General features: G+C 44.5%; 51 protein-coding genes, 3 tRNA genes and 1 other RNA gene (1 of these 55 running past the window's edge). 12 read left to right on the forward strand and 43 right to left on the reverse strand.

The window, feature by feature from the left end; all coding sequences use genetic code 11:
* From BIZ39_RS07280 to BIZ39_RS07320, 9 genes are all read right to left on the reverse strand, one after another.
* Nucleotides 1–412 (reverse strand): MotA/TolQ/ExbB proton channel family protein (locus tag BIZ39_RS07280; RefSeq protein WP_187446682.1); only part of this gene is annotated, 412 nt, incomplete at its 3' end.
* 1 nt (nucleotide 413) lies between these two features.
* On the reverse strand, nucleotides 414–1,772 hold the full coding sequence (locus tag BIZ39_RS07285; RefSeq protein ID WP_014978639.1) for a MotA/TolQ/ExbB proton channel family protein: 1,359 nt from the start codon (nucleotides 1,770–1,772) through the stop codon (nucleotides 414–416).
* A gap of 6 nt (nucleotides 1,773–1,778) precedes the next feature.
* Nucleotides 1,779–2,540 (reverse strand): DUF3450 domain-containing protein, encoded by a 762-nt coding sequence (locus tag BIZ39_RS07290; protein ID WP_014948702.1) that lies wholly within the window; start codon nucleotides 2,538–2,540, stop codon nucleotides 1,779–1,781.
* Between the two features lie 321 nt (nucleotides 2,541–2,861).
* Entirely contained in the window at nucleotides 2,862–3,098 is a 237-nt protein-coding gene (locus BIZ39_RS07295; RefSeq protein WP_187446683.1) for a hypothetical protein, read from the reverse strand.
* Nucleotides 3,099–3,948: 850 nt separating this feature from the next.
* Complete coding sequence (locus BIZ39_RS07300; protein ID WP_187446684.1) at nucleotides 3,949–6,765, reverse strand: TonB-dependent receptor plug domain-containing protein; 2,817 nt, start codon at nucleotides 6,763–6,765, stop codon at nucleotides 3,949–3,951.
* Between the two features lie 337 nt (nucleotides 6,766–7,102).
* The gene (locus BIZ39_RS07305; protein WP_187446685.1) at nucleotides 7,103–8,572 is read right to left on the reverse strand and encodes a tetratricopeptide repeat-containing sulfotransferase family protein; all 1,470 of its coding nucleotides are present in this window, start codon (nucleotides 8,570–8,572) and stop codon (nucleotides 7,103–7,105) included.
* A gap of 55 nt (nucleotides 8,573–8,627) precedes the next feature.
* Nucleotides 8,628–8,858, reverse strand: coding sequence for a hypothetical protein (locus BIZ39_RS07310; RefSeq protein WP_187446686.1), 231 nt, complete (start codon nucleotides 8,856–8,858; stop codon nucleotides 8,628–8,630).
* Nucleotides 8,855–9,073, reverse strand: a complete 219-nt coding sequence (locus BIZ39_RS07315) for a hypothetical protein (RefSeq protein ID WP_187446687.1) — start codon at nucleotides 9,071–9,073, stop codon at nucleotides 8,855–8,857. Before BIZ39_RS07315 ends, BIZ39_RS07310 begins: the two co-directional genes overlap by 4 nt.
* An 18-nt stretch (nucleotides 9,074–9,091) precedes the next feature.
* The gene (locus tag BIZ39_RS07320) at nucleotides 9,092–10,180 is read right to left on the reverse strand and encodes a tryptophan 2,3-dioxygenase family protein (protein ID WP_187446688.1); all 1,089 of its coding nucleotides are present in this window, start codon (nucleotides 10,178–10,180) and stop codon (nucleotides 9,092–9,094) included.
* A gap of 236 nt (nucleotides 10,181–10,416) precedes the next feature.
* On the opposite strand from BIZ39_RS07320, the gene BIZ39_RS07325 reads away from it, so the two are divergent.
* Entirely contained in the window at nucleotides 10,417–10,698 is a 282-nt protein-coding gene (locus tag BIZ39_RS07325) for a late competence development ComFB family protein (RefSeq protein ID WP_014948691.1), read from the forward strand.
* 15 nt (nucleotides 10,699–10,713) lie between these two features.
* Here the strand turns inward: BIZ39_RS07325 and ffs are convergent.
* An RNA gene (gene ffs / locus BIZ39_RS07330) (signal recognition particle sRNA small type) lies at nucleotides 10,714–10,810 on the reverse strand.
* An 86-nt stretch (nucleotides 10,811–10,896) separates the two neighbouring features.
* Entirely contained in the window at nucleotides 10,897–11,955 is a 1,059-nt protein-coding gene (locus BIZ39_RS07335) for a Glu/Leu/Phe/Val dehydrogenase dimerization domain-containing protein (protein ID WP_014948690.1), read from the reverse strand.
* Nucleotides 11,956–12,263: 308 nt separating this feature from the next.
* Between BIZ39_RS07335 and BIZ39_RS07340 the strand changes: the two genes are divergently transcribed.
* Nucleotides 12,264–12,731 (forward strand): Lrp/AsnC family transcriptional regulator, encoded by a 468-nt coding sequence (locus tag BIZ39_RS07340; protein ID WP_014948689.1) that lies wholly within the window; start codon nucleotides 12,264–12,266, stop codon nucleotides 12,729–12,731.
* A 45-nt stretch (nucleotides 12,732–12,776) separates the two neighbouring features.
* On the opposite strand, the gene maiA is transcribed toward BIZ39_RS07340, so the two are convergent.
* The 7 genes from maiA to pspA form a co-directional block, all read right to left on the reverse strand.
* Nucleotides 12,777–13,430: a maleylacetoacetate isomerase gene (maiA, locus tag BIZ39_RS07345; RefSeq protein WP_187446689.1), complete on the reverse strand. Its 654-nt coding sequence runs from the start codon at nucleotides 13,428–13,430 to the stop codon at nucleotides 12,777–12,779.
* Between the two features lie 155 nt (nucleotides 13,431–13,585).
* Nucleotides 13,586–14,596 carry a fumarylacetoacetate hydrolase family protein gene (locus BIZ39_RS07350; protein WP_014948687.1) on the reverse strand — a complete coding sequence of 337 codons (1,011 nt, stop codon included), beginning with the start codon at nucleotides 14,594–14,596 and terminating at the stop codon, nucleotides 13,586–13,588.
* 401 nt (nucleotides 14,597–14,997) lie between these two features.
* Nucleotides 14,998–16,554 carry a transcriptional regulator TyrR gene (gene tyrR / locus BIZ39_RS07355; RefSeq protein WP_014948686.1) on the reverse strand — a complete coding sequence of 519 codons (1,557 nt, stop codon included), beginning with the start codon at nucleotides 16,552–16,554 and terminating at the stop codon, nucleotides 14,998–15,000.
* Nucleotides 16,555–16,769: 215 nt separating this feature from the next.
* Nucleotides 16,770–17,570 (reverse strand): phenylalanine 4-monooxygenase, encoded by an 801-nt coding sequence (gene phhA / locus BIZ39_RS07360; protein ID WP_187446690.1) that lies wholly within the window; start codon nucleotides 17,568–17,570, stop codon nucleotides 16,770–16,772.
* 203 nt (nucleotides 17,571–17,773) lie between these two features.
* Nucleotides 17,774–18,220, reverse strand: coding sequence for an envelope stress response membrane protein PspC (pspC, locus tag BIZ39_RS07365; protein WP_014948684.1), 447 nt, complete (start codon nucleotides 18,218–18,220; stop codon nucleotides 17,774–17,776).
* Nucleotides 18,217–18,456 (reverse strand): envelope stress response membrane protein PspB, encoded by a 240-nt coding sequence (gene pspB, locus BIZ39_RS07370; protein ID WP_014948683.1) that lies wholly within the window; start codon nucleotides 18,454–18,456, stop codon nucleotides 18,217–18,219. Before pspB ends, pspC begins: the two co-directional genes overlap by 4 nt.
* A gap of 75 nt (nucleotides 18,457–18,531) precedes the next feature.
* Nucleotides 18,532–19,221 (reverse strand): phage shock protein PspA, encoded by a 690-nt coding sequence (gene pspA, locus BIZ39_RS07375; protein WP_187446691.1) that lies wholly within the window; start codon nucleotides 19,219–19,221, stop codon nucleotides 18,532–18,534.
* A gap of 222 nt (nucleotides 19,222–19,443) precedes the next feature.
* On the opposite strand from pspA, the gene pspF reads away from it, so the two are divergent.
* From pspF to BIZ39_RS07405, 6 genes are read left to right on the forward strand one after another with little or no spacing between them, the layout of a single operon-like run.
* Nucleotides 19,444–20,565 carry a phage shock protein operon transcriptional activator gene (gene pspF, locus BIZ39_RS07380; protein ID WP_187446692.1) on the forward strand — a complete coding sequence of 374 codons (1,122 nt, stop codon included), beginning with the start codon at nucleotides 19,444–19,446 and terminating at the stop codon, nucleotides 20,563–20,565.
* A gap of 3 nt (nucleotides 20,566–20,568) precedes the next feature.
* Entirely contained in the window at nucleotides 20,569–22,329 is a 1,761-nt protein-coding gene (locus BIZ39_RS07385; RefSeq protein ID WP_187446693.1) for an ABC transporter substrate-binding protein, read from the forward strand.
* Between the two features lie 59 nt (nucleotides 22,330–22,388).
* A complete protein-coding gene (locus tag BIZ39_RS07390; RefSeq protein ID WP_187446694.1) occupies nucleotides 22,389–23,357 on the forward strand; it encodes an ABC transporter permease in 969 nt (322 codons plus the stop codon).
* Nucleotides 23,344–24,237: an ABC transporter permease subunit gene (locus BIZ39_RS07395; protein ID WP_187446695.1), complete on the forward strand. Its 894-nt coding sequence runs from the start codon at nucleotides 23,344–23,346 to the stop codon at nucleotides 24,235–24,237. Before BIZ39_RS07390 ends, BIZ39_RS07395 begins: the two co-directional genes overlap by 14 nt.
* 1 nt (nucleotide 24,238) lies before the next feature.
* Entirely contained in the window at nucleotides 24,239–25,234 is a 996-nt protein-coding gene (locus BIZ39_RS07400; RefSeq protein WP_187446696.1) for an oligopeptide/dipeptide ABC transporter ATP-binding protein, read from the forward strand.
* Nucleotides 25,234–26,040, forward strand: a complete 807-nt coding sequence (locus BIZ39_RS07405) for an ATP-binding cassette domain-containing protein (RefSeq protein WP_014978626.1) — start codon at nucleotides 25,234–25,236, stop codon at nucleotides 26,038–26,040. Before BIZ39_RS07400 ends, BIZ39_RS07405 begins: the two co-directional genes overlap by 1 nt.
* Before the next feature lie 169 nt (nucleotides 26,041–26,209).
* Here the strand turns inward: BIZ39_RS07405 and BIZ39_RS07410 are convergent, their stop codons facing one another.
* The 10 genes from BIZ39_RS07410 to BIZ39_RS07455 all read right to left on the reverse strand — a co-directional run bounded on the left by BIZ39_RS07410 (nucleotide 26,210) and on the right by BIZ39_RS07455 (nucleotide 34,836).
* Nucleotides 26,210–27,340, reverse strand: a complete 1,131-nt coding sequence (locus BIZ39_RS07410) for a sodium ion-translocating decarboxylase subunit beta (protein ID WP_061094497.1) — start codon at nucleotides 27,338–27,340, stop codon at nucleotides 26,210–26,212.
* 3 nt (nucleotides 27,341–27,343) lie between these two features.
* A complete protein-coding gene (gene oadA, locus BIZ39_RS07415) occupies nucleotides 27,344–29,164 on the reverse strand; it encodes a sodium-extruding oxaloacetate decarboxylase subunit alpha (protein ID WP_187446697.1) in 1,821 nt (606 codons plus the stop codon).
* Nucleotides 29,165–29,183: 19 nt separating this feature from the next.
* The gene (locus tag BIZ39_RS07420; protein WP_187446698.1) at nucleotides 29,184–29,492 is read right to left on the reverse strand and encodes an OadG family protein; all 309 of its coding nucleotides are present in this window, start codon (nucleotides 29,490–29,492) and stop codon (nucleotides 29,184–29,186) included.
* A gap of 219 nt (nucleotides 29,493–29,711) precedes the next feature.
* On the reverse strand, nucleotides 29,712–30,017 hold the full coding sequence (locus tag BIZ39_RS07425) for an acyl-CoA thioesterase (RefSeq protein WP_377951569.1): 306 nt from the start codon (nucleotides 30,015–30,017) through the stop codon (nucleotides 29,712–29,714).
* Nucleotides 30,018–30,255: 238 nt separating this feature from the next.
* Nucleotides 30,256–30,332: transfer RNA gene (locus BIZ39_RS07430), tRNA-Arg, on the reverse strand.
* A 53-nt stretch (nucleotides 30,333–30,385) separates the two neighbouring features.
* A tRNA-Arg gene (locus BIZ39_RS07435) sits at nucleotides 30,386–30,462 on the reverse strand.
* 37 nt (nucleotides 30,463–30,499) lie between these two features.
* Nucleotides 30,500–30,591, reverse strand: a tRNA-Ser gene (locus BIZ39_RS07440).
* Nucleotides 30,592–31,156: 565 nt separating this feature from the next.
* Nucleotides 31,157–31,348 carry a carbon storage regulator CsrA gene (gene csrA / locus BIZ39_RS07445; RefSeq protein ID WP_012517705.1) on the reverse strand — a complete coding sequence of 64 codons (192 nt, stop codon included), beginning with the start codon at nucleotides 31,346–31,348 and terminating at the stop codon, nucleotides 31,157–31,159.
* A gap of 134 nt (nucleotides 31,349–31,482) precedes the next feature.
* Nucleotides 31,483–34,080 carry an alanine--tRNA ligase gene (alaS, locus tag BIZ39_RS07450; RefSeq protein WP_187446699.1) on the reverse strand — a complete coding sequence of 866 codons (2,598 nt, stop codon included), beginning with the start codon at nucleotides 34,078–34,080 and terminating at the stop codon, nucleotides 31,483–31,485.
* 297 nt (nucleotides 34,081–34,377) lie between these two features.
* On the reverse strand, nucleotides 34,378–34,836 hold the full coding sequence (locus BIZ39_RS07455) for a regulatory protein RecX (protein ID WP_187446700.1): 459 nt from the start codon (nucleotides 34,834–34,836) through the stop codon (nucleotides 34,378–34,380).
* Between the two features lie 118 nt (nucleotides 34,837–34,954).
* Here BIZ39_RS07455 and BIZ39_RS07460 point away from each other — a divergent pair, with 118 nt between their 5' ends.
* Nucleotides 34,955–36,280, forward strand: coding sequence for a GNAT family N-acetyltransferase (locus BIZ39_RS07460; RefSeq protein ID WP_187446701.1), 1,326 nt, complete (start codon nucleotides 34,955–34,957; stop codon nucleotides 36,278–36,280).
* Nucleotides 36,270–38,345, forward strand: coding sequence for a M13 family metallopeptidase (locus BIZ39_RS07465; protein ID WP_187446702.1), 2,076 nt, complete (start codon nucleotides 36,270–36,272; stop codon nucleotides 38,343–38,345). Before BIZ39_RS07460 ends, BIZ39_RS07465 begins: the two co-directional genes overlap by 11 nt.
* Before the next feature lie 228 nt (nucleotides 38,346–38,573).
* On the opposite strand, the gene betI is transcribed toward BIZ39_RS07465, so the two are convergent.
* The 4 genes from betI to BIZ39_RS07485 all read right to left on the reverse strand — a co-directional run bounded on the left by betI (nucleotide 38,574) and on the right by BIZ39_RS07485 (nucleotide 44,202).
* On the reverse strand, nucleotides 38,574–39,149 hold the full coding sequence (gene betI, locus BIZ39_RS07470; protein WP_061485063.1) for a transcriptional regulator BetI: 576 nt from the start codon (nucleotides 39,147–39,149) through the stop codon (nucleotides 38,574–38,576).
* Between the two features lie 74 nt (nucleotides 39,150–39,223).
* The gene (locus BIZ39_RS07475) at nucleotides 39,224–41,647 is read right to left on the reverse strand and encodes a TonB-dependent receptor domain-containing protein (RefSeq protein ID WP_187446703.1); all 2,424 of its coding nucleotides are present in this window, start codon (nucleotides 41,645–41,647) and stop codon (nucleotides 39,224–39,226) included.
* 252 nt (nucleotides 41,648–41,899) lie between these two features.
* Entirely contained in the window at nucleotides 41,900–43,537 is a 1,638-nt protein-coding gene (locus BIZ39_RS07480) for a SulP family inorganic anion transporter (RefSeq protein WP_049587661.1), read from the reverse strand.
* An 11-nt stretch (nucleotides 43,538–43,548) separates the two neighbouring features.
* Nucleotides 43,549–44,202 (reverse strand): carbonic anhydrase, encoded by a 654-nt coding sequence (locus tag BIZ39_RS07485; RefSeq protein ID WP_014948664.1) that lies wholly within the window; start codon nucleotides 44,200–44,202, stop codon nucleotides 43,549–43,551.
* 158 nt (nucleotides 44,203–44,360) lie between these two features.
* On the opposite strand from BIZ39_RS07485, the gene BIZ39_RS07490 reads away from it, so the two are divergent.
* The gene (locus BIZ39_RS07490; RefSeq protein ID WP_187446704.1) at nucleotides 44,361–45,329 is read left to right on the forward strand and encodes a hydrogen peroxide-inducible genes activator; all 969 of its coding nucleotides are present in this window, start codon (nucleotides 44,361–44,363) and stop codon (nucleotides 45,327–45,329) included.
* Between the two features lie 17 nt (nucleotides 45,330–45,346).
* Complete coding sequence (locus BIZ39_RS07495) at nucleotides 45,347–46,234, forward strand: LysR family transcriptional regulator (RefSeq protein WP_061485053.1); 888 nt, start codon at nucleotides 45,347–45,349, stop codon at nucleotides 46,232–46,234.
* 135 nt (nucleotides 46,235–46,369) lie between these two features.
* Here BIZ39_RS07495 and BIZ39_RS07500 read toward each other — a convergent pair whose 3' ends face one another.
* The 11 genes from BIZ39_RS07500 to BIZ39_RS07550 all read right to left on the reverse strand — a co-directional run.
* Nucleotides 46,370–48,391, reverse strand: coding sequence for a methyl-accepting chemotaxis protein (locus BIZ39_RS07500; protein WP_187446705.1), 2,022 nt, complete (start codon nucleotides 48,389–48,391; stop codon nucleotides 46,370–46,372).
* 488 nt (nucleotides 48,392–48,879) lie between these two features.
* On the reverse strand, nucleotides 48,880–49,164 hold the full coding sequence (locus tag BIZ39_RS07505; protein ID WP_014948660.1) for a pyrimidine/purine nucleoside phosphorylase: 285 nt from the start codon (nucleotides 49,162–49,164) through the stop codon (nucleotides 48,880–48,882).
* Between the two features lie 79 nt (nucleotides 49,165–49,243).
* The gene (locus BIZ39_RS07510; protein WP_187446706.1) at nucleotides 49,244–49,834 is read right to left on the reverse strand and encodes a DUF938 domain-containing protein; all 591 of its coding nucleotides are present in this window, start codon (nucleotides 49,832–49,834) and stop codon (nucleotides 49,244–49,246) included.
* Between the two features lie 23 nt (nucleotides 49,835–49,857).
* Entirely contained in the window at nucleotides 49,858–52,482 is a 2,625-nt protein-coding gene (metH, locus tag BIZ39_RS07515; RefSeq protein ID WP_187446707.1) for a methionine synthase, read from the reverse strand.
* A 9-nt stretch (nucleotides 52,483–52,491) separates the two neighbouring features.
* Nucleotides 52,492–53,559, reverse strand: coding sequence for a homocysteine S-methyltransferase family protein (locus BIZ39_RS07520; RefSeq protein WP_061094485.1), 1,068 nt, complete (start codon nucleotides 53,557–53,559; stop codon nucleotides 52,492–52,494).
* 3 nt (nucleotides 53,560–53,562) lie between these two features.
* Nucleotides 53,563–54,501 carry a homoserine O-succinyltransferase MetA gene (gene metA, locus BIZ39_RS07525; protein WP_039224879.1) on the reverse strand — a complete coding sequence of 313 codons (939 nt, stop codon included), beginning with the start codon at nucleotides 54,499–54,501 and terminating at the stop codon, nucleotides 53,563–53,565.
* Nucleotides 54,502–54,613: 112 nt separating this feature from the next.
* Nucleotides 54,614–55,048, reverse strand: a complete 435-nt coding sequence (locus BIZ39_RS07530) for a DUF2802 domain-containing protein (protein ID WP_168532404.1) — start codon at nucleotides 55,046–55,048, stop codon at nucleotides 54,614–54,616.
* Nucleotides 55,049–55,107: 59 nt separating this feature from the next.
* Nucleotides 55,108–55,599 (reverse strand): chemotaxis protein CheW, encoded by a 492-nt coding sequence (locus BIZ39_RS07535; RefSeq protein ID WP_014948654.1) that lies wholly within the window; start codon nucleotides 55,597–55,599, stop codon nucleotides 55,108–55,110.
* A 17-nt stretch (nucleotides 55,600–55,616) separates the two neighbouring features.
* On the reverse strand, nucleotides 55,617–56,423 hold the full coding sequence (locus BIZ39_RS07540) for a chemotaxis protein CheW (protein ID WP_187446708.1): 807 nt from the start codon (nucleotides 56,421–56,423) through the stop codon (nucleotides 55,617–55,619).
* 7 nt (nucleotides 56,424–56,430) lie between these two features.
* Nucleotides 56,431–57,195 (reverse strand): ParA family protein, encoded by a 765-nt coding sequence (locus BIZ39_RS07545; protein WP_014948652.1) that lies wholly within the window; start codon nucleotides 57,193–57,195, stop codon nucleotides 56,431–56,433.
* 28 nt (nucleotides 57,196–57,223) lie between these two features.
* Nucleotides 57,224–57,671, reverse strand: the 3' portion of a protein-coding gene (locus BIZ39_RS07550) for a chemotaxis response regulator protein-glutamate methylesterase (protein WP_187446709.1). Its footprint extends 683 nt past the window's final position; the window shows 448 of its 1,131 coding nt (coding positions 684–1,131); the start codon falls outside the window, past its right edge — the gene reads right to left on this strand; it ends in the stop codon at nucleotides 57,224–57,226.

A 57,671-nucleotide genomic window follows, 5' to 3' on the forward strand; every position in this document is an offset into this window, starting at 1 on the left:
GGATAGTTGCCATAGAGATACCAGCAGCCATTAGACGAGCGTTGCTGGTGCCCTGCGTTGCCATTGTCTCGAAAACACTGATCATACCGGTTACTGTTCCAAGTAGACCGATTAGTGGACACATTGCAATAATGGTTCTGATAATCAGCATTCTAGCGTTTAGGTCGTCTGACGCTTGAGAAATCCACGCGTCACGGATTCTATGCGCATACCATGATGTGGTATCTGCTCGGGCATCCCAATTTGCGATGATGTTTTTCTTCACCTTTGGAAAGACCGAGGTTAAATACCAGTAACGCTCAATCATTAAAACCCACATGAGAAAGAGCGCGGCAGCAACGAAATAAAGTACGTCACCGCCGGTAGCGATAAAGTCCCTGACCGATTCGAATAATCCAATCAGGTAATTCATATTACGCTTTCTCCGACTCTGAGTGAGCAGCTACGATACCCGCAGTTTGCTCATCAAGAATGTGGATGATTGATTTGCTACGAGAAGCTACGATGCTGTGAGTAAGGATTAGAGGCAGAGCCGCGATAATACCTTGAGCAGTAGTTACAAGAGCCATTGAGATACTTCCTGCCATCATACGTGGGTCACCTGTACCGAATAGTGTGATGGTTTGGAATGTCTCGATCATACCTAGTACTGTACCTAGTAGACCTAGTAGAGGAGCAATCGCTGCGAAAATCTTGATAACGTTGATGCCGCTTTCAATTTTTGGAAGCTCGCGAAGAATCGCTTCATCAAGTTTAAGCTCAAGGTTTTCTGCATCAGCAGTCTTGTTCTCTTGGTAAACTTTAAGAATACGACCTAGTGGGTTACCTTCAGAAGGATTGTTTACGTTCTTAAGCTGTGAACGCATTTTGCCACCAGTGATCGTAAGCGTGATCATTTTGTAGATACCAATTAGTAGGCCAATCGCAAGCATAACTGTGATTGTGTAACCAACTGGACCACCAGCATGATAACGCTCAGCCATTGTCGCTTTCTGCTTCAATAGACCAAGGATTGCACCTTGAGAAGGGTCAGCATAGAAAGGAACAAAGCCAGAAGTTGCGTCAATTAGTTCGTCAGCAGAAGCTACGAAGTGACCGTCTGGTTGACGACCTAGAGGCTGAACAACTTCAGCTTCAGCGTCATACGCTAGGTAGCCAGCTTCACCAACAAGGTTGAAAGTACCAACACGAACAACTTCTTGCTGTGAAGAACCACCGTCAAGGTTAACTACTTCTGTAGTGAACTTAACGACTTCACCGCCTTCAGTCATTTCTTTTTGAAGAGCAAACCATAGGTCTTCTAGTTCTTTAATGTTTGGAAGACCTTTAGAGTCTTCTGACATTTCAGCTAGGAACTGGCCACGACCAGGGAATTGTGCACTTACGATAGACGTAGAGATACGGCCATAAGCTTCAGAAGATGCTTGACGTACTACACCGAACATTTCACCAAGTGTACCTGTAGCTTGGTCAAGTTCAGCAGCCTTTTCATTTAGCGTAACTTCATTGTCTGAGAATTGCTTCTGTAGACGGTCGCCACGTGCTTGTTCAGCTTTGAGGTCTGCTTGTGCCTTGCGAAGAAGTGCTTGCTTGTCAGCACGTGCTGATTGGAACTCAGCTTCGCGTTGCTTATCTAGGCGAGCTTCAGAAACGCGGTTCTGTTGAACCTGGTCTAGAAGGTCTTTCAGGCTCTTTGCTTCCTGAGCCTGCGCTCCGGTTGCTGCAACTGCAACTGTCGCAGCGGCTAAAAGAGATTTGAATACTGGTTTCATTAACAATTACTCCGCTGCGCTAATTGGTAGTTTAATCAGATCCGCAGGAATGACGTTGTTAGCCATTTTAACTGCGTCAACAACTGAAGACAGATACTCGTCACCCAGTTTTTCCCATGCGCGGCTTTCGTTGTTCCATACCCACGCGTGAGTCTGGTCAAGAGAAAGTGCAACTAGCGCCGTACGACCAAGGTTAAAGAAGTCAACAGTAACTTCAGTACCCGCGTCGTCGATAGTACCTTGGTAAGAGTTGATCTTAGTACCGTATTCAACTTCTACTAGGTAAGCTTCTAATACCTGACGGAACTGCTCAGAAACAGTTACGTTAGAGTTAGCCATAAGGTCGCGAAGACGCTCAACACGCTGAAGACGCTCGTCTAAGTGAATTGGACGGTCTAGCTTGATGAACTGTTCTAGGCTGTCGATCATGCGGAACATAAGAGGAACGATGCCCTGCTTTGTTTGTTCGATGCTGTCGATCTGACGTTGCAACGAATCGATACCGCGCTGCTGATCTGCAACTAGGCTAGCGATGTAATCGTTGTAGATTTTAAGGTTTTCTGTCTCATCTACTGTTTGACGATACTCAACAAGTAGTTCTTGAGATTGTTCAAACAACGTATTGATTTTTTCTTGAGATTTCGCTGCAGCCGCGTGGATTTTCGCTTCTTCTTTATGAAGATCTTCAAGCGTATCTGCAGAGACTGCGCTACCTGTTAGTGCGAATGCACCCATAACAGTAGAAGCAATAAGAGTTCTCTTGCTCATTTTGGACATAGTTCCCAACCAAATTTCTTATTTGAATCCTCGCCGATAGGAAAATATTCGGGCAAGGGGCGTATAAAACTTTCACAATTTTGTTTCAGGAATGTAGTAATGATATGAAAATGCACTACTACGAACGTGGTATATTCACATGGATTACTCGGTAGAGTCAAGTTAGCAAAGCACTTGCACCTTAGAAGTGGAGGTTAATTGTTCACTCAGCGCCCAATTAATCACCTTTTATGCAATTTGTTTGTTAATAATTTAACTTGAAGGACACGTTACGCATAAAAATTCACAGTTAGTGACTATAAACACGTCCGATTACTTCCTCTTTACGGCACTAATTGTTGTGCCTATTAAACCTTTTTTGTCAACAACGTCTGAAGCGCAAATATCAACAAAATCGTTACACGCTAATTTACTTTTGAGTAACGTAACTTCTTCGGCATCTCTAGCTGCATTAATTAAATCAGATAGTCTAACACCGTGAGATTCTAGCTCTTTGTCGTACTCTTTGAAGATAGTTTCTTTTTGTGAAAACGAAATATTCGGATTCAATACCGTCTTCAAAAGCTTGGGGAAATTTGTATCGTACAATGCTTGTTTATATTCATCGACGAGTTTTCCGACTTTTTCATTCAGCTCTAATCGAATACTCTCTCTATCCTGAGCGGTCTTTTTAGCGTTGCTTAAAGCGCTTACGAGCCGCTTGATATTAATATATCTTCATTTTCTTTTTCAAAGCACTCAGATAGCACTTTGATTTAAACGTAGATCCTTTCGCCCCTCTCCACTTTCTGTTCGTGAACGCCAAATATTAGTTTTCAGTCAATAGAAGTCAACTTATGTCAAGCGTAAAGATTTAGAACACACCATACCTTTCTGCAATAGCAAACAACAGTGATGACTTCATTATATGTTAACTGAAGAGACCTATTTTTGTGTTTCGAAAAAAGTATATTTGCTTGTTAAAGCCTGTTCTAAGCAAATATCTTTGTAATTTCATTGAAAAGTCCAAGAGCGAAAAAATTGGCATCTAGTGTGAGTGAGCTTATTTGAATTTGCAGATTAAGAGTTAACGATTCTACAAGTAATGCAATGGGTTTGTCATTGGCTATTGATCTAGTAAACAAATGAAAAAAGTTGCGCAAGCTTTAATAACATTCGAATGGTAGTTCCACGATGCTATTTAGGTGTGTACCAGAGATGATTAGCGGAATAAAGATACTACATAGTAGGTGTAAACTTAACTTGCTTTGTAGCTTCATTCGAAGAAAAAGTGAAAACGTGATTAAAGATGTCAATTAAGTATAGATTCAAGAAAGCTCTTTGAAAATGATTCGCAAATAAAAAAGCAAGTCAAGTGCTAATGCCTGACTTGCTTTCACTAAAGAACTTAACGCTTTACTTAGAAACGAGCAGTAAAGCTAGCTTGCATATAACGTCCTGTTACATCATAAGCTTCTGACACTGTGTTTATACCAGTACCACCGTTGACCGAGCTTTGGTTAGCTACAGGTGGTTGTTTATCAAAAGCGTTTCTTACTACCAAAGATATGTTCATATCGTCGCTGATTGCATAAGAAGCCGAAACATCATGATAAATAACTGACGGGAATTCGTTATACTCTTCCAGTGGCGCGAAGTTAGTGAAGTTATAGTTATTCCCTTCAACAGAGTCTACTGAAGACGCCCAGTAACGCATTCTCCATGTGAAATTCCAATCTTCATAACCATAAGATAGATTAAGATTAGCGCGATCATCTGGATACAGTACCTCGCCAGCAAAATCCACGGCGTCACCTGATTCAATACCAGTTACTACGTATTCTGAAGTATGATTCCAGATAAAGTTCACACCAAACTGACCGCCTACTAGCTCAGTGGTATACGCTACTTCTACGTCGAAACCTTTAGTGTCGATATCGTTTTCGTTACTCGTACCGCTATGAACTTCAGCAAGTGCACCATTCGCATCGCGTACAACGTCACCACCACAGTTTGGATCGAAATTTGTGCTCTCGAAGCAGCGTCTAACTACCGTAGAACGTGAAGTTGTGCTTATCGCGTCCTCAATCGAAATATCATAGTAGTCTACGGTTAGAGATAAACCATCCATTACTTGCCATACTGCACCAGCACTCCAGTTATCTGAAGTTTCTGGGTTAACATCGGGATTACCACCGACAGTACCGCCAGTACTTTGTGACTCGACTTGTGTTAGAACAAATTCTCCGTCACGCGCAACTCGCGCCGAAATCTCGGGAATAGATAAACAGTTTTCTGCTATCGTACCAGTGCTTTCTGCAGTGATTCCAGAACAAGGGTCTGAAACCCCTGCAAAAGTTTCTCCTCGACCACCAAATAAATCAGCAATGTTTGGAGTTCGTATTGCTGTTGCAGCTGAAGCACGTAGCTTAAGCGTTTCAATAGGTGAGTATTCAACACCTAAATTCCACGTAGTTTCACCACCCACTATTTCGTGGTCAGCATAGCGAGCTGCAGCATCTAGAATCAAGTTCTCTAAAACAGGAATGCTTGTTTCTACGAATACATCGTTTGTGTAAAAACTGCCATCTGTAGCATCTGCTTGGTTAGTGCTTGAAGCACCTACCTGAGCAAAATCACCAGGTTGGAATTGACCTTTCTCTAGACGATGCTCAACACCAACTGCCACGTTAACAAAACCGCCAGGAAGTTCTAGAGGAGTCTCACCAACAACAGTGGCGCCGAAAATAAACTGTTCAGCTTCACCTGTTGCTTTCGCTGGAGTACTTACATATCGAACAGCTTCTTCAGAAACAGTACCTTCTCCCCAGATATTTAGAGGCACACATCCATACAAACGCGCTGTTTCGTCTGCGCACACGATCTCGCCAGTGTCGGGATCTTCAACTACATTGAATGCCTGATACGCACGTTCTAAATTAACTTGGCCACCATTTTCTTGCCATTGGTCGGTCTTACCCCAACTGACAAAAGTATTAAGTGCCCAGTTATCGTCGATATTCCAATCAAGTCCGGTTGCTATGCGAACGGTGTCGCGCTCCATATTAGTTGAACGTGCTCCAAACTCAACCATACGTCTTACAGTCCATGGAATGTTGTCATCCATTGTGAGACCGTCGTTCATCAAGTTTTGTACCAACAAATCTGGAAGCATAGGATTTGACATACTAATGCCACCTGTACCACCACGAGACGGTTTGAAAACGTCTTCTACGTTAAAAGGTGTAGGCTCAATTGTAGAATCATAAGTTTCTGAAGAGTTCCAATTTGCTTCAGCAAAATATTGGACGTCATCATTTAACTCTTGTGTAAAGTTAAACGCAACATATTTACGCTCAAGAGGCGTTACTAATTGACGATAAGATGCACGGTTAAATGAATTTTCAGATCCAACATATGGTGTTCCGTCAGCATTGTAAGACCCAACTCTACCTTGTGGAGGATATGAGGAATTCTGAATATCTACATATTCATCACCGTTTTCATCTAGGAAAACCGCTTGATCATAACGAGAAAAATCTCTATCAGAAGCTTTTAAACCTTTATCGTCATCATACCCCATTGCAATAGTAACGCTTCCAGAGTCCCAAGAGTTACCTGCAGTGATGTTTATTGCATTTTTCTCTCTGTCAGACTCGCTTGAGATGCCGCTAGTCACATTTACTTCAACACCTTCAAAATCTGAGCGAGTGATGATGTTAACCACCCCAGCAACCGCGTCTGAACCATAAATTGCAGATGAAGCACTTTTAAGAATTTCAATACGCTCAATCATTGATGCGGGAATAGAGTTAAGGTCAACTGCGTAACCACTGGAAGGAGATACACCGGATACAAAACGACGACCATTGACCAAAACAAGGGTTCTTGATTCGCCTAAATTACGCAAAGCCGTTGTGTTAAGACCAACTGCAGTAGTTGAAAAAGAACTATTTGATTGATCGCTCGACGCAATTGAAACAGGTGATTGATTTAGTACATCTGCCGCGTTGATTGCACCGATTGATAAAATTTCATTTCGTCCGATTACCGTAATTGGAACTGGTGATTCAATATCGGTACGCTGAATACGAGAACCAGTTACCTGAATCTTTTCAACTGTTTCAGCAGATTGCTCTTCTTGTGCTTGAACAGCACCAGAAAATGAAAAAGCGGACGCAGCACTAAACGCGAACGCTAGCTTGACTGATTTAGCCAGCTTAGAATTTGTAAACATGTATTGTCTCCCTGGACCACTAAAACTCTTAGTGTGTGTTTCTTAAATCGTTTATATAACGAATTATTATTAGTAAGGTCAAAGCCTCACTTTGATAATAACCACATCCTGTGCGAAGGGTCAACTGGGATCAGACGGGTGTTTCACAAAAGTTCAATTTTTTTTTGTCTTTTAACTCTAATCTGTAAATATTAACTTACATTTTACATATACTTTACAACGCTAAGCTTTTTTAGCTCACTTTTCATACACTTCAAACCAAGACTAAAGTTTAATGAACTCATCTATGCGGCGAACAGCAAAATCGATGACGGCCGCTTACAGTTCGAATACTCTACTAATGAATTTCTGAATATGTTTTTTCGAACTTGGGGGGGATATTTTTAGAGTGTGCATGGTCGCTGCTTATCGGCTGTCGAGCCTGATACATACTTGCAGTTCTTACTGCTGTTGTATCTACTTTTCCTGCTTCATATGGAGGTAAAGATAGCAACTCAGTCTCACGAGTAGCGCCTTGCTTTTCGTAAACCCTATTAATTACTTGTTTTATTGTTTCCTGTGGCTGGTCTTGCAAGGTTTCTAGCTGTATTACTATTGGTGCTACCTCTTTAGAATTAGCCAAAATTTTCGCTAATCTAGACTCATTATCAATAAAACTTTTTATTTTTCTAATATCCCAAGACCAATGTAAACTATTACTAAATTGCGTCTTGAATATTGACCATGCGTTATCAATTTCATTTCTTTTGGTGACAACAAAGATTGCTTTATTAAAAACGTGCTTGATAGCATAAGCATATCGCAAGTTACTTAAGCTTTTGTCAACGATCAGGGCATTTGATACCCCATATTCGCTACAAATCTTAAAATACTCGTCAGCTATCATACTGCATTTTTCTTCATCTAAAAGAGCGAGTGTTTTTAGGCGCTCTAGAGCATTTTTAGTTTTTAATACGTTATCTACTGCCATCGGAAAGGCATCTATTTCCCCCACACTCTGCGCTTCTGTATTTTGAATGATGACTTGTTCTACAAGCGTTGTTCCAGTTCGAGGAATTCCCAAAATAAAAATTGGAGAGCTTTTCGTTGAAACACTTTCATCTGTGAAGTTAGAAGGTTTAACCTCTGCGCACTCAACGTTCTCGTTTCTCCAATCCTCAATTAATGAGTAATCGAATGACTTATCCTTTGGTGAGATCGCTCGCATGGTTTCTGCGCACTTTTCAAAATATTGGTAAGCGGTAACCACTTCGAAGGTTTTTAGGTAGGTATTCCCTAAGGCGTTGTAAAAGCATGCTTTGGACACTGATAAAGGGGCCTTGTCCATGCTAGATAATAAGGTATCTAGTTCCTTCTGTAGCTCTTTTGCTTCCTCTGTATCAGACATCGTTGATAATAAGTGGAGTGTTTCCCCTGACGTTGGGACTTTTATTAAGACTTCTCTAAGCGACTGCTTTGCTTGAGTGAAGTAACCCAGTTGATAAGCGAGTACTCCTTTTAAGTGTAATAGCACTACAGACGACGACACTCTGTTGCCGATAGACTGCAGGTATTCGTATGCCAACTCGGTTTTTCCTAAATCAGAGAGCATTCCCAAGGCTTGCGCTACCATTTGATCACTTTGGCTTTGTTCAAGCGCTTTTTCGATACAGCGCTTAGCTAGTCTATAACTGCCAAACGATTTTGCTATTTGCCCTACTCCAACCCATCTTTCTTGTAAAGGTGCTTGTAAGTTGATTAAGTCGCTAACTATCGCCTCAACCTGTGACTTATTGACTGATTTTGAGGCTGAAACTAACTTTTGCAATAGATGATTCATAGTAAAAAAGAAGCCCAGCACTATGCTGGGCTTTCGACCTTGTTTAGAAATTTACTTCTACACTGAAGCGCACGTAACGTGGCGTTTGGAAAGATGTAGGCAACCCGTAACTTGGGTTGTATTCTCCAAGGAATAATCCTTCATCACTTTGTCCAGCATAACGCTCGTTTATTTCGTTAAGCTGAGTAGCATCATCATTGTTGAATAGGTTAAAGATGTCAGCACGAAGCGCTACGTCCGCTTGCTCTAGCTCAATAAGGTATTTCGCACTCAAATCCAAAGTCCAAGTACTAGCGTACGACCTTCAGAGCCACGAGAAACTAACTCACCATCTTTTACAAATGACTCCGCATCATAGTAGCTTGCGAAAAGATCTGTTGGGTGATAACCAAAAGAGTTAAGGGGTCTACCTGATGTCCAACGGAAGTTTGCTCCCAGTGTAAAGTTCTCAAAGAAAAATGCGACGAATAACTGTAAGAAAAAACGCACAAAAGCTTACTTTTCAAACTATTGGAGATAAAACCCCAGTCGTCTTCTTACAGTTTCAGGCAATTCTGGCAATGCACTCTTGGGAAGTAAGAAGGTTGCCATGTTAAAAAAGTCTAAATAGATACGATTAGACTCAGTTGTTTTCTTGAGGTAATGATGTCCTGACGATCCACCAGTGCCAATTTTAGTGCCCAGCATGCGCTGAACCATCATTGCGTGACGATAGCGCCATATCGTGAGTTGCTCGTCTATCTCTGTGAGTGCGGTAATAAGCTGGAACGGCAGATTAAAGATAGGCTCTTCAGAGTACTGCTTTATAAATAATGCAGAAAGCAATGCTTTATGACTCAAGCGGAACTTGCCCTCGCCTCTTAACTTTTCAAAATGCGTATCATCAAACAACGCATCAAAGTTCTCCATCGTTGCTTGTAAGTCTTTTAGCTCTTGTCGCCGCTCTGTATCAGATAGCATGTCACTGGTTGAAATTGTATGATGGTCGTCTTTCAACATTTCGTCTGCCGCATCTTTATAATATTGCCAAAAATCGAAACCTTCCGTTTTTAGAAGCGGCATTCTTGAAAGCCATTTGTCGACCAGCTCAAACAAACTGGGTTTGCTTTCAAGGGTTTCCAATAACGCTCTATCTTTATCAGTCAGACGGTTGTAAAAGCTTTGCTTATCAAAGTCGATTCTGAAATCACGCTTTAGGCCCAGTGATATTTCTAAACGCTTGAACTGTATACTTTGGAAGCCCGACGCGGGCACCAGGTAGTCCCTAAACGACAAAAACTGCTGTGGCGTCATGGTTTCCATGATAGCAATTTGGTCGTTCATTAACTTTTGAATTTGTATCACTCGCTGTAAGCGATGCACCACTAGCGTTAGCTGCTGATCTTTAACCGTCTCTTGATTAAACGTATCAATTACTGCATTTAATTCATGAAGAACCTGCTTGAACCAAAGCTCATAAACTTGGTGAACAATAATGAACAGCATTTCTTCGTGCGCCGCGTCACCGTACTTCTCACTCTGTAAGTCCTGCGCCCCCAAAATCTTATCAAGCTGTAGGTAATCGCCGTAGTAGCAGGGCTCTATATTTTTTTTCATGTCGTTCTTGCCTTATTGCTTTGTTTAACTTTGTAATTCTATAACCGTCGACTCGACATCCACAGAATACAAGCTATACATTATAAGGATATATAGCCAAGGTTCGTGTTGTGCCATTTAGCTTGTATAAAAATGTGTCCAATTCATTGGACAAGCGCTGTATTTTCAGCGCAGCATGTTTGCACACCACAGCACTTTTACGCAGGGCGCTAACAACAATTATAAGGGGAATGAACATGAAACTAGATGACGACATCCATAACTATTATGAACACCTGGTTTTAGAAAGAATCAGTAAGCTGGGGCTCGATACCACGAAAAGTCCTGATTACTTAGCCGACTTGTGCTGTCTTGCCTTAAATCAGGTTCCACCACGTTATATCCGCTACGAAGTAGACATGGCGTTTTACCTGCCTCAGAGCGAACGAAATCAAATGGAAATGAATGTTGAGCATGCTATTAGTAAAGCACTCAAGTACTTAGATGAAATAGAAAAGACTAAAAAAGAAGACGAATAAGGAATTGGGGTGGCGGGCCTCCAGCCACATCCCGGCACATGAGTCGTCTGCTGCGGCTGCTCCCTTCCAGGCCTGACCGGGTTCACAGAGTATCATTGCGGGAGGACCAAAAGCCCACCATAGAAAATCGCATTCAAAGCAAAGTCATTCGCCCCTGCTTGAGTGTGGGGCGCATTATGACTATTTGGTTGAGAGTTTTCAACCCTTTAAAGAAAATCTCTCTTCGGCAATAAGGTTGGCAACGCGGTTTGTCGCCGCCCCTTCTTGCTCTGCACGGGTATAAATTTCTTTTAGCGTTTCGCCGATTTGCTCAATATGTGCGCGAAGCGCTTCATTAGAACTCGATTCCATACGCTGATGGAAGATGTCGATAACGCCACCCGCGTTGATCACGTAATCTGGCGCATACAGAATGCCGCGTTGTTGAAGCAATTCACCAATATCTTCACGTGCAAGCTGGTTATTTGCAGCGCCTGCAATTACTTTGGCTTTGATTTCAGGCAATGACAGATCGTTAATGGCTGCACCCAACGCACATGGCGCTAACACATCCACATCTAAGCTCAGTATTTCTTCTGGCGCTACAGCTGTCGCACCAAATTCAGATACTGCTTTTTCAACACCTTCAGGATAGATATCCGCAACATAAAGCTTGGCACCGTGCTCATGCAAATGCTTTGCAAGACGGTAGCCAACGTGCCCCATACCTTGTATAGCAACACTGACGCCATCAAGGCTGCGCTTCAAGCCGTACTCTACCGTCGCCTTCAATCCCACAAACACACCGTATGCTGTAGATGGAGCCGGGTTTCCGTCAGGTACTTCGCCCGCATAGTGGTATTTAGCATTAACACCAGCGATGTAATCCGACTCGGTTGCCATAGTTTGCAAGTCCGTTACTGAAATACCAGAGTCTTCAGCAGTGAAATACTTTCCGCCCAATGATTCAACAAACTTGCCCATTGCCTTCATCATTTCTGGCGATTTAGCCTTACGAGGGTCGCCGATGATCACAGATTTACCGCCGCCAAGCTCCAAGTTAGCCATGGCTGCTTTATACGTCATCCCCTTTGACAGTCTCAACACATCGGTCAATGCCTCACCACTATTTACGTAGGGCCACATGCGACAACCGCCAAGTGCTGGCCCCAGATTGGTATTGTGTACAGCAATAATGGCGCTCAAGCCCGCCTTCTCGTCATGATAAAACGCAACGTGTTCGTGATTATTGAACTCTGGGTGATCAAAAACTGACATATTTCTCCTGTTAATACTGTGATGAATTAAAGCCTACCCAAGGTCTAGCTGTCACGAAAACGAAACGCCGCTCATTTGGGATGATGTGAGAGTCTGAAGATGATTTGCGGTACACTTATCGGCCTCGCAAAGATCAGCAACATTTTGCCAAGTGTATCCGATTGTTTTGAGGACAGGCCTTGCAAAGTTTGTTAATGAAATTTACAAACTGAAACGCAATAGAATTGATTACAATTTTTCTAGGACAGCTATCCTAGAATTTTTTTTGATATATAATAAACATCATAAAAACGACGGAAACAGTGTTAATGAAATTGGATAAATTTGACCGTGAGATTTTGCGCGTACTTCAGCAAGACGCCACGGTGTCGATGGCAGATTTAAGCCAGCGTGTAGGATTGTCGCATACTCCGTGCTGGAGACGTGTCAAACGAATGGAAGCCGACGGCATCATTCTTGGTAAAGTCACATTACTAAACAGCAAAAAACTGAATTTAGGTGTGTCTGTCTTTATCTATGTCACGTTGAAAAACCATGACGGTGACTCGCTAACCGATTTTGAAAATGCCGTACAAAACATCGATGAAATCGTAGAGTGTCATACCACCAGCGGTGAAAAAGACTATTTACTAAAAGTGATAGTGGAAAGTATTGAAGAGTACGAATTCTTACTTAAAACGAAATTAACTCACCTGCCTCTCGTCGATCACTTAAGCTCAACCTTCGCCTTAAAGCAGGTGAAAAACACCACCGAGCTACCGATTAAACGCCAATAACTTAAAAAAATGGGTCAGAGTACATTTCTACTCTGCCCCGTCAGTCTAAGTGGCGTCTATTTGATTTTCGGGCTTAGCCCGCTCAAAAGCATCTAACTCGTTACAGTTCTTCGCTATCTTACTAATTAAAGGGTAGCGACTCATATCGACGTTAAAACGTTGCGCATTATACACTTGGGGTACTAAGCAAATATCAGCCAGCGTAACATCGAAATCAAAGCAGAACTTTCCAGCTTGGGTCTGAAGACGCTTTTCAATGCCGTCGAACCCCAGCGTTATCCAGTGGGATGCCCACTTCGCCACATCATCTTGTGACGCCTCAAAATTCCCTTTTAACGCATTCAGTACACGTAGATTACCCAAAGGCTGAATATCACACGCGATATCTTGTGCTAGCGCTCTCACTCTGGCTCTCTCTGTTCGATGTTCAGGAACCAGCTGGTGTTCGCCTTCATACCGTTCATCAAGATATTCGATGATTGATAGCGATTGATTCAGAATAATATCTTCGTCTTCGTCAACCAAAGTAGGGACAAGGTGCGCAGGATTGATACGCGTATATTCGCTACTATGCTGCTCGCCACCGTTGTTTACAAGATGCACAGGTACATACTCGTACTCAACCCCTTTCAAATTCAGCGCAATCCGCACGCGGTAAGAGGCGGTCGAACGCCAATAGCCGTAAAGTTTTATACTCATGGTACTACCACACCTATTAAACGTTTTTGGTAGGAGTGCAGGGCTTTGATGAATCTAAACGCTCTACACCCTCTTATAATGATAGTGGGGAAAACAACAACGTGCCTACTGAGTAAACCGCGTTATTACCCCACACTACTTTTTATTTTAAAGTTTTAGCTAAGCGGTTTAACTTGCTGTTCAATGGCGCCAAAAACAGAGTGGCCTTCTTTATCTAGCATTTCTATGCGAATACGATCGCCAAACTGCATGAAAGGAGTAGAAGGTTTGCCGTCTCGAATAGTCTCAATCATGCGCACTTCTGCAATACATGAATAACCCACACCGCCTTCAGCGATGGCAGAGCCATGATCTGTACCCTGTTTATTAGACACTGTACCCGAGCCGATGATAGCACCTGCACCTAGGTTTCTGCTCTTGGCGGCATGCGCGACTAGCTGACCAAAATCAAACGTCATGTCCTGACCCGCTTCAGGCTTACCGAATAGTTCACCATTGTAGGTTGAACGCAAAGGCAAGTGCACTTTGCTATCTTTCCACGCATCACCTAATTCATCTGGTGTTACAGCAACCGGAGAAAAGCTAGACGCAGGTTTTGATTGGAAGAAGCCAAACCCCTTCGCCAGTTCGCCTGGGATTAACCCTCTAAGTGACACGTCGTTAACTAACATAATAAGTCGAATGCGCTCTGAAGCTTGTTCAGGCGTACACGCCATAGGAACATCATCGGTAACAACAGCGACTTCACCTTCAAAATCGATTCCCCAATCATCACTTGGAAGTATGATGTCATCCTCGGGTCCAATAAAGTCATCGGAACCACCTTGATACATCAATGGGTCAGTCCAAAAGCTTTCCGGCATTTCTGCATTACGCGCCTTTCGCACCAATTCCACATGGTTCACATAAGCACTTCCATCAGCCCATTGGTAAGCTCTAGGCAGAGGCGACTCACAGCGAGATGCATCAAACGGCACGCTGTCACACGCATTGTCATTTAGCGCTTGGTATTTCATCTGTAGCTGAGGGGCAATCTCTTTCCAATTATCCAGTGCGTCTTGCATCGTTTTCGCAATGTCCTGTGCACTGCATGCTCGAGAAAGGTCCTTCGACACTACCATTAGGCAGCCATCTCGGGTTTCATTCTTATAGGTTGCTAGTTTCATTGTTCTTTCCTCGAAAAATTATTCATCAGCTTGGCGCTCTTGCCCTGAATAAAAGACCTATATCTTTTTACGCGGCAGCATCACACACAATTCCATGATTATAGTTATGCCACTAGTTGGTGTGCGTTGAGAAGTGATCTGTTGACGAAGTTTTATTTGGCTGTAAGAAAGGGTGTACGCTAGTAAGCCTCTGTTGAGCAGGTATAGCGCTGCCCGCTTGCTCCGTGGGCGATGTAAATTTATCGTAACAGATGAATTGATATTGCTCTGAGGCACAAAAACGCATTAACGATATAAAAATTGGCGTAGACCATTTGCCATTTTTACTTTGCTAAACGAAGTCAAATATACTTGATCACATTGACCTTCACCCTATGGCAAAGGTCGATGCTCCCATATAATTAAAGTTTTACCGTTGCCTTGTTAATGCCGTACTCACGTAACTTATTTGCAATTGCCGTATGACTTAATCCCAGTTTTTTAGCCAATTGACGGGTACTTGGGTAAGAAGGATATAACCGCTTGAGCAAGTCCTTTTCAAACTTCTTCACTTCTTCGTCTAATGTGCCGTCAAAGTTTTCGTCAATATAAGTGACGCTTGGCGCACAACTTGGAAGCTGAATGTCTTCCTTGGTAATCTCCTTACCGTCAAGGAGTGATAACGCGCGATACAACGCATTCTGTAGCTGTCTCACATTGCCCGGCCACGGGTACTGCTGCAGAAAATCAACACAGGATTTACTGAGTTTCGCAGGACGGCGACCTAACTTGGTACTGTGTTGAACGATGAAAGACTCGGCTAGAGGAACGATATCCTGCCTTCTGTCTTTTAAAGAAGGCATAACCAAACTTAGTACGTTTAAGCGGTAGTACAATTCTTTTCTAAATCGTCCTTCTTCTACAAGCTGACCTAAATCACGACAGGTGGTGCAAATAAATCGCACGTCTACCTTAACTGGCTCAGAATCCCCTACTCTTCTAAATTCGCCGTCTTCCAGAACACGGAGCAGTTTAGCTTGAAGCTGAGAAGACATATCAGCAATTTCATCGAGAAGAAGCGTACCGCCTTTTGCTTGCTCTAATAGCCCCACTTTTGCATTAGGCTGATTGAATGCGCCCGCTGCGTAACCGAATAATTCGGTTTCTGCCACGCTGTCAGGTAAAGACGCGCAGTTTAAAGCTAAAAATGCACCTTCACTGCGACGGCTAGACTGATGACATGCTCTGGCAATCATTTCCTTGCCTGTGCCTGTTTCACCAAAAATTAAAATAGGTGCATCCAAATCAGCTATTCGCTTGGCTTCATGAACGACTCGCTTCATAAACGGAGATTGAGTGACAAAGCGGTCAAAGCTATCAGTGGGAGACTGGTGGAACGCGGTAAATTGCTGTCCTAGTCGCATCTCTGATTTTAATATCACCACAGCACCTGCCATGATCATATTCTGCTCGCCGTCAGGTACGGTAATAGGCAGCATATCGGCTAGGTAATCCTGTTGAATAAACTTCACTTTCGAAGACTGAGGGCCAGGCGATTTACCGTCCATCCATTTGGTAAAGTTAAAGCCTTTCACAACTTCGCCAATTTCAATGCCTTCTATTTCGCTACTCGGAATTTCTAGCCCCGCGCACACCGCTTCATTGCATAGCAAGATATTGCCTTTGGCGTCGATAGAAAACACAGGGTCGGGCAACGTTCTTAAAATAGCGGAAAGCTGATTTTTTTCACGCTCTCCTGGCATGAAAAGCGTCGTCTTCACATCGTCGATACCATCGATGCGGCGAATTTGAGGCATGAGGTGTTGAAAATCTGCAAATTCGATATTGGGAAAATTAAGGAAAATTTTTCCCGCAGGGTCAATTTCAATACCGCGTAAATCTATTTCTTTAGTAACGAGAATATCTAAAACATCTTGAGTGATACCAAGACGGTCCTGACAGCTTATTTCTAGACGCATAGGGTGTTATAGCTATTTTGTAAACATATATGTACAGAATACCATACTTTTACAAAAAGATAACAAGATAAATGTTACAGATGGTTAAATTTGCGATGAATCACACATTTAAGAACGCGCAGAGAGCATGATTAAAAGGCCGCACATACCAAATAAAAAAAATGCCGCTTCAATGAGCGGCATCCTATATAAAACACATTTGATTAACAATAGTACTAGCTGGCTTTTTTCTCTTTCGGTGGGAAAAGTGGGGAAAATAACCCTAAGGTTTTCGCTTTTTGTACTAGCGCCATGATATCCATCTCTGCTAATTCGAACAAATGATCGAACTCTGGCAGAATGTAATAAAGAGGTTGCATAATATCGATACGATAAGGCGTACGCAGAGCATCGATAGCAGTAAGTGGATTGCGCAACGGCGTGTCGCTGTCTAACGCATAAATAGTTTCGCCAGGTGAAGACAATATACCACCACCATATATCTTTAACTCATCCTTAGCCCTAACCAGTCCAAACTCTACGGTAAACCAATAAAGACGCGCTAAGTAAACTCGGTCTTCTTTACTGGCCGCTAAGCCCAACTTGCCATATGTATGGGTAAAATGAGCAAAGGCTGGGTTTGTTAACAGCGGACAGTGACCGAATACCTCATGAAAAATATCCGGCTCCTGCAAATAATCGAATTCTTCTCTGGTGCGAATAAAGGTGGCAACAGGAAATTGCTTATTCGCCAGTAATCTGAAAAATTCGCCAAAATTAATTAACGCAGGCACTTCAGCTGTTTGCCAACCCGTTTTCTCCATCAGTACTTTGTTGATGTCGGGTAGCTGAGGAATTTCCTTTTCATTTAACTTCAACAAATCAAGCCCGTCCAAGTATTCTTGGCACGCTCTTTCTTTCACCAGCGGAATTTGTCTCGCATAGAGTTCAGACCAAATTTGGTTCTCTTCGTCTGACCAATGGATAATGCCATTCTCGTCAGATTGTCTCGACTGGTATTGCGTTGATTTTGGCATAACTTCTGTAACCAATAAGAGTTGAAAAACTTGTTTATCAGTCTAATGAAATTCGCGACGTCGAAAAGTATAAGCCCTCACGAGCGACTCGATTTTGCTGTAACAGGAATTTTACAAAACCAAGCAAACACATTGTTTTATATAACAAAAAGCCGCTCATTACGAGCGGCTTCATTCAAGTTTGCTTGGTGCGCCATCGCCAATTAAAGGCGGCTAATTTCTTTATTGAGTTGATATTCGCGAGACGTTACATAAGTTTCCATTTTACGAAGTCGAACTTCTGCTTTTTCAAAACGATTGCGAATATCGTGAAACGCTTGTTTTGGTGGCTCGCCCGCCTGCCAAACTTTCGTTTTCACTTCCACTTTTGGGCTTTTTACCTGACCACCGTTGGGATTTGTCCATCCCTTACCTTTTGAGAAAACAGGTTGCGTTGGTGCATTTTTTAATCCAACAGGTTTTTTATCGAGGATGAACCAAGCTGCAATGTATGCAACAAAGATGAAAGGTCCGGCTAACAAGAAGAAACCTGTTACAACTAAAATCCTTACTAACCAAGTTTCTAAGCCGAAATATTCAGCTACACCCGAGCACACGCCTGCAATTCTTGCATTTTCTGGGTTGCGATAGAGCTGCTTACCGTTTCTCATGCTCTATTCCTCCACTCAGGTGCCTCGCTGTCTAAAATGGCCTCTAGAGTTTCAATGCGTTCGCTCATTTTCTCGGCTTTTTCGGCTAAGTCTTGCAAAGATGCGTGCTCTTCTGCACTCAACCCCTGATTCACTTGCTTTTTGCTTCGATAGTGTAATATTAGCCAAATTGGAGCAACGAATATTGAAAACACCACAAGGGGCATCACCAACATTGCAATCGTACCTTCATCCATCTCAATCTCTCCTACAAACTCTGATGTAATTACCCTCCTTCCGATTTCACATCAGGAGGGTACACCCTATTCTTATTATTCTGATTTTTCGGTGCTTGTGCTTGTGTTTGCACCTTTTACTTTCGCTTTAAGCGCAGCAAGTTCGTCTTCAACTTTGTCACTGGCCTCTAGTTCAGCAAACTCATCCTGTAACGTTTTCTTACCTAGATCGTAAGCTTCAACCTGCGACTCAAGGTCATCGATTTTACGCTCATATTGCTCAAAGCGTCCCATCGCATTGTCTACTTTAGTGCTATCCAGCGTCTTTTTCACTTCAAGACGAGAGCTTGCAGTTTTCTGGCGCATAATAATCGCTTTTTGGCGACTCTTCGCATCCGCTAGCTTTTCTTGAAGCTGACCAATTTCATCCTGAAGTTTGCTGATTTGCTCATCAACAATGGCCAGTTCTTTACTTAACGCTTCAGCAGCTTCTGCAGACTTCTTCTTTTCCTGCAGCGCAGCACGCGCCAAGTCTTCTCTGTCTTTACTCAAAGCAAGCTCAGCTTTGGCTTCCCAGTCACTTGCATCGCTTTCATACTTTGCAATTTGATTAACAATTTCTTTTTTGTTGGCTAAGGTCTTTGCTGATGCTGAGCGCACCTCAACCAATGTGTCTTCCATTTCCTGAATGATTAATCTAACCATTTTCTCAGGATCTTCCGCTTTATCTAAAAGCGCATTAATATTCGAATTCACAATATCTGTAAAACGCGAGAAGATACCCATAATAATTACCTCTTGCTAAAAATGGTAAGTGTTTAAAAAACACCACACTTGATAAATAGGTTACTCTTGGTGTTAATTGTATTCAATATACTTGCCAACTTTATAACAGTGCTAACCTGCTATTTTTCATACACTTTTTATAAGTTCAAATAATACTCGTTTCTCAATATGTTTTGTTCTACACTATTAATTGGTCGAAATGACTAACTTTTGAGGGATTTAATGAGTAGGTATCGACAGCAAGATAATTTACTTGGCCAAGCGAATAGTTTTCTAGAAGTTTTAGAGCAAATTTCACAAATTGCATCGCTAGATAAACCTGTGCTGGTCATAGGTGAGCGAGGCACAGGTAAAGAGCTTATTGCCGCGCGACTTCACTTCTTATCTAAACGCTGGGATCAGAACTATATTAAGCTTAACTGTGCTGCCTTAAGTGAAAGCCTATTGGAGAGTGAATTATTCGGTTATGAAGCAGGTGCGTTCACCGGTGCCTCAAAACGCCGCGAAGGTCGCTTTGAAGTGGCCCACAACGGCACCTTATTTCTTGATGAACTGGCTAATACTTCTGGCCTTATTCAGGAAAAGCTACTGCGCGTTGTCGAATATGGCGAATTTGAGCGCGTTGGCGGAAGCAAGTCAGTAAAAACTGACGTACGCCTTATTGCAGCAACAAACGAAGACTTACCCACGCTTGCCGATGCAGGTGAATTTCGTGCAGACTTACTCGACCGACTTGCCTTTGACGTAATTACCATTCCTCCGCTACGCGAGCGTAGGGAAGATATCATGATGTTGGCAGAAAACTTTGCTATTAATATGGCCCGTGAAATGGAAATGGAATTATTCAGCGGCTTTACAGAGAAGGCGAAGCGGACCCTTCTTGATTACGACTGGCCAGGCAATATACGTGAACTAAAGAACGTGGTCGAACGTGCAGTATATCGAACAAATAACCCTCATCTGCCCGTACATGAAATCGTTCTTGACCCCTTTGAGTCAGCTTATCGCCCTAAAGGCAGAGTGAAGACCAATGACAGAGTGAATACGCCCGTCTCACCCGTTACTCAATCCCCTTCAGAGGCCGCTGCCACCAATGAACGCATTGAAAGTGCAGACATTACGCCACTGGCACCAGTGAAAAAGCCAGAAATTGTTGAATATCCCATAGATTTGAAAGAACGTTCTCAACAACATGAGATAGATATGATAAAACAGGCACTTGCTGACAGTCAGTTTAATCAGAAGAAGACTGCTGAAAAATTGAGCCTGACGTATCATCAGCTGCGAGGCTATCTCAAAAAATATAACTTACTAGATTCTTCCGCGGAAAGCGTCGAGGCGTAAAGCATGTCCCATGGTTTGGTAAAGCGTTTGTCATTATGTATATGTACAGCGCTTCTTGTTGCATCCTGTGCTAAGCAGAACAAACAAGCGTTTTACAATACGGGTATTATATACTGCTCTGAAAGCAATCCAGTTACCTTCAATCCGCAGCTAGATACATCAAGTACAACGTCAGATGCATCTTCACACCAACTCTACGACAGATTGCTTGATTTCGACCCTGAGTCTGGCCGCATCGTGCCTAGTTTGGCGAGTAGTTGGTTAGTGAGTGATGACGGTCTTACCTACGCTTTTCAACTGAGAAAGGATGTATGGTTTCACAATACGCGCTACTTCACGCCAACACGAAACTTTAGCGCCGACGATGTTATCTTCAGTATAGACAGATGGCGCCTACGCTCCCATCCATACCATTACGTATCTGGTGGGCGCTATCCCTACTTCGAAAGCATAGGCCTTGCACAAAATATCGCGTCGGTAGAGCGCGTAAACGGCTACCGCGTTGAAATTACACTTAAGCGCAGGGATAGCTCATTTTTGGCAAATCTAGCAACCGATTTCGCCGTTATCTTATCAGAAGAATATGCTAACCAGCTGGCACAGACCGGCACGCCAGGCAAAATCGATGAGCTTCCAGTAGGTACTGGCCCCTTTAAATTCGATAGCTATCGCAAAGATCATTTCATTAAGTTCCTGCGCCACGACAATTATTGGCGTGACCAGATGGAAGATGCGCGCACGAGTGATGAAGCCCTAAGCTATAACAATACTGTAGAGAGTGCCAACCAAGAGGTTGAAAATGGCCAAGGTGGCGAAGATACTGTTCAAGATGGTACAGCACAAAACGGTGACGAAACGCGCCCTGTTGTAGAGCAGCTTATATTCGACATTACGCCAAGAAGCTCACTGAGACTGGCTAAATTAATGACAGGTGAATGTGACGCTACCGCTTTTCCTGCACAGACTGAACTTGAAGTGATTCGGGCAAAAGAAGATCTGACGCTAGCGGAAAAGCCAGGACTAAACATTGGATTTTGGGCGTTTAACACTCAACGCCCTCCTTTTGATAACCCAGATGTAAGACGTGCGCTAGCGGCCGCAATCGATAAGAACACATTGCTAGAAGCGGTATATTTCGACAGTGCTACTAGAGCTAAGACCCTGCTGCCTGCGGCAAGTTGGGCGTTTCAAAATGACGCAGACGATACCGCCTACAATCCAGTTCTAGCGCGCAAATTATTAGCTGACGCCGGTGTTAAGGCCGGCTTTTCTATGACGATATGGGCTATGCCTGTTGAACGCTCTTACAATCCTAACGCAACGAAGATGGCCGAGCTCATTCAGCGTTATTTACGTGATGTAGGCGTAGAAGCAACCATTGTCAGTTACGATTGGACTACCTTCAGACGCCATCTTCAGGAAGGTCTGCACGACTCGGTATTAATTGGTTGGTCTGCCGACAACGGAGACCCAGATAACTTCTATCGTCCGCTATTGAGCTGTGGTGCTATACCCTCAGGTACAAATCGTGCCATGTGGTGCAGTGAAGACTATGATAAATTACTCAACGACGCCCTTCAGACAGATGATATTGAAGAGCGCACAGCTATATACCGGCAAGTTAACCGATTATTATACGAACGCCTTCCTCTTGTTCCCATCGCACACGCCTACCGCTATCAGGCATACAGGAATGAACTAGAAGGAATGACCATTAATCCCTTTGGCGGTGTACGCTTTGGTGGAGTAAAAAAAGCACTGTGATCCAGATCCTCGTAAGATACTGCACTTTATTTATATTAACGCTTTTGGTGTTAGCGATTATGTCGTTTTCACTCGCCTATCTTTTTCCAGGCGATACACTTGAAAACCTAACAGGACTCGTGCCGCAAAATGAAATTCAACGTGCGGCATTAGAGCGACAATTTAAGCTAGATCAGCCCTATATTTTCCAGTTTTTCTATTATGTAGGCAATTTGCTCACTGGTGACTGGGGATACAGCTTTACGTCAGGCCTGCCGCTAAGAGAAGAAATAGGTATTGCGATGCCAGCCACAATAGAACTGGCAACCTATGCCATGTTGATGGCCTTATTCGTTGGAATACCGCTTGGTTATTATGCAGGGATTCGCAGCTATTCAACATCTGATCACCTAATAAATAGCGCAAGTATAACGACCTATTCTTTTCCAGTTTTCTGGTTTGCGCTCTTGCTTATATTGGTTTTCAGTTTGCAGCTAGACGCTGCACCGCTGTCGGGTCGTATCAGTTTGCTTTATAACATCGAACCCGTATCAGGCTTTATTCTCATTGATATTTTATTGTCTGACGTAGAAAATAAGACTTTAGCCTTCAAAGATGCGTTATCGCACTTATTATTACCTACGTTTGCCATTGGTGCTATCGCCACCGCTTCGATGATACGTATAACAAGACGTTCTGTTATAGACGTAAAACACCGCCCCTATATCGCTGCAGCAATATCTAGAGGCCTTTCAAGTTGGCAGATATTCTTTCGTCATATTTTGCGTAACGCGTTACTGCCAATATTACCACTAATGGCGATACAAATTACGACACTAATAACGAACGCTATGATTGTCGAAACTTTGTTTTCTTGGCCAGGGATCGGTAATTGGCTGATTCAAGCTATTTATCAACGAGATTACCCTGCCCTTAGAATTGGTATGATGACAGTATCCACGGTGGTAATTACACTCACGATTCTGGTTGATTTGTTTAACCGAATGATTGACCCAAGCAGAGAGAAATACGAACGTGCCACAGTTTAGTTTATACGACGAAGAATTCCATCCGTCGCCGTGGCAACGGACTTGGGCATCATTTAGAGCGAGCCACATCGCCATGCTTGGCCTGATTATGCTGGCATTGTTTGTTGTGTGTGCGCTGTTTGCACCAATCATCACTCCCTATGATGCCGTGGAACAAAATATCGACGGACTGTTGATACCGCCTAGCTGGTTAGCTAATGGCTCTATATCGCACCTTTTCGGTACTGATGCGTTGGGTCGAGACCTATTTACCCGCATAATTTATGGGTGTCGCATCACATTAGGCTCGGCATTCATTACTGTTGTGCTGGCCATGTTAGTCGGTGTTAGCCTTGGGACCTTTGCAGGCATGCTGCGAGGTGTTCGCTCAAGTATCGTCAACCACTTACTCGATGCACTTATGGCCATTCCCACGTTACTTATTGCGATTATTATCGTTGCAATATTGGGTACCGGTTTGGTTAACAGCATGTGGGCAATTACCCTTGCACTTATTCCACAGTTTGTACACCACACAAGAAGTTTTGTACGCGCCGAAATGAAAAAAGAATATATAGTGGCGTCTAAATTGGACGGTGCCAGTAGATGGCAACTTTTTGCTCATTCTATACTACCGAACATGACCGAAATGCTGGTTGTACAGGGCACGCTTGCACTTTCTATTGCAGTTATCGACATATCTGCACTTGGTTTTCTGAATTTAGGCGCGCAGTCACCGCTTCCGGAACTTGGCGTTATTTTAGCTGATGGGCTAGATGTTGCTTATCTAGCACCGTGGAACGTTGCCGTCCCCGGCATGGCGATATTCTTCATGGTGCTATCTATCAACATTGTGGGCGACGGTTTGCGTTCAGCACTTAGAAAAAGAGTGAGTCATTAATATGCCAATGCTTGATATTAAAAACCTCACCTTGGAAATGCAGAGCAGCGATGGCGCAATTAAGGCGTTGGATAAGGTTAATCTGTCGGTTAGCAGCGGGGAAATTCGCGCACTGGTAGGAGAGTCTGGCTCAGGCAAAAGTTTGATCGTGTCCGCCATTTGCGGAGCCCTTCCTAACCAATGGAATTTAACGGCTGACCGCATGAGTTGGAATGGTGAAAACCTGCTGAGTATGTCTGTACAGCAGCGTCGTGAGGTCATGCGCCGAGAAATAGCGGTCGTATTCCAAAACCCACAGGCAAGTTTAGACCCATCGGCAACCCTTGGAGAGCAGTTGGAAGAGAGCATTCCCGATGAATTTGTTGAAGGGAGCTGGTTCTGGCAACGAGCACAACATCGCAAAAAGATCGCAATAAGCACCGTTCACAAAGTAGGAATAAAGTACCACAAGCATTATTTAAGCGCTTTTCCTCATCAAATACCGGCTGACATAGGTCAAAAATTCATGATTGCGATGGCCCTGGTTTCACAGCCTAAATTGCTCATCGCCGATGACCCAACTCGGGGAATGGAACCTACAACAAAAACACAAATTCTGAAGCTCTTCACTCGTTTGAATCAGACCCGCTCGCTCTCGATCTTGTTTGTTAGTCACGACCTACTGGCAATTGCAAGTATGTCTCACTCTATGACGGTGTTGTATGCAGGGCAGACTGTAGAATCAGGTAGAATGAAGCACATTAAGAAGCGCCCTCTGCACCCTTACACAAAAGCATTACTAGACAGCGCGCCGAGCTTCAGAAAAGATTTACCACCGAAATCGCTGCTACCCACGCTTGGTGGCTCTATTCCCACTCTACAGCATTTGCCTATTGGTTGCCGATTAGGTCCGCGCTGCCCTCGTGCTCAGCGCGCCTGTGTACAAACACCAGCCGTGCGTAAAATTCACGATCACAATTACAGCTGTCACTTCCCTCTACATATGGAGAAGCTGTAATGGATATCATGCAGGTTAAAGATCTCACGTTTATTCATAACGAAAGGAAACGTTGGCTAAAACGCCCTGAAGTATTTCAACTTGGCCCAGTGAACTTAAGCGTAAAGCGCGGTGAAACCATTGCAATTATTGGTGAAAACCGCTCAGGTAAATCCCTGTTGGCTAAGCTCTTGGTAGGTGCACTGCCTGCTGATGCAGGTGAAATTGAAATTAACACACACAAATATTTAGCCAAATACCAGTCTAAAGATAGCCAGCAAAAACGTACCCATGACATTCGTATGATCTTGCAGCATAGCTCCGAGTCGATGAATCCATCGGTTCCTGTGGGAAAAATTTTGGATGAGCCATTGCGTTTGAATACAGGCCTAAGCGAAGCTGAACGCAAACCAATTATAGAAGATATGTTGGTGAAGGTAGGCCTCTTGCGCGAACACTATTACTTTTATCGACATATGCTTTCTGATGGGCAGCAGCAGCGCGTAGCGCTAGCCAGAGCCATTGTGTTAAAGCCCAAAGTGTTAGTGGCTGACGAACCTTTTGCAGCGTTAGACCCCTCCATTCGTTCGCAAACGGTGAATCTTATATTGAAGCTTCAGCAAGAACTTGGTTTGGCGTTTATCTTTATTAGTCACAACTTGGGTATTGTGCGACACATTGCTGACAGGGTTATTGTGATGGAAGGCGGTGAAATTGTAGAAGAAGGCAAGACCGAAACTATCTTTAGGTGGCCCCAGCATACGCGCACTAAGAAACTCGTTACCGCATACCAGTCACTGGTACCACAAAACACAATTCGAGAATAACGAGGTTATCATTTAGGTACTGCTTTCTTAAGACGCGTACTCACACAATGAACAGGGTCGTTCTGCTCAACGCAAAGAGAAAACCCTAGAAAGCCTTTTTTGAACAAACGCCATGCAATAAAAAAGGGGCAAATAAACTGCCCCTTGTACAGCAATGCATTCGTGCTTTCTAGCCAACCAGAGCCAAAAGTATACCTGCGGCAACCGCACTACCTAGCACGCCAGCCACGTTAGGTCCCATTGCATGCATAAGTAAGAAGTTATGGGGGTTTGCTTCTAGCCCAACTTTGTTCACCACTCTGGCTGCCATTGGCACAGCAGAGACGCCAGCCGCGCCTATTAGCGGGTTTATACTGCCACCCGTCAGCTTACTCATTAGCTTGGCCATGAGTACACCTGCGGCAGTGCCTATACCAAACGCGATAGCCCCAAGCCCCAAAATACCTAAGGTCTCGACCGTAAGGAATGCTTCAGCAGATAACTTTGATCCTACTGCTAAACCAAGGAAAATAGTGACCGTATTGATGAGCTCGTTTTGGGCTGTTTTGCTCAACCTGTCTACCACGCCACACTCTTTCATTAAATTACCGAAGCAGAACATGCCGACAAGCGGCGTTGCAGCAGGTAAGAATAAGATAGTCATAAACAGCACAGCAAGCGGGAAAATAATCTTCTCTCGCTTTGACACAGGTCGTAGTTGACCCATTTTTATCTCGCGCTCTTCTTTTGTGGTCAGCGCTTTCATGATAGGTGGCTGGATAATAGGCACCAACGCCATATAAGAGTATGCAGCGACTGCAATCGCACCAAGCAAATCAGGCGCAAGCCGTGAGGCGAGGAAAATGGCAGTAGGCCCATCCGCGCCACCTATGATAGCAATGGCGCTCGCGTCCTTTAACGTAAACTCAAAGCCAGGTATTAGGTTTAGCGCTATAGCGCCAAACAAGGTAGCAAAAATACCGAACTGCGCAGCTGCACCAAGTAACAACATTTTGGGGTTAGCAATAAGCGCACTGAAATCAGTCATTGCGCCTACGCCCATGAAGATGAGCAGAGGAAATACCCCTGTATCTATGCCGATTTTGTATATGTAGTGCAGCAACCCACCCGCTTCTGAAAAACCAGCAATAGGGATGTTAGTAAGCAATGCACCAAAACCAATGGGCAGTAAAAGCAATGGCTCAAACTTTTTAACAATGGCTAAGTACAGCAAGCCGAAACCCACTGCCATCATTATAAGCTGGCCCGCTTCAAAGTGCGCAAGCGCGGTACTATCCCAAAGTACCATTAACTTATCCATGTACTACCCCAATAAGATTAACGGTTGACCACTGGTTACGGCATCGCCTTCACTAACAGTAATGTCGGTGACCGTACCGGTGTATGCGGAGCGGATCTCTGTCTCCATTTTCATGGCTTCAAGGATCATCACCACATCGCCTTCTGACACACTGTCGCCGTTTCTCACCAAGACTTTGAAGACGTTACCTGCAAGCGGTGCATCAATAGACTGTGAAGCGGTAGAGGCTGATAGCGCAGCGCTATTGGTTTGAGGCTGTGCTTGCGTCTGAGAGCCACTAGCAGGTGTAACGCTCGTCAGCGTACCTGAAGGTGCCACTTCTACGCGATACACTCTTCCATCTACGTTTACGTCGTAAGTTTCACTCGCGGTAGCCCCTTGTGAGGTTGACTTGGCTTCAGCAGGCTTAGGCGCACTCGAGCTTTGCGACTCTTGCGCGCTAGGTGCAGGTTCAAACGCATCAGGGTTGCCGCGGTTTTCGATAAACTTTAGGCCTATCTGCGGGAATAAGGCATAAGTCAAAACATCATCAATTTTATCGTCTGACAGCGATAGTTGCTTTTTCTCAGCCAGTTCATCAAGCTCTTTACTCAGTGTATCCAGCTCTGGGGCAATATTGTCCGCAGGGCGGCATGTAACGGGTTCTGCGCCATCAAGCACACGCGCCTGCAACTCTTTGTTTACTGGTGCTGCAGTAGCGCCATATTCACCTTTGAGAACGCCTGCGGTTTCTTTGGTAATGCTTTTGTAACGTTCGCCAGTGAGTACGTTAAGCACTGACTGCGTGCCCACAATTTGTGAGGTTGGCGTAACAAGAGGAATGAACCCAAGATCTTCCCTTACCCGTGGAATTTCTTTTAACACTTCTTCGAATTTATCTTCAGCGCCCTGCTCTTTAAGCTGACTTTCCATGTTGGTTAGCATTCCGCCCGGTACTTGAGCCAAAAGAATACGTGCGTCTACCCCTTTGAGACTGCCTTCGAACTTGCTGTATTTCTTTCTTACCTCTCTGAAGTAACTGGCAATGTCTTCAAGCTCAGGCAATGAAATGCCCGTATCGCGCTCAGTCCCTTCTACGATAGAAACCATGGTCTCAGTTGCGCTATGGCCATAAGTCATGCTCATTGAAGAAATAGCCGTGTCCAGCATATCAATGCCGGCATCGATAGCTTTTTGATACGTCGCCGTACTCAACCCTGTTGTGGCATGGCACTGCATGGCAATAGGTACATCAACCGTTTCTTTTAATCCGGTAATCAATGCCTCGCACTCGTACGGTTTTAAAAGCCCAGCCATATCTTTTACGCAGATAGAATGAACCCCTAGGTCTTCAAGCTGTTTCGCCATTTCGAGCCAAAGCTTAAGATTGTGCACAGGGCTTACCGTATAAGAAATTGTCCCTTGCGCGTGAGCGCCACTGTCTATGGTCGCTTTTATTGCGGTTTTCAAATTCCTAATGTCATTCATGGCATCAAAAATTCTAAATACATCTACGCCACTTTCGTGAGCACGCTCTACAAAGCGAGTGACAACATCGTCAGCATAATGGCGGTAACCCAATAGGTTTTGACCACGCAACAGCATTTGCTGTTTCGTGTTAGGCATGGCTGCTTTTAGCTTTCTGATGCGCTCCCAAGGGTCTTCCCCTAAATAACGAATACAGGCATCAAATGTAGCACCACCCCAAGATTCAACTGACCAAAAGCCAGCTTTATCTAGTTTTTCCGCTATGGGAAGCATATCTTCAATACGCATGCGCGTAGCAAGAAGGGATTGGTGGGCATCACGCAGAACCAGCTCGGTAAGGGCCAGAGGCTTAGACATGGTAACTCCTGATTAGACTTTATTTTTTAGAATTTTGGCGATGGGTATGAATTGCGGCAGAAATAGCCGCGATAAAGTTTCCGTCTATTCCTGGTTGTACCGCTTGATTGTTTCGACTCAAATTAGCTGAAGGCCCTTTTAAATGAGCTGAAGGCCCTTTTAAATGAGCTGAAGGCTCTGCTATTTCACCGGGAAAAGCTTCACAAAATCGGGCAATGAGATGAATACCCACAATAAGAAGCCCTAAGAATGAGAAAACAAATATCATTCCTATAAGCATAAGAGAACCCGCTTCAAAGAGCAGGCTAGCGACGGATCCCGAATTCATATTCAATCCTGTTGTTATTTTGTACCTGAATAAGTATCACGTGGTTTTTCAAAACACAACAAAGCAGCATAAAAAAACACTTTAAAATGAATAAAACCCGCCAAAATGAAACTTAATGCATTATTTCTTAATAAATTTGCAACAAAAGCATATTTTAGGAATTAGCATAAGCGTTGCCGATGCCAGCAATCTACGTTTACGTTCATTTATACTCACACCTTAATGAAAGCCTATATTTTCCGTAAAGTCACTGTCTAGCTGTTTAGCGAAATCTTTCGCATGCACCGCCATAAAAGTTATAAAACAGCTATTTGCGAACGAAGTAGTATTTTCCGTGGCGTCGCCCGATTTAACCACGACATAGATATGCATACTTGACGCACCAGTGTGTACCAACGATGCGGTTATCTCAACTAACTGGCCTACTTTTATAGGTTTTATGAAACGTATGCCATTGGCAGACACCGTGACGCAGTAACATTTGGACCACTGCGCGGCATAGGCTGCTTGGTCAATCCATTTCATTAAGCAGCGATAGAGAGCATGCCACCGTGAACGTTACCGCCAAAGTTCACATCGGTAGGTTCTGCTAAAAATCGAAAAGTAGTAGAGGAATGTGCCATAGCGTACCTCGCGCTTTACTGGTGTTAGACAAATTAAGTTTAGCTTAAATTTTAAACATCGCGCTTAGGCGAAAGTGGAGAGAACAAAAATAAAAGGAGTAGAAATGAAAAACCCACCTAAAAAGGTGGGTTTTTCAATATGGCGCGTGTGGAAGGATTCGAACCTCCGACCGCCTGGTTCGTAGCCAGGTACTCTATCCAGCTGAGCTACACACGCGTAAACTTGTGTACTTTTGAATTTTACATCAAAAGGTGACGCTTTAAAATAAGTGGCGCGTGTGGAAGGATTCGAACCTCCGACCGCCTGGTTCGTAGCCAGGTACTCTATCCAGCTGAGCTACACACGCGCAAAACTTGTTGTTGGCCGTCACTGCCAACGAATAATGGCGGAGAGGGAGGGATTCGAACCCTCGATACGCGTATATGCGTATGGTTCCTTAGCAGGGAACTGGTTTCAGCCACTCACCCACCTCTCCTTGACTGCGGGGTGCATTTTACGGATTCATTGGCCTGAGTCAAACCTTTTTTATAAAGAAATTGTTCACCCGCTGCCATTTTAAACGATTCGAGCAAAAAACCAGTAATTTGTTCGCAATACAAGCAATTAAACCGAATTTTATTTAACGATGCTCGTTAATTTGCATTTGAATATGCGCAGCTTCATTGCAGTTTTAACTGACCCGCCTTAATAATTTAGTCAATTTTTCAAAAATAATATCAAAAAGTTTTGAATTTATTTGTTCATAACCAAGTACGCTGATTCGTATTACTTACTTAAGTTATTTAAAAACGCTCCAAAATCTCTGATAAAGTGGTTAATGTCTCGATTTAAAAATCGTCCACCCAGAAGGCATTGTGCTAGAAAAAAGCTGTGCACGACCCGGAGACTTAACTTGGTCGTTAGCGCGAGACATCACAACGTCATTTCTGGCGAAATAGAACAGAAACAATAGACTTACGCTAAAGCCCGATAAGATTTACTCACTTAAAACAAAAAAGGCCAGCGTAAGCTGACCTTTTCCAATGAAGCGTATAATGCAATTATTCTGCAGAGCCTGGCTGACCGCCTTTTTCTGCCTGAATGCGCATGTATATCTCTTCACGGTGCACAGAAACTTCCTTTGGTGCATTCACACCGATACGTACCTGATTCCCTTTTACACCTAGTACGGTAACGGTTACATCGTCACCAACCATAAGCGTTTCACCAACTCGACGAGTCAAAATAAGCATTCGCTTGCTCCTGTTCCTTAATACTGAACATCATCCATTAAGATTTGCCAACCCATCGGCACGACCCGATGGAAGCGACAGTGATTCCATGTTTCTGCGTCACTTCAAAAACTCACTGTTATATACAAAAATAATTATAACTTATCTTGTAACCAAGCGTTAACCGAATCTAGCGCCTGGCCCAAGTTTTCAGGCTGATCACCGCCTGCCTGTGCCATATCTGGACGACCGCCCCCTTTGCCACCTACTTGTGATGCGACAAAGTTAACTAGCTCGCCCGCTTTAACTTTACTAGTGAGGTTTTTAGTAACGCCAGCAATAAGATTCACTTTCGCGTCATTAGCCACACCTAATACTACGATCCCTTCACCAATTCGGTTTTTAATGTCATCCATCATTGAACGCAATGACTTCGCTTCAACACCTTCCAAATTCGCAATAAGAACTTTAACGCCATTTATCTCTACTGCATTACTAAGCATATCAGCACCTTGCTGACTCGCCAGTTTTTGTTTCGCAGAATTGAGCGCTTTTTCTAGTTCTTTAGTCTGATTTTGTAGAGAAACTACGCGATCAAGTACATTTTGGCTGTCTGTTTTCAATAACGCAGACAATGAAGACAGTGTCGCTTGTTGGGTTTGCACGACTTCAAGTGCATGCTCGCCAGTAACTGCTTCGATACGTCGAACGCCCGATGCAATACCCGCTTCACTGGTAATTTTAAACAAGCCAATATCACCAGTACGTGTAACGTGAGTACCACCGCATAGCTCAACAGAGAATGGTCCCATGGTTACCACGCGAACTTTTTCGTCGTACTTTTCACCAAATAGCGCCATTGCGCCTGATGCTTTGGCTTCATCTAAATCCATTAGTTCAGTTGCTAGCGTGTGATTTGCACGTATTTCTTGGTTAACTCGTCTTTCGATCTCAGCAAGTTGCTCAGCTGTTACTGCCTCAAAATGCGAGAAGTCAAAACGCATGCGCGGCGCTTCAACCAATGAACCTTTCTGAGTTACGTGCTCACCTAAAATTTCACGCAGTGCTGCATGAAGTAAATGCGTTGCGCTGTGGTTCTTTTTAATGGCTTCACGATTTGCTGCATCAATCGCTGCGGTTGCCGTATCACCTTTAGATACCGAACCTTTAGCAATACCTTTGTGTGCAAACGCATTACCCATTTTTTGGGTATCGGTAACAATGAATTCACCGTTTGCCACGCGAAGCACACCTTTATCTCCAGCCTGACCACCGCTTTCAGCGTAGAACGGTGTGCTGTCTAATACCACAACGCCTTCTTGACCGTCTTCAAGCTTCTCAACAAACGCATTGTCGGCAATAAGTTCAACCACATTCGCCTGGCCTTCTACATCGGTGTACCCAGTAAATGAGGTTGTGTGGTCAACGGCGAGTTTACTATTGTAGTCTGCACCAAAGTTGCTAGCCTGCTGTGCACGGGCACGCTGCGCCTGCATAGCAGCTTCAAAACCTTCTTCGTCAATCTTAAGGTCGTGCTCACGTGCTACATCATTGGTTAAGTCAGTAGGGAAACCATAGGTGTCGTAAAGCTTGAACACTACATCACCCGGCACTGTGTCGCCTTCTAAGGTTTCTAACGTATCGTTTAGGATAGCCATACCACGGGCTAACGTTTTGCTAAACTGCTCTTCTTCAACACGTAGTACTTTTTCAATTACCGGTAGCTGGTCTACAAGTTCTGGATACGCTTCCCCCATTTCTTTGGCAAGTGATGCCACAAGTTTATAGAAGAAGATATCGTTTGCGCCAAGCTGATAGCCGTGGCGAACAGCGCGTCGGATGATACGGCGTAATACGTATCCGCGCCCTTCATTCGATGGCATAACGCCATCGCAAATTAAGAAGCTGCAAGAACGAATGTGATCGGCGATAACCCGTAGCGATTTATTTTCTAAATCTTCGCTACCCACAATTGATGCTGCCGACTTAATTAAGTTCTGGAACAGGTCAATCTCGTAGTTGCTATGCACATTCTGCAAAATAGCTGAAATACGCTCTAGACCCATACCGGTATCGATGGAAGGCTTAGGAAGAGGCTCCATGGTACCGTCAGCTTGTTTGTTAAACTGCATGAATACCAGGTTCCAAATTTCGATAAAGCGGTCGCCGTCTTCTTCTGGTGTTCCCGGAGGACCACCCCAAATGTGCGCACCGTGATCGTAGAAAATTTCAGAACAAGGACCACATGGACCGGTATCGCCCATAGACCAGAAGTTATCTGACGTGCTAATGCGAATAATCTTTTCTTTTGGAATACCAATATGGTTTTCCCAGATGTCGAAAGCTTCGTCATCTTCAGAATAAACGGTGACTAAGAGCTTTTCTTTTGGCAAACCAATTTCTTTGGTAAGGAAATTCCACGCAAACTCTATCGCTTCTTTTTTGAAATAATCGCCAAAGCTGAAATTACCCAGCATTTCAAAAAAGGTATGGTGACGCGCAGTGTAACCTACGTTCTCAAGGTCGTTATGCTTACCACCTGCGCGAACGCAGCGCTGTGACGATACCGCACGGGTATAGCTGCGTTTTTCCGCACCTAAAAAACAGTCTTTAAACTGGTTCATGCCCGCGTTGGTAAAAAGAAGTGTGGGATCATCTGCCGGAACCAGTGACGAGCTCGCCACCGCTTGGTGGCCATGGCTTTTAAAATAATCGATAAACTTGTTACGTAAGTCAGCAGTTGATAATGTCATTGAAAACCTAACTTCCTTTATTCTATTTTTGAAACGTGCGATTTGCCTGTTCTAATGAGCTTTATAATCGGGGCAGTTTGCGAATACGCAATACGCTTATCCTCGCTATAATTCTCTGGATAATTAAAATGCACACAAATTTGCGCAACAATACCATGGATAACGCAATTTTGTTAAGTGTAACGGGGAGAAGATAGGCTCAAATTTCACTTTAAGTAGACGAAAATAGCCAGTATTCATAAAACGAATCGCCAACGGCATCTATTTGTCGGTAAACATGAGCATAAATCAGCCGTTTTAGCTAGATTCGTTTGCGCTTACCGCATATTCAATGTGATCTTGGTAAAAGCCACGATATTGAAGAAATTGTTTCTGCTTTTGTCTCAACGCGAATTCGGTTTCATAAAAGTCGCCAAACTTTTTCTCTTTTACTTTTTTAGCACTTTCAAACCAGTCAGCGTCAATCTCTCTCATTGCGTGTTCTGCAGTACTTTCATCAACACCGTATTGCTGTAAGTCTAATTTAATCGCGCGGGGTCCCTTCCCTTTTAAGTACAGTGCGCGAGCTCGGCTTTCTGCAAATCTAGCATCGCTTTGGATATCAGCATCTTTGAATTCCTCGAGAATAGGCATGAAAGCATCACTCGCTATTCCCTTCTGCTGCAACTTTCGCATAATCTCGTTAAAGCTATGCTCTCGTCGTGCCAGCATGCGAGTAATCGCGTCGGTAATGATTTTTCGGTCGAACTCTGACATTTTTGTAAAATTACTCTTCTGTATTAAACGTAGAAACCGCGTTATTTTAGCGTTAATTACTCGTAGATTGCGACTATCTAACGTTTTACGCACTTAACCTCTACATGATGTAAACTGCATGACAGCATCCAACTATCGCATAACAATAATAGATTCGATTGAACAGTTCTCTAAAGAGCGCTGGCAATACCTCGCGAAAGAAGCGGGTCCCTTTGTTTCTTATGAATTTTTACATGCGCTAGAACGCAGCGGCTCGTGCAGCAATGAATCTGGGTGGCAGCCTTGCCATATCGCTATAGCGAGAGGTAAGCATGAGGCTGCAAATCTTGTTATTCCTGGCTACCTGAAAACTCATAGCTACGGTGAATACGTGTTCGACCACGCGTGGGCTAATGCTTATGCACAGCACGGTCTCGACTATTATCCTAAATGGATATCTGCCATCCCCTTCACCCCCGTAACAGGTTCTAGACTACTTTCTGATGGGCACATTGCGCTTACTCCGTCACTTTTAAGTGAACTAGAAAATACATTAACAGCGTATGTAGAGTCCGTATTTGGTGAGGCTTTATCATCTTTTCATTGGCTATTTCCCAATGAAAGCACCTCGGCTCAACTCATTGGTAAAGGCGAGACTGAGACCAGTGAATTAGCCGATGATTTGCTTAATGACCAATTCAAAGTTCAACCCAGTATTCCCAACCATTACCTGACCCGATACGCGGTTCAGTTTCAGTGGCATAACTACGGTTATGGTGATTTCGACGATTTTCTTAACGCGCTTACCTCCCGCAAAAGAAAAGATATCAAGAAAAGTCGACGTAAACTGAACGAGCAAGGCGTCCGCTTTACCCATCATACCGGCAATGAGATTAATCCAGAAACACTGCAGTTTTTCACAAAGTGTTACAAAGCAACCTATTTAAAACGAAGCGGTCACGTGGGATATTTGAATGATGCGTTCTTTGAGCAGCTTGTCGAGAGCATGAGCGATAACATGCTTATAGTGACGGCAGTAGAGAATGAGGTAGCAGTAGCCAGCGCCCTCTTTTTCTACGATGAGACAGGACTGTATGGCAGATACTGGGGAGCACTGAAAGAAATAGACGGGCTACATTTTGCCTGCTGTTATTTTGAAGGCATTGAATTCGCCATTGAGAAAAAACTATCGCTTTTTAATCCCGGCACCCAAGGTGAACATAAAATACTTCGAGGCTTCGAGCCCATTTATTGCTGTTCTCATCACAAATTACAGCATCCGTCGTTTCACACTGCTGTAGCAGACTTTTTACAGCGAGAAACGCCACATATAGCAAGCTATTTTAATCAGGCACGGAATGCTTTACCGTTTAACAAGGAATTTGTGCCTACTTTAAAAACAACGAGTGTCACTGCACCTAACGACGACACTTATAATCACAACGAGAAAAACGATGAAATATAAACTTCTTGCCGTAGCGATTGCGGCATCTTTGGGACTTGCTGGTTGCGGTCAGCCTGAAAAAGCCCAAGAACAAACCAGCAATGTTGAAGCGCCAGAAATGAAGGGCGAAGCGGAACTAGGCTCTTTTGGCGTAGACTTGACCGCTCGTAATGAAGCGGTAAAACCTGGTGATGACTTCTTCATGTACGCGAGCGGTACATGGTACGACAACTACGAGCTGCCCGCTGACAAAACTCGCTACGGCGCGTTTACGGGTCTTGCAGAGCGCAGTGAAGAGCAAGTTAAAAACATCATTGATGGGCTAATGGAAAAATCTTCGCTTAATGCAGAAGAGAAGCTTGTTCACGACTTTTTCGTTGCTTATATGGATACAGATACCATCAACGAAAAAGGTATTGAGCCAATTAAAGACGTACTCACGTCTATCGATAGCATTGAAAACAAAACTGACCTAACCAAAGCATTTGGTAACAGCTGGTTAGTAGGCTCAACCACGCCAATTGGCGGCGGTATGTGGTACAACCGCCTTGACCCAAATGAATACCAATTAAGTGTTGGTGTTGGTGGTTTAGGCCTTCCTGATCGCGACTACTACCTAAGCGATAGCGAACGTTTTGTTAAAATTCGTGAAGCGTATGTAGCGCACATCGAGCAGATGCTTAATTTTGCAGGCGAAGAGAACGCAGCTGAAAAAGCGGCGAACATTCTTGCCCTTGAAACACAAATTGCAGAAATTCAGTGGCCTCGCGAAAAACGCCGTGACCGAGATCTTACTCTTAACCAGATTGAACGTAGCAAGCTGTCTGACGAGTACCCTGGCTTTGATTGGGATACGTATTTTGCTCAAACCGGTTATAAGGTACCTGAGCTTAATATTACACAGCCTGAGCCAGTAAAAGACGTTATTAAAATTATTAACGAAGCTGATCTAGCTGATTGGAAGTCGTACTTGAAGTATCACACTATTTCAAACAATGCGGATTTCCTTTCTGAAGATATCTACCTAGCCAACTTTGACTTCTTTGGTCGTACACTAAGCGGTCAGCAAGAGCCTCGTCCTCGTTGGAAGCGCGCAGTTAGCCAAATGTCTGGTACTGAGTCACTGGGTTTTGCTATCGGCAAGATTTACGTAAACGAATACTTCCCAGAAAGCTCAAAAGAGCAAATGGCAGAGCTGGTTGAAAACTTGCGTACAGCACTAGGTGAGCGTATTGAAAACCTAGACTGGATGAGCGAAGAAACCAAGGTAAATGCAAAAGAAAAGCTTATGGCATTTAACCCTAAAATTGGCTACCCAGACGAATGGCAGTCATTTGATGGCGTAACCATTAGCGAAAAAGACTTAGTAGGCAATGTTCGTAACCTACGCACATTCTTCCAAGACCAATCGGTAGAACGTGAGCTAGAGAAAACGGATCGCAATCGCTGGGGTATGACACCACAGCGCGTTAATGCCTACTACAATAGCTCGTTCAATGAAATTGTATTCCCAGCGGCTATTTTGCAACCACCATTCTTTGATCCAAACGCCGACGCAGCGGTTAACTACGGTGCAATCGGTGCGGTAATTGGTCACGAAATGGGTCATGGTTTTGACGATCAAGGCTCGAAGTCAGATGCAAACGGTATTCAGCGCAACTGGTGGACCGATGCTGACCGCGCAGCGTTTGAAGAAAAAGCAGATATGCTAGCCGAGCAATACAGCCAGTACGAGCCTATCGAGGGTAACTTCGTAAATGGTCGCAACAGCTTAGGTGAAAACATTGGTGATGTGGGTGGTCTAGCCATGGCTTACCACGCCTACAAACTCAGCCTTAACGGCAAAGAAGCGCCAGTTATTGATGGCCTAACTGGCGATCAGCGTTTCTTCCTTGCATGGGCACAAGTGTGGAAAGAAAAACGCACTGAAGAAAGCATGCTGAATCAACTTCGCGCGGGTACACACGCGCCAGGTCGTTATCGTGCACAAGCGCCAAGAAACCATGATGCATGGTATGAAGCGTTTGACGTGAAACCAGGTGATGCACTTTATCTTGCGCCTGAAGAGCGCGTAAGAATTTGGTAACGCATTGAGTTAAGCACTTTGTGAGCACATGCTAGCTTCTCGCGCCGGATAGCGATTTGTATCTGGCGCCAGCTAATACCAGTCCGCATAGCTCATTTAGAAAGTGTAGATAATTAAAAAAGGCGGTTCGACTTATCTCGAACCGCCCTTTTTATTTTTCTAATCAGTATTCGATCAGTGGTACTTATACGCCAGCCGCGAGTACTTGTTTAACTTCCGTTTGCTTATTTATCTTCCGTATTGGGCAACTAAATCGCGAACGTATTGCTTACAACGGGCTACAGCTTCTGAAAAATCACCGTTACCCACACTGCCCATGGAATAACGAAGCCAATACCCATCAATTAATGCAGCGGTAGACGCCGCGGCGTTTTTGACCTGCTCAGGTTTAAGTAGCTTGCGGTAACTAAACGCTAAATTACGCTCTAAGCGTTTGTGGTTAATACACTGCAAACGATGCAAGCCTTTGTTGTGTAGTGACAACGCCCAGAAGTTAAACCAGGTATTGGTGGCGGAACTCGCCCCTTGCGTTTGTGAAAAGTTATTTTCAATAATGAAATCAATCCGCTCTAGGGGATCGTCAATACGCTGCGTGATTTTTAGCGCATCGAGAAGGTGGCGCATCGTTGCTTCAATTAAACCTTGCTTGTCACCAAAATAGTGACTGATTATCCCTGAAGAAAGCCCAGCTCTTTTGCTAATTAAGCTAATCGTTGTACCGTGATAGCCAACTTCTGCCATCACTTCTAGCGTTGCTTCTATTAATTGCTTCTTGCGAACTGGCTCCATTCCCACCTTGGGCATGCTACAACTCCAAACCTTAAATCTAAAAAAATAACCTGCGACAGCACAATGCCGCCGCAGGCATGATATCACGATTAAAAGGTTAAGCGTGCGTTGACTGCAACAGCGCGAGGTGCGCCAATCCAAAATGCGCCTGGTGCAATGGTAGACGCATAGTCTTCATCAAACAGGTTGTTTACTGTTAAACGCACTTCTAGCTCTTCAGCACCTGAACCAATGTTTTCGATAAAGCCGCCAATATAGAAGTCGCTAACGATATAGTCATCAACTTGTGCTGCATTATCAATATCCAGGTAGCGGCTATCAACGTACTTGGTAGACAGGCCTGCAAAGTAGTTATCGCGTGCCCAATCAAGGCTAATTACCGCCATAGTGTCAGGCGTACCGATAACCGTATTACCTTCAATAGCTACCAGTGACACTTCTGGGTTTTCAGGATCAGCGATGGCTGCCAGCGCATCGTCAAGTGTATCGTATTGCGTACCTGAACTACCTACCGTCGCAACATATTCTGACTCGCTTAAGGTAATAGAAGTGAACAACGAGAACTCTTCGGTTAGCATAATGTCTGCTGAAATTTCAAAACCGCTAGACTCAATACCGCCCACGTTTTTGTATCCACCCGCGGCTGCTTCAAGAAAGTCTATGCCCTCTGAGGTTTCGTTACTGGTAAATTGAATACGGTCGTTAAACTCAATATTGTAGTAGGTCACGCTGGCATTGAAACCAGGTGAAGAGTAGCGGAAACCTACGTCAATGTTGTCAGCGGTTTCTGGCTTTATAAAGCGAAGGTCAGTATCGTTGCGCTCTAGTTGTGCATCTTTGATTGCCGCAAAGTTCTCACCGTAACCTGCGAAAACTTCCACTCCTTCAATGGGTAAAGGTGCAACGATACCGGCTGAGAATAAGGTATCTGAGTCAGTATTCACCGCTAAGTTGTTGGCTGAATCAAAGTTGTCCGTTTTCTCGATATCTACGTTAAACTTCTTGGCACCAGCGCGAATGCGGGCAAAGCCTAGATCAAGCTCATCTTCCACATAGTACATCAAGGTATCAACTGGGAAGGTTCTGTCGTACTGCACCCAGTAAGGCACGTTGTCATAATCGACGCTAATAGACGAGTTGGTAATTTTATGCCAATCGCGAGACTCGCCACGCTCATAGTCTTCCCACCAAATACCGAAACGTACGGTATTATCAAAATCACCAATTTTGGTGTACCACACAGCATCAGCATTAATGCCAAAACGCTCTTTATCATAATGGGTGTGACGATATGAGCTCACAGGAATAGCGCCTTGCGCATGACAGCCTGGGTCATATTCTGCACCCGCACCACCATAAGGGAAGGTCAGTGAGCTTTGACAACCCTCAATAGGGCTTAGCTGGTTGCCTTGTCTATCAACAAAGTAGATTTGTCCCAGCTCTTCTCCACCGAATACCGTATTTCCAACAATAAGCTCTGAGTGCCCTTCTGCTCCGTCATCAGTGATATCGACAATATAGGGTGGAACCCATTCGCCGCGTCCTTCATTGTCGTGATAATACACGTTAGTCATAAAATCGACCTGGCCAATAGTAAAGTCAGCCTGTAAATAAGCGAAAAGGTTTTCGCGTAGGGTAGACCAACCTCGACGATACGCCTGATCTTGATAAGGCACGCCTGTCCACTCGTCAGTTAACTGGTCCCAATCTGGATTTTGCTCATATTGCGCCAGCCCGTATATGCGCTGGTAGTTATCTTCGTGGGTATCGTCGTAAGACAGGTAACCTGTAAGAGACACGTCGTTAACGGTAGAGATAAACTTCATAGCTAAATGATCACGGGTGTTCTCTGCTGCCTGCTGCATAAAGTCAGAACTTTCTTGACTTGAAAGGCTTATCCACGCGTAAGTATCTTTAAAGATTTCGCCTGTATCGTAGCGTACATAATATTTTGACGCATCAAATGAACCCGCAGTTACACTGGTTATTAAGCCCTGCTCCGCAGACGGGTCAATTGTGGTGAAATTCAGTGTGCCGCCCAAGGCTTCGTGTGAACGGGAAGCGATATCCGCCGTACCCTGAGAAACTTCAACGCCTTTTACGTTTTCGGTATCAATATAGCGATTCGCTTTCGCGCCACCACCGTAATTCGAGTTACCGTTGGCGATGCCATCTACCGTCATGCCAATTTGCTGCTCGTTTAGGTTTACTTGAAAGCCACGAATAACAATAGACGTTGACCAGTCATCTGCCCCAAAAGTATCACCTTCGTTAATAAGTACACCCGGCAGGTTATCAACCGCAGCTAACACACTGCTAAGATTAGCCTGTTGTTTAAACATGTCGTCGCTCGTAGCGTTATTCGCGTAAGAAACGCTTCGCCCAACAACGGTAATTTCTTCTATGCGCTCTTCGTCAGCACGCTCTGCTTCCTCTGCCCACGCCACTGTAGGTGTAGTCATAGACGAACGTGCTGCAAGTACAGCTAACGAGAGTTTATTGTGTGTTTTCATGTGTTTCCCAAAGTAGTTGTGTAATGTTTACTCACTACTCTAGGGAGGAATTGTTACAGTAGCGTTAAGTTTAATTGAACAATCGATTAATAAAACATTTTCCATGTTTGTTTATTCAATGACATCCAAGTAAACACGCACCAGCTATAAACGGACCAGAAATTTAGCAAAGAAATCTTTGCCTAACAGACACAAAAAAGCCCTCACTAAGGAGGGCCAAAAGGGAAAGGTTTATTTTACCTTGATATTACTTTACGACTGCGTTGCGGCTTGAAAACGGGTGTTTTTGCTTTCAGTCCCGGCTACTTGCTTTTCTGCGTAAAGCAAGGCGTCGTGTAGCGTGTCAAAGTTAGGGATACCTGGGTGCGCTTCGTTTACGCCCTCAAGCACCTTATTGACTTCTGCATTAGCACCACAAATAACCAGCTGACGACCTGCCGCTAGTGCATCTGAGGTAACTGTATCAACTGCCATCGCAGCAGAAACATCCATAAGTGGAACGCGCGAGAAATCTAAAATGGTGACTTTAGAACCCGGTTTCACACGCTCACGAACGTGGTGGCCCAAATCGGCAGCCGCACCAAAGCTTAGTGGCCCGCCAAAACTAAAGATTGATACTTTGTCTTTAAGAGATTCCAATAGCTCATTTTCTTTAGGGTCGTTTAACGACTCAGGGATTTTCTTAAGCTCTTCAATTTGCAGCTGTGCGATTTGCTTAACGTAAGCTAATGCTGCGAATACCACGCCAACACCAACTGCTGTGATCAGATCTACAAATACCGTTAGCGCAAGCACCATAATCATGAGGCCGAAGTCCCAACGGGGGCCTTTGTGAGCGCGCTTCAAGTAACTCCAGTCGATGATATCTAAGCCAACTTTAACCAAGATACCAGCAAGAACTGCGTGAGGAATTTGCGCTGCTAGCGGGCTAAGACCTAACACAATTGCTAGAAGCACTAGCGCGTGTACCATACCTGAAATGTTGTACTTACCACCGCTACGGATATTTACAACAGTACGCATCGTTGCGCCTGCACCTGCGATACCGCCGATAAGACCAGCAAATGTATTACCAATACCTTGGCCGATTAGCTCTTTGTTACTATCGTGACGGGTACGCGTCATGTTATCAGCAACAAGAGATGTAAGTAGACTATCGATGGCTCCCAGCACAGCTAGAATAAACGCGGCTTCAAGAATAAGCAGTGCTTTGCTTTGGTCAAATACTGGAAGGTGAAGGCTAGGTAAACCCGTCGGGATATCACCAAGAATTGGCACAGACAACGCTAAACTTACAAGCGTGCCAATGATAAGTGCAGCCAGTGCACCAGGCACATACTTGCCTAGTTGCGGTGGCCATTTGTAGGCAATAACCAAGGTACCAAGGCCTAACGCCAAGGTTGCAAAATCAATATCGGCAAGCGCGGTTGGCAAGTATGTCAATGCGCCGATTGTTCCACCTGGAGGCTCATGGCCCAGTAAGCGGCCGATTTGAAGAATAATGATGATTGCACCGATGCCCGACATAAAGCCCGATATTACCGGGTAAGGCACTAGGCGAATGTATTGACCAATACCAAGGACACCAAAAACAATCTGGAATATACCGGCCAATATCACCGCTGTGAATATAAGGCTGGTGTCGCCTGATAGACTTGCGAACAAGCCTGCAAGAACAACAACCATAGGCCCCGTTGGACCAGAAATCTGTGCTGGTGTACCACCGAAAAGTGCGGCAAAGAAGCCAACCGCAATAGCACCGTACAGACCCGCCATTGGACCTAAGCCTGACGCGACACCAAGTGCAAGCGCCAGTGGTAAAGCAACGATACCGGCTGTTAAACCGCCGGTAAAATCGCCTCGTAGGTTTGAAAGGTTAATTTTTACCATACTTATAGACCTTATTCACCGCGAGCAAGTTGTGCTTCGGCAGTAGACTCGTCCATTACATCAAATTCGCCAGACTCAGTGTTGTAGTAAAGCACTTCACCTGAACCAATGTTATATACCCATCCGTGAAGCTTAACCTGACCTGTTGCAATTTTTGCAGCAACAGCAGGGTGAGTACGAAGGTGCTGAATTTGCTGAACAACGTTCTCTTTCGTTACCGCTTCTAGATCGTCAATAGAAAGGTCTGAATGGCCACAGCGCTCTTTAACAACTTCAGTGGCAACACGGCAATGACCTAGCCACTCTTTTACATGCGGTAGCGCACTTAAGCCTTCAGGGTTGATGGCGCCTTTCATTGCACCACAGTCAGTATGGCCACAAATAACAATGTGAGAAACGCCCAGTGCTGCAACTGCAAACTCAATAGACGCTGTCATGCCACCAGTTTGGTTGCTGTGAGGAGGTACGATGTTGCCCGCATTACGACAGATAAATAGCTCACCCGGATCGGTTTGTGTTACTAAATTCGGGTCGATACGTGAATCAGAGCACGTAATGAAAAGCACTTCAGGGTTCTGCCCAGTAGCTAGTTTTTGAAACGTAGCTTTTTTGTTTGGGTAAACTTCTTTCTGGAATTTGGCAACACCTGAGATAACGTGATCCATATATAACTCCCAATTTTTTAATAATTGTAATGATTATGTAATTACGCCAGTTTCACCTGATAGACTAATAGTTTAATATACTAACTCGCGATAGCTAAATACTATCACTGCTTACGTAACACTACCCATAAGCATAGTAAGAGAGAGCCATTTTCACCATGCAATTCAACGGAAAGACCCCGTCAATTAACCAAATCCGCTATTTTGTTGCAGTGGCTAAATACCTAAGCTTCAGGCAAGCAGCGGGAATACTGGGAATTAGTCAGCCTACTCTGACCAGTCAGATCAGTGCGCTAGAAAACCTATTAGGGCTAACGCTTTTTGAACGTTCACGCACAGGAACGCTGTTATCTCCCCAAGGTAAAGCATTGCTTGATGCAGCGGAAGAGGTGCTGCAGGCCTCTCAACGGTTCAGCGAAGTTGCACGAGACTTGTCCGAGGGTGAAGTTGTAACCTACCGGTTAGGGATACCGCCAACGCTAGGGCCTTATTTACTTCCCTTTGTGCTACCAGATCTGCACAAACGGAAGCCCGGCTTGCGCTTCTATGTTCGAGAAGGCGCCCCTAACGCATTGCAACACGGTCTACTGCGTGGTGAATATGACCTAATTCTTTCCCCACTTTCGGGCGAAAACTCTCAATTGATCACGCAACCACTCTTCAAAGAGCCTTTAAAATTCGTCACGCCTTCTGATCACAAATTGTCAGGAAAAGCCTATGTTAAGCCAGAAGAAATAAGCGGCGAGAAAGTGTTAACACTCGAAGACCGACATCACTTTCATCATCAAGTGCAGCGCATTTGCGATGAGATTGGGGCAGATTTACAGCGTGATTATGAGGGCACCAGCCTCGATACTTTGCGTCAAATGGTGGTAATGGGCATGGGTGTAGCGTTCCTACCAGGGCTTTATATTCATTCTGAGTTGCACAAGCCTGAAGCGTTACACGTGTGTGAGATTGCCGATATGCCTATTGAGCGTCAGCACTCATTAGCGTGGAGAAACACTGCGCCTGGACGAAAGACCTTTAGAGAAATATCAATTATCATAAAAGAGATAATTGAAACTCGCCTGTCGGACGCCGTGACTATAGTCAGTGCTGCTCCAAGCCCTCTTCCAAAACGTTAAACTGGTTGTAATTTATTATGATTGATAGACAACATTTACGAATAGTAAGAGCGATAGATGCTGAAGGCACGATGACAGAAGCGGCAAAATCGCTTTTTCTAACCCAGTCAGCGTTAAGCCACGCAATGAAAAAGTTGGAAGCCCATTTTGACGTACCGCTTTGGAAAAAAGACGGCAGAAGACTCACGCTGACTCAGGCGGGTCAGAGTGTATTGGGCTTAGCTCACCGAGTTTTACCCCAGTTTGAGCATACTGAAGCCCAATTACGCAGATTCGCCGATGGTAAACAGGGCATATTACGCATTGGGATGGAGTGCTACCCGTGTTTTGAATGGTTGCTCAAGGTAGTGGCGCCTTTTTTGAAAGCCTTTCCAGATGTTGATGTCGATGTACGCCGAGCGTTCTCTTTTGGCGGTTTACAAGCGCTTCACGGGTACGATATTGATATATTGCTCACGCCAGACCCTCTTTCACTTGAAACCATTACCTACACGCCAGTGTTCGAATATGAACAAGTGTTGGTAATGGATAAGCACCACCCTTTGGCAGAGAAACCATTTGTTACACCGAAAGACTTAAGCAATGAGACGCTTATCACCTACCCCGTAGAACTCAGTCGACTGGACGTATTCACGCATTTTCTTACTCCTGCCAATTGCACAGTGAGGCAACATAAAACGATTGAAACCACAGAGATCATCTTACAAATGGTAGCAGCGGGACGTGGTGTTACTGCGCTACCTAAATGGTTAATTGATGAATCAAAAGAAAGCGATCTCCTGACTTGTCGGTCGCTTGGTGAACAAGGCGTATCAAAAACGCTGTACTTGGGTCATAGAAAAGCGCAGGACGTATTGGGGTTTGTAGATGATTTCATTGCCCTTTCGCAAATGCACAAGCCATAGGTTTTCCAAACTTTATTTCGGAAATTTATGTCAAACTAAGGAATAAAACAACTCGCTTGCCAACAATGTTGGCAAGCGAAAACGCTCTAATTAAAGACTATTGCGCATTATGCGCGGTTAACGGTATGAAAGGCGCTAAATTTTAAACTGCCCCACCAATTCTTTTAAGTCACCAGAAACGGCACTTAGCTGCGTAGCTTCCACAGCTAACTCTTCTGCATGCTGACTAGTTTTATCACTTAAACCAGTGATAGCTACGAGCGACTTATTAATATCTTGCGCCACCTCCGTTTGCTGCTCGGTCGCAAGTGCTATGTGAGTACTTTGCTCGTGAACCAAACCTATAGACTGGGTAATGTCTTTAAGCGTTTCGACCACTTTCTCCGTTTTATCGACACCAGATTGAGAACGGGATTGTCCTTCCTGCATAACACTGTTGGTCTGCTCAGACATCGCCTGCAATCGCTCTACCATTTTTCGTATATCAGTCGTCGATTCTTGTGTACGACTTGCTAATGAGCGAACTTCATCTGCAACAACGGCAAAGCCGCGCCCCTGTTCACCGGCTCTCGCCGCTTCAATGGCTGCGTTTAATGCCAGTAAATTAGTTTGTTCAGCTATGCTGTTAATTACATCGACTACAGCACCGATGCTATCTGACTCTTTGCTCAATCCGCCCACAACTTCAACACCCTGACTGATGGCGTCAGCCAGCGCGCGAATTTCCCTCATGGCATCTTGCACTTGCTCACTGCCGGCTTGTACCAATTCATCTGCTTTAGTCGCAGCGTCACTGGACTGTGCCGCATTTTTAGAAATTTCAACGACGGTAGCAGCCATCTGCGTGACTGCCGTAGACACATTGTCCACCTGACTACGCTCTTGGTTAATTTCCTTGCTAGTCGCGTGACTCACATCTCGAAGGTGATCCGCTGCATCAGAAACAGCCTTAGTGTTAGCGGCAGTATCCTTTAGCAATGATCTTAGTTTATCAGTAAAGGTATTAAACTCTATGGCTAGCGCACCGATTTCGTCGTTACTCTTAACTTCCAGACGCTTGGTTAAGTCGCCGTCGCCATGCGCTATTTCCGCCATTGCGTTGCGCATTTCGACCAAAGGCTGCGTGACTTTAGCACTCGCAAAATAAGTAATAAGCGCTATTAATCCAATAATCACAAAGGCGACGATAATTGCCGTAGTAATTGCATTATTTATAGGGCTATCAATGATGCTTGCAGGGATAAGAATGCCCAGCGACCAATTCATTTGTGGGTTAGTTAACTGAGCGTGCTCAAAAACCGCAACATAGTCTTCCCCCTTCCAGGTAACGTGCACAATACCAGATTCATTAGCCGCTATATTACTTGCCAACTTGCCAAATCCTTCAGTGCTATCAAACACGCTGTCAAAGTTGCGAATAGAGGAGCTTAGTGGCAACGCTTTGCTCTGTTTGGGAAAGTAAACAATGTTTTGGTTTTCATCGAGTAAAAACGCCGTGCCTTGTTCTTCATAACGAATGGCATCTATGACCTTACCCACCGTGCTAATAAGAATATCGACCCCGCCAACGCCTAATAACGCTCCATTTTTGTATATCGGGGTTTGTACTACTGCAGATACGCTTCCATCTTGGGAATCGACAGCAGGAGGCGTTACATATAGCTTTCCTTTTTCAACGGCAGTGGTAAACCACGGACGTTTAGTTGCAAAGTAACCGGCGTTAGGATTGCCAGCATCAGAACCCGAAGTGTCGACGCCGACTCGACCCTCTTCATAGAAATATTCACCCGTCTTAGCTGAACCAAAGAACGCCGATTTAATAATGGGATCTTGGCTGCTGATGCCCTCAAATGTGGCATAGATATCTTCAGTTTGAGCCAGTTGGCTTTCGGGCGCCCCTCGCGTGTTATGGCGCGTAAAAAAATCTTGTAGAAAAGGACTACTTAGGAACGCTCTAGCAACGCCGCCATAGGTTGCGAAGAAGCCTTCAACGTCATTAGCCTCACGTGCAACTAAGGATTTAAGCTCTTTTTCTACGCGACTGCGGGTGTTATCTGCAACGGTATTGACTAAGAAAAACGCCGTAATGAGTAACATCAAAGCTATGCTACCGCCAACGATAAGCATGAACTTTTTTTGGAGTGATATGGATTTCATTTGTACTTCTCATTGTTTACTAAACGCCACAACGTGTGAAAAGTGTATTCCAGCACTAGGGCCTGTTGACCTTTGTTGTACATTTTTGCAGCGGTCTTTGTGCCATCTAGACAAGGCGGATGTTTGACGGTTTAGTGGTTCTAAGTCGAAAACATTCAACGCAGTATAGATGGCACAAAGGCGCTGCCCGAAGGGGTCGTTATGGAAGCCTTTTACTCTTTGTCACAGCCCTTTAACTTAGCCCACTAGGCTTGCAGGAATGTTTCGCGATTAAAAGGCTTCCATTTAGACCAAAATTCGTACATCAAAGGTCAACAGGCCCTGATAATTCGCACACATTTCAGGTTTAGTTTTATTAGTATAAAAGCGCAAGTGAGCCGAGCTCGCTTGCACTTCTAATACTTTGAGATATACAGAGAAATTTTACAACCTCTGAAAGTCAATTCTACGAAAGTTTAAATACAGAGTGAATTGAACGCTTTTAAGAATTAGCTGTAAAAGCAAAGATAAGCGGTAGGCGTAGACACTTTTACGTCAAAAGAAGCATCGGCGGGTACATTAAAGCTGGTGCCTGTAGCAAAAGATTGCCATTCGTCACTTCCCGGAAGCTTCACAACTAGCTCACCTTCAACCACTTTCATTAGCTCTTTTTGTGATGTAGAAAATGTATATTCACCCGGCGACATCACGCCCGAGGTGCAGGGGCCGTTCGCAGATTCAAACCCAATCGAGCTCACTTTATTGTCGAAATAATGGTTTACTTTAAAGCTCATAGTTACTCCTTTGATGTGAGTGCTGACTTTCTTTGCTTTAACTGTTTTTAAAGCAAAGTGCTGCAGCCTTGATACTTCTTTAGCGTTTTTGCCAAATAAGCATATGGTTATTGGCGGGCATGTCGATTATGTCTTGCAAGCTTAACTCGCCTGCCCAAGCTGTAAGCTCATTGATATCGCGGTAGCCACCATAACCACGCGCTAAAAGCGAAGTATGGAAGGCTTGGTTACTTTCAGAAGTAAACTTACCACTATGTGTAAAAGGGCCATACTGACAGAATACGCCCCTTTTGGGTAAGTGCAACGCTACTGATTCCATGAGTAGCTTCGCCTCTTCTTTTTGCATGATATGCGCGGTGTTTGCCGTAAAAATCCCGTCTATGTCGAGGTTGGGAAAGTCATCTTGCCCAACGGTGAATGCAATGGGAGGTTTCACATTCCCCGTATTTGAATCACTCAGCCACGTGGCAATGCCTTCGTGATAGTGTGGTTGGTCGCTTGTGTGCCAAATAAGATGGGGCAAATGCTCAGCCAAAAATACGGCGTGCTGACCTGTTCCACTCCCTATCTCTAATACCTGTCGGCAATTGGCAAATTTACGTTCAAGCACGCTCAAAATTGCGCGCTTGTTGTTCTCACAAGCCTGACTAAAAGGCTTTTCGATCTGCATACACGTTACCTGCCTAATCAGCATTAATCACTTAAGTTTGGACCCAACCACTTTTCAGCTTCTTCTAAGGTCCAGCCTTTACGTGTGGCGTAATCTTCTACTTGGTCGGCTTGAATTTTGGCGACAGCAAAGTATTTGGCATCAGGGTGAGCAAAATACCAACCCGATACTGACGCCCCCGGCCACATGGCGTAACTTTCCGTAAGCTTCATACCTGTATGCTGCTCTGCTGACAACAAATCCCAAATAAGCTGCTTTTCAGTATGCTCGGGACACGCGGCGTAGCCTGGTGCCGGTCGAATGCCTTGGTATTTTTCGCGAATAAGTTCTTCGTTACTTAGTGATTCGTCAGCGGCGTAACCCCAGTAATGCTTACGCACTTGCTCGTGCAGATATTCCGCAAACGCTTCGGCAAGCCTGTCTGCCACCGCTTTAACCATAATGCCGTTGTAGTCATCGCCAGTCTGAATATAGCTATCAGCAAGCTCGTCTTCACCTATACCGCCGGTGACGGCAAAAGCGCCCACATAATCATTTATGCCACTCGACTTTTCAGCTACAAAGTCTGCTAAACAATAATTAGCGAATTTGTCTTTTAGGGTTTGCTGACGCAAGTGATGGGCAACACCTTGAATCTGGTTTCTCGACTCATCGGTATAAATTTCAACATCGTCATTAACGCGGTTGGCAGGAAACAAGCCGATAACGCCTTTCGCCTGAAGGCTGTTCTCTTCGATAATTTTATCCAGCATGGCGTTGGCGTCGTTAAATAGTGACTTTGCCTGCTCTCCCACCACCTCATCTTCAAGTATACGTGGGTACTTGCCTGCCAAAGACCAGGTTAAGAAAAATGGCGTCCAATCAATGTAGTTGCGCAGCGTAGCCAAATCGGCGGTTACCGGTGTTACACCTAGGTTCGCAGGTTTTACTGGTAAAGTCGTAAAATCTGGCTTAAAAGCGTTTTCTCTGGCCTGTTCTAACGTCACCGGCTTGCTGCGCGGCTTTTTACGGGCGTGCTGTTCACGTACCGTATCGTATTCTTTTGCCAATTCCTGCGCGTAAATATCGCGGGACGTTTTGTTTAGAAGGCGCTGACATACGCCTACTGCTCTACTCGCATTTGGAACATAGGCTACAGGCGCATGGTAGTTTTGTTCAATTTTTACCGCAGTGTGCGCTTTAGACGTCGTCGCACCGCCAATAAGCAGCGGGATATCAAAGCCCTGACGCTCCATTTCTTTGGCAACGTGAACCATTTCATCTAGTGAAGGTGTAATAAGGCCCGACAGGCCTATCATATCAACGTTTTCATCTTTAGCGGTTTGTAAAATTGTCGCCGCTGGCACCATTACGCCAAGATCAATCACTTCAAAGTTATTACACTGAAGTACCACGCCAACAATATTTTTACCGATATCGTGAACGTCGCCCTTTACCGTCGCTAATAGAATTTTGCCGTTACTTTTAGCGTCGTCTGACTTTTCTTCTTCAATGTATGGCTGTAAATGGGCTACCGCTTTTTTCATTACACGTGCCGACTTTACTACCTGAGGAAGGAACATTTTACCTTCGCCGAACAAATCTCCCACCACGTTCATGCCGTCCATTAACGGCCCTTCAATAACGTGTAATGGACGCTCAGCTTGCTGACGTGCTTCTTCGGTGTCATCAATGATGTAGTCGGTGATCCCTTTAACTAGGGCGTGCTCTAAGCGCTTATTAACCTCTTGCTCGCGCCAGGATAAATCTTCTTTTGCGGCAGCCTTTCCATCGCCTTGATAGTTCGGTGCAATATCGAGCAAGCGTTCAGTGGCATCACTTCTGCGGTTTAAAATCACGTCTTCAACCGCATCTCGAAGTTCAGCCGGTATTTCGTCATATACCTCTAGCTGACCTGCATTCACAATAGCCATATCCATACCCGCTCGAATAGCGTGATATAGGAATACCGAGTGCATAGCTTCACGTACCGGGTTGTTACCTCTGAACGAGAACGAAATATTAGAAAGACCGCCGGAAATATGAGAGTACGGGCAGGTTTTACGTATCTCACGGGTAGCTTCAATAAAATCAACCGCGTAGTTATCGTGCTCTTCAATACCCGTCGCTACTGCGAAAATGTTAGGGTCAAAAATAATATCTTCAGGTGGAAAGCCGACTTCTTCTGTCAGCAGCTTGTAGCTACGCTGACAAATTTCTACTTTTCGAGCTTGTGTATCGGCCTGGCCGGTCTCGTCAAACGCCATCACTACGGTTGCTGCACCATAACGCTTTATTAGCTTGGCTTGGTTTAAGAAGAGCGCTTCCCCTTCTTTTAAGCTAATAGAGTTAACAATCGCTTTGCCCTGTACACACTTAAGTCCTGCTTCGATAACATCCCATTTAGACGAATCGATCATAATAGGTACGCGGCTAATATCAGGCTCAGAGGCGATTAGGTTCAAAAAGGTGATCATGGCCTGCTTAGAATCAAGCATGGCCTCATCCATATTGATATCGATGATCTGCGCGCCGTTCTCTACTTGTTGCCTTGCGACATCAAGTGCAGTTTCATAATCACCTTCAAGAATAAGTCGTTTAAAACGAGCGGAGCCTGTTACATTGGTACGCTCACCGATATTAATAAATGTAGAAAATTCTGCGCTCATAATGCCCTCCTAGTGTACAAACGGCTCTAGGCCTGACAAACGCATTTTGGGTTCAAACTGTGGCACTTTTCTTGGCGCAATTCCATTGACCGCGTTAGCAATATCGCGAATGTGTTCCGGCGTACTGCCGCAGCAGCCACCTACAATATTCACTAGCCCAGACTGCGCCCATTCTTTGATGTGCTCGGCCATTTCAGGGCCTTCCATGTCGTATTCACCAAACTCGTTGGGTAAACCAGCGTTAGGGTGCGCTGAAATTAAGCACTCACTAACAGTAGCAACTTCATCTACGTATTGGCGCAGTAAGTCTGGTCCAAGAGCACAGTTTAAGCCGAATGAGAATGGACTGATGTGTCGCATGGAATAATAAAACGCTTCCGCGGTTTGACCAGACAGCGTGCGCCCTGAGGCATCGGTAATCGTGCCAGACACCATAACGGGCAGCAATATACCCAGCTTTTCAAAAACCGACTCTACCGCATAGGCTGCCGCTTTCGCATTAAGTGTATCGAAGATGGTTTCGAGCATGATTAAATCTGCACCGCCTTCAATGAGCGCTTCGGTAGACTCGCTATACGCTTCCACGAGTTCGTCAAAAGTAACATTGCGTTTGCCTGGGTCGTTAACGTCAGGCGAAATTGAAGCAGTGCGATTTGTTGGGCCAAGTACACCTGCCACGAAACGGGGTTTGTCTGGTGTCTTTGCTGTGAACTCATCGGCAGCTTTACGCGCCAATTTAGCTGCAGCTAAATTAATATCACGGGATTGAGCCTGCATATCGTAATCGGCCATAGCGATAGTCGTAGCATTAAACGTATTCGTTTCAATAATGTCCGCGCCAGCTTCAAAGTAATCACAGTGAATTTGATAGATGATATCGGGCTGGGTAAGAACCAGCAAATCGTTGTTACCCTTAACATCGCAGTGCCAGTCGGCAAACTGTGTTCCGCGATAATCTTCTTCTTCTAACTTATGGCGCTGGATCATGGTGCCCATGGCGCCATCTAATATAAGGATGCGCTTTTTAGCGGCTTCTGTAAGCGTTGCTTGCGCGCTAGAATTTGGTCTTTGGCTCACGTGCTACCTCTTTGGCTGTGACTTTTCAGCAAGCTGACTTAAATCGTAAGGCGTGGTCTGATAGACATAATAATTCAGCCAGTTTGTAAACAATAGGCTACCGTGTGAGCGCCACTGTACAATAGGAGACTTGGCTGGATCATCCCCTTCAAAATAGTTTTTTGGAATTACTGGCGTTTGTCCCGCGGCAATATCTCGAAAATACTCATCTTTAAGTGTATCTGGATCGTATTCCGGGTGACCCGTTACAAATACCATGCGCTTATCTTCTGACGCCACAATATAAGCGCCTACATCGTCAGACTCTGCAACAACACTAAGTCCATCGACGCTGTTATACAACGAGGTGTTAATATGCCCATAACGGGAATGTGGTGCGTAAAAAGAAGGATCAAAGCCCCTTAATAGCTCATTATTCGGGTCATTCACTTTGTGTTTAAAGACACCTGAAAACTTTTCGTCTCTAAGCTCTCGTGTAATGCCGTAAAAGTGATACATGGCGGCGTGGGCAGCCCAACACAAGTAAAGGGTTGAGTTCACGTGACGCTGCGCCCACTCCAATATGGTGGTCATGGTTTCCCAGTACTTTACTTCCTCGTAATCGATAAGCGCGAGAGGCGCACCGGTGACAATAAGGCCATCGTATTTCTTATTCGCTACCGCTGAAAAGTCGTGATAGAAAGCATCCATGTGCGATTGGGGGGTATTCTTCGGCGCTTGATTATCAATTCGAATTAAATCCACGTTTATTTGCAGTGGCGTGTTCGATAATAGACGAAGTAACTGTACCTCTGTTTCTATCTTGTTCGGCATTAAATTAAGAATACCGACTTCAAGAGGACGAATATCCTGATTGGCAGCCCTGTCCATGTCCATGGTAAAAATATTTTCACCTAGTAGTACATTCTGCGCGGGTAACTGCTCAGGAATACGAATTGGCATAGAGGGCTCCAGTGATAAATTACAATATCTGTATTGTGTCTATAACTGGCGATATGTCAACATCTTTACGTCTAGACGTCTAAACGTTTTTTTTCTCTGGTGCTCAAAAATACTAATTATTTTGTTTATGCACCATTACCAACATCTCAGCTTCGGCACGAGGAATGTCGCAGGCTTCAATAATTTCATCAATGCTAGCGCCTTGCTTGACTAAGTCCGCCGCACGCTGATATAGGCGTAGGGAAGGATCTTGAAGCTTGAGTTCTCGAAGCTGGTTTTCAATATCAGTTTGCTTTTCGTCTAACTCTTGAAGGTGTCGAGTGATCACCAAGGTGCGTGCTTGCGCCTCAGTTTGTTGATTATTTGCATTTTTAGCAAGGGCTTCAGTGCGGGCAATAGCCTCTGCGTTAGCATGTTCGCTTTCGCTTAATGCAGAACGCAACTGCTTAATGTGTGAATGCAGCACACCCATCGCGGCGATGAGTATAACTACAAGAATACACAGTATGAGTTCTAATAAGGTAGGTGCAGCAAGCTGCCAATCCATGGACATAACCCTTGGGGAAATGTAGGCAGTATTATAGTCAATACCGCCTATTCATTTATTTAGATGTTGCTAAGCTCATCCCACTCTTCGTCGCTTAACAATTTATTAAGATCTACAAGAATAAGCAGTTCGCCGTCGCGGTTACTTACACCTTGGATAAACTTAGCACTCTCTTCAGTACCTACGTTAGGGGCACTATCAATCTCTGAAGATTTCAAGTAAACCACCTCAGCGACACTATCCACCAGAATACCAACTACCTGCTCGTCAGACTCAATAATAACGATACGGGTATTATCAGTAATTTCTGTTGGCGGTAATCCGAAACGAGCACGTGTATCGATAACCGTTACTACGTTACCACGCAGATTGATAATACCAAGTACATAGTCAGGTGCACCGGGTACAGGGGCTATTTCGGTATAACGCAAGACCTCTTGAACTTGCATCACGTTGATACCGTAAGTTTCTTCACCTAAGCGATACGTTACCCATTGAAGGACTTCGTCGTTGCTGTCGGTGGCGTTATTATTTATTCTTTCGTCGCTCATGAACCTGGCTCCCAATACTATGGCGTCTGGTCGTTACTGCCTAAGCCTTTGTTAAGCATAGATATTAATTCTTCAACGTCAATTAACGCGCACATTTTTTCTTTAACCATCCCTGCTAACCAGGGACGCTTACCTGTGGACTCGCGCCATTTAACATCATCGGTAGTCAAATTGATCGTATTGACTAGCTTTTCACTAGCCAGCCCCCACGCACTTTCCCCTAACATTATAAGATATCGGTAGTTAAGCGATTGTGCGAGGTTTTCGTCATATTTTTCTGGCATTACCCATTTTGCAGAGTCAACAACACTTAGTTTAGACTCTCTGTGCAACATTACACCCATAAACCAATCAGGTTTTCCAAATAAAGGGCCAATCTTCTCAATTTGGTGGATCCCACCTAGCGACGTCAAAGGCACCGCAAGTGTTAACCCTGCAACCTCAAAGAATAGCGCCTGAAAGCGAAAACCGAGAGTATCCTTTAGTGGAACTTTTGTTTTTTCAGAGCGGTTTAACGCAGCCTCTTGTTCATTTTCTACTAAAGTTTCTGTGTGAGACTGTTGCTGTTCATCTTCAATTGTCCCTGCTTTTTGCGTTTCAATTAACGATGTAACCTTTTCCGCTATCGCTTCTTGTTCATTCGATTGCGGCTCACTATCATTGGCGGTAGAAGCAAGCGCCGTTTCAGCCATCTGCTGAGAAGCCTGCTCGAGCAATTTTGCCGTGCGCGCAGTCACATCTTCCGGTGCTTCTGGCTCTTTGAGGAGACTATCAAGGTATGCCTCCATCACTTCTTCACGGGCAAAAGGCGATTGCTTGCTCATGTTCTCGTTATTTCTCCAATACCGCTAATAGTTTCTCGTACGCAGACACACCACGTGTTTTGGGGTACGCTGCGGAAATGGGAAGCTGTACTAAACTTGCATCCCTGAAGTGCGTGTCGACGGGAATAACCCCTTCCCACACGCGCTCACCATAGTCATTCATTAAGCGCTTTCGCGATGCAAGCGCCGCGTTAGTGCGCTTGTCAAACATAGTTGGAATAATCACAGTATCAAAGGATTTGTCCAACGAACGTCCCATGATTTCCATGGTACGAATCATTCTGTCTAGCCCTTTAAGCGCCAGATATTCTGTTTGGGTAGGCACGATAACCTTGTCACACGCTGCAAGAGCGTTAACCATCAGCACCCCAAGCACTGGAGGGCAATCGATGATAGCAACATCAAATTCTCCTGCAATTTTTGCCAACGCTTTTTTTAGGACTAAGCCCATACCTTGTTCGCTACCCATCGTTCTATCTAAGGTCGCGAGCGCCATTGTTGCAGGAAGCACATATAAGTTGTCTAACTTTGTCGGGCACAGACAATCCATAACATTATCGGCCGTAATGTCATTAGACTTAATAAAAATATCGTAAACTGAATGACTTGACGCTTCTGCATCGATACCGAAGTAATAACTCAGCGATGCATGTGGATCAGTATCAATCATGAGCACTCGCTTGCCCTGCTGTGCAAGCAAGCCACCAAGGCTCACCGTAGTGGTTGTCTTCCCTACGCCACCCTTTTGATTTGCTACTGTCCACACTTTCATATTTGCTGTTCCATTACGGTTCAAACTGCTATCGCATTTCGGTTTGAACGCAACTGCTCATATCATCAATGTTTATATTTTTACTGGATATATTGGCAACGGCTACAGCTTGAGGCATACCGTACACAACACAGGAATCTTGGTCTTGAGCCCAAATCATTGCGCCTTTTTCCTTGAGCATTCGGCATCCTTCTCTGCCGTCAGCCCCCATACCCGTTAATATAATTCCTAATACATCCCCACCATAAGCTTTAGCCAGAGAACTGAAAGTGAGATCAACACTGGGCTTATAATTCACCTTGTCACTCGCACTTGCATCAACAATGGCAATGCGTTTATTCGCACCTATGGTTTCTAGCAACATTTGCTTCCCACCGGGAGCAAGATACGCATGACCTGGTTTTAGAATGTCGCCGTGCTCGGCTTCTTTTACTCTAATCTTACAGTTTGTGTCTAAACGCTGTGCAAATGCCGTA

It is taken from the genome of Alteromonas sp. BZK5 (assembly GCF_014349115.1).
Classification (GTDB): Bacteria; Pseudomonadota; Gammaproteobacteria; order Enterobacterales; family Alteromonadaceae; genus Alteromonas; species Alteromonas macleodii.

What these genes read in the sequence shown, in the direction of transcription:
- BIZ39_RS07400 (WP_187446696.1), top strand. Translation starts at nt 24,239, where the DNA reads ATGCCAATGCTTGATATTAAAAACCTCACCTTGGAAATGCAGAGCAGC.
- phhA (WP_187446690.1), bottom strand. Translation starts at nt 17,570, where the DNA reads ATGCCAAAATCAACGCAATACCAGTCGAGACAATCTGACGAGAATGGC.
- BIZ39_RS07320 (WP_187446688.1), bottom strand. Translation starts at nt 10,180, where the DNA reads ATGAAAAAAAATATAGAGCCCTGCTACTACGGCGATTACCTACAGCTT.
- BIZ39_RS07385 (WP_187446693.1), top strand. Translation starts at nt 20,569, where the DNA reads ATGTCCCATGGTTTGGTAAAGCGTTTGTCATTATGTATATGTACAGCG.
- BIZ39_RS07500 (WP_187446705.1), bottom strand. Translation starts at nt 48,391, where the DNA reads ATGAAATCCATATCACTCCAAAAAAAGTTCATGCTTATCGTTGGCGGT.
- pspA (WP_187446691.1), bottom strand. Translation starts at nt 19,221, where the DNA reads ATGGGTATCTTCTCGCGTTTTACAGATATTGTGAATTCGAATATTAAT.
- BIZ39_RS07480 (WP_049587661.1), bottom strand. Translation starts at nt 43,537, where the DNA reads ATGGTAAAAATTAACCTTTCAAACCTACGAGGCGATTTTACCGGCGGT.
- BIZ39_RS07350 (WP_014948687.1), bottom strand. Translation starts at nt 14,596, where the DNA reads ATGAAACTAGCAACCTATAAGAATGAAACCCGAGATGGCTGCCTAATG.
- alaS (WP_187446699.1), bottom strand. Translation starts at nt 34,080, where the DNA reads ATGACATTATCAACTGCTGACTTACGTAACAAGTTTATCGATTATTTT.
- BIZ39_RS07485 (WP_014948664.1), bottom strand. Translation starts at nt 44,202, where the DNA reads ATGGATCACGTTATCTCAGGTGTTGCCAAATTCCAGAAAGAAGTTTAC.
- BIZ39_RS07340 (WP_014948689.1), top strand. Translation starts at nt 12,264, where the DNA reads ATGAAATTGGATAAATTTGACCGTGAGATTTTGCGCGTACTTCAGCAA.
- BIZ39_RS07285 (WP_014978639.1), bottom strand. Translation starts at nt 1,772, where the DNA reads ATGAAACCAGTATTCAAATCTCTTTTAGCCGCTGCGACAGTTGCAGTT.
- BIZ39_RS07535 (WP_014948654.1), bottom strand. Translation starts at nt 55,599, where the DNA reads ATGAGCGACGAAAGAATAAATAATAACGCCACCGACAGCAACGACGAA.
- csrA (WP_012517705.1), bottom strand. Translation starts at nt 31,348, where the DNA reads ATGCTTATTTTGACTCGTCGAGTTGGTGAAACGCTTATGGTTGGTGAC.
- pspB (WP_014948683.1), bottom strand. Translation starts at nt 18,456, where the DNA reads ATGGATGAAGGTACGATTGCAATGTTGGTGATGCCCCTTGTGGTGTTT.
- BIZ39_RS07545 (WP_014948652.1), bottom strand. Translation starts at nt 57,195, where the DNA reads ATGAAAGTGTGGACAGTAGCAAATCAAAAGGGTGGCGTAGGGAAGACA.
- BIZ39_RS07455 (WP_187446700.1), bottom strand. Translation starts at nt 34,836, where the DNA reads ATGTCAGAGTTCGACCGAAAAATCATTACCGACGCGATTACTCGCATG.
- oadA (WP_187446697.1), bottom strand. Translation starts at nt 29,164, where the DNA reads ATGTCTAAGCCTCTGGCCCTTACCGAGCTGGTTCTGCGTGATGCCCAC.
- BIZ39_RS07490 (WP_187446704.1), top strand. Translation starts at nt 44,361, where the DNA reads ATGCAATTCAACGGAAAGACCCCGTCAATTAACCAAATCCGCTATTTT.
- BIZ39_RS07495 (WP_061485053.1), top strand. Translation starts at nt 45,347, where the DNA reads ATGATTGATAGACAACATTTACGAATAGTAAGAGCGATAGATGCTGAA.
- BIZ39_RS07300 (WP_187446684.1), bottom strand. Translation starts at nt 6,765, where the DNA reads ATGTTTACAAATTCTAAGCTGGCTAAATCAGTCAAGCTAGCGTTCGCG.
- BIZ39_RS07460 (WP_187446701.1), top strand. Translation starts at nt 34,955, where the DNA reads ATGACAGCATCCAACTATCGCATAACAATAATAGATTCGATTGAACAG.
- BIZ39_RS07410 (WP_061094497.1), bottom strand. Translation starts at nt 27,340, where the DNA reads ATGGATAAGTTAATGGTACTTTGGGATAGTACCGCGCTTGCGCACTTT.
- BIZ39_RS07420 (WP_187446698.1), bottom strand. Translation starts at nt 29,492, where the DNA reads ATGAATTCGGGATCCGTCGCTAGCCTGCTCTTTGAAGCGGGTTCTCTT.
- BIZ39_RS07475 (WP_187446703.1), bottom strand. Translation starts at nt 41,647, where the DNA reads ATGAAAACACACAATAAACTCTCGTTAGCTGTACTTGCAGCACGTTCG.
- BIZ39_RS07405 (WP_014978626.1), top strand. Translation starts at nt 25,234, where the DNA reads ATGGATATCATGCAGGTTAAAGATCTCACGTTTATTCATAACGAAAGG.
- maiA (WP_187446689.1), bottom strand. Translation starts at nt 13,430, where the DNA reads ATGAGTATAAAACTTTACGGCTATTGGCGTTCGACCGCCTCTTACCGC.
- BIZ39_RS07540 (WP_187446708.1), bottom strand. Translation starts at nt 56,423, where the DNA reads ATGAGCAAGCAATCGCCTTTTGCCCGTGAAGAAGTGATGGAGGCATAC.
- BIZ39_RS07290 (WP_014948702.1), bottom strand. Translation starts at nt 2,540, where the DNA reads ATGAGCAAGAGAACTCTTATTGCTTCTACTGTTATGGGTGCATTCGCA.
- BIZ39_RS07425 (WP_377951569.1), bottom strand. Translation starts at nt 30,017, where the DNA reads ATGAAATGGATTGACCAAGCAGCCTATGCCGCGCAGTGGTCCAAATGT.
- betI (WP_061485063.1), bottom strand. Translation starts at nt 39,149, where the DNA reads ATGCCCAAGGTGGGAATGGAGCCAGTTCGCAAGAAGCAATTAATAGAA.
- BIZ39_RS07530 (WP_168532404.1), bottom strand. Translation starts at nt 55,048, where the DNA reads ATGGATTGGCAGCTTGCTGCACCTACCTTATTAGAACTCATACTGTGT.
- tyrR (WP_014948686.1), bottom strand. Translation starts at nt 16,554, where the DNA reads ATGCGTCTAGAAATAAGCTGTCAGGACCGTCTTGGTATCACTCAAGAT.
- BIZ39_RS07465 (WP_187446702.1), top strand. Translation starts at nt 36,270, where the DNA reads ATGAAATATAAACTTCTTGCCGTAGCGATTGCGGCATCTTTGGGACTT.
- pspC (WP_014948684.1), bottom strand. Translation starts at nt 18,220, where the DNA reads ATGAGAAACGGTAAGCAGCTCTATCGCAACCCAGAAAATGCAAGAATT.
- metH (WP_187446707.1), bottom strand. Translation starts at nt 52,482, where the DNA reads ATGAGCGCAGAATTTTCTACATTTATTAATATCGGTGAGCGTACCAAT.
- BIZ39_RS07325 (WP_014948691.1), top strand. Translation starts at nt 10,417, where the DNA reads ATGAAACTAGATGACGACATCCATAACTATTATGAACACCTGGTTTTA.
- BIZ39_RS07390 (WP_187446694.1), top strand. Translation starts at nt 22,389, where the DNA reads ATGTCGTTTTCACTCGCCTATCTTTTTCCAGGCGATACACTTGAAAAC.
- metA (WP_039224879.1), bottom strand. Translation starts at nt 54,501, where the DNA reads ATGCCAATTCGTATTCCTGAGCAGTTACCCGCGCAGAATGTACTACTA.
- BIZ39_RS07510 (WP_187446706.1), bottom strand. Translation starts at nt 49,834, where the DNA reads ATGCAGATCGAAAAGCCTTTTAGTCAGGCTTGTGAGAACAACAAGCGC.
- BIZ39_RS07505 (WP_014948660.1), bottom strand. Translation starts at nt 49,164, where the DNA reads ATGAGCTTTAAAGTAAACCATTATTTCGACAATAAAGTGAGCTCGATT.
- BIZ39_RS07335 (WP_014948690.1), bottom strand. Translation starts at nt 11,955, where the DNA reads ATGTCAGTTTTTGATCACCCAGAGTTCAATAATCACGAACACGTTGCG.
- pspF (WP_187446692.1), top strand. Translation starts at nt 19,444, where the DNA reads ATGAGTAGGTATCGACAGCAAGATAATTTACTTGGCCAAGCGAATAGT.